A 57,671-nucleotide genomic window follows, 5' to 3' on the forward strand; every position below is an offset into this window, starting at 1 on the left:
AACCCACACTGTTGAGCTTTTTCCTTGTCAAAAATAAACATCACACCCCCCCAACACGCTCATCAGCAATACCGCCGCCGCTCAGCGACCGGCCCCGACCGTGTTGATCGCGGCCTCGTTCCAGGCCACCGTCACCATCGCCGCGCTGCTCCAACCTTTGAAGATCCGGCCTAGCGGTTGTCGTTGTCGCGGCGCTGGGTCATGTGGACCTGTTCGAGGTCGAGTCCGTCCTGGACCCGGCGAAGCACCTCGTCGTCAATCTCGCCCGCGTCGCGCATGCGCACGACGGTCTCGTGGCGGTGGTCGATGACCGCGAGGTGCAGGTCGGCGTACTGCTTCTCGTAGTCGGCCGCGGCCTCGTCCGGGCCGGCGGGGGCGTCACCGTCGCGCAGCACCCGCAGCCGGCGGTCGTACTCCGTGCGCAGCTGCTCGTGCACGTCGTCGCTCGTGCCCAGCTCGGCGGCCATCGTGGGCAGGGACTCCAACGCCCGGTCCATGGACGTGATCTCGGCCTGCCGGCGTTCCCGCTCGGCCTCGGAGTCGGCGCCCAGCCCGGCCCAGCGCGTCACCCGGGGCATCAGCGGCGCCTGCACCAGCAGGGTCACGGCGATCACGACAGCCGTGACGAAGACGATGAGGTCACGGTCCGGGAACTCCGCTCCGGAGGGAAGCGTGTGCGGTACGGCCAGCGCCGCCGCCATCGACACGGCGCCCCGGAACCCGGCCGCCGACATGAGCGCCCGGGGACGCCCGCTCAGTCGTCGTTCCCGCTGCTGCGGTCGCCGGTCGATCGCCCGGATCACGTACGGGCTGGTGAAGAGCCAGCCGAAGCGCACCGCGACGATGACCGCGCAGACCACGAGCGCGACGAGCATGCCGTGTGCCAGACCGGTGTGGTCCAGCCCGCGCACCGCCGACTGCGCCTCCAGCCCCACCAGGACGAACAGCGCGGCGTTCGCCAGCATGGTCACGAACTCCATGACGGTGTGGACCTGCCGGCGCGCGTTACCAGGGAACAGGCGTGGCGAGGCCCGGCCCACCCACAGTCCGCTGACCACGGCCGCGAGGACGCCGGACACCTCGGCCGCCTCCGCGATCAGGTAGGCGGTCAGGGGTGTCAGCAGCGCGAGCAGATTGTGCTGGAAGGGGTCGGTCAGCCGGCGACGGATCTGCAGGACGAGGAACGTCACGACCGCGCCGGACGCGATGCCACCGAGGTACGAGAAGGCGAACAACCCGGCGACCCGACCGACGCTCAGGTGCTCCTCGCCCAGGGTGATCCCGACCGCGAGCGTGTAGATCACCAGCGCCGTACCGTCGTTGACCAGGCTCTCCGCGCGCAACGTGGTCGCGATACGACGGGGCAGCATCCGGCCCAGGACGCCGACCGCCGTCGCGTCGGTCGGCGCGACGGCGGCGCCCAGCACCCATGCCGCTCCCCAGCCGAGCCCGAGCGCGTGCGCGGCGACCGCCACACCGGCCGCCGTCGCCACCACGAGCAGGGTGCTCAGCAGCACGATGACCCGCAGGTTCCGGCGCATCTCGCGCAGTGAGGAGGAGAACGCCTCCCAGTAGAGCAGCACCGGAAGGAACACCAACAGGACTGCCTCGGGCGGCAGGTGCACCCCGCGCAGCGCGGGGGCGAAGCCGAGGAGGACACCGGCGATCAGCAGCAGCACCGGCGGAGCGATCCGGAGCCGACGGGCCGCGCCCGTACCGACCAGGATCGCGACACCGACCGCTACGACCAGGGCGAGGCTGGACACGAGGTTTCCGCTGTCCTTCGTTCGGGGGTGACTCGGACCCGGCAAGGATGACCGGACCCAGTGGACGGCTACTTGACGCTCCCCCGGGTCACAACGACGGAGGGCTCGACGGCCTGGCCTTCTGCGGGTACGGGGTCTCGTGGCGGGCGAGCATGGCGACGAACTCGGCGATCTTCCGCTCGCGGGTCTCAACCCGCTTGACCGCGTTGACGCGGTGGATGAGAGAGAACCGGTTGGTCTTGGTGAGCACGTCGAACATGGCCTGGGCGGCGGGATCGGCGGCGATGGCGGCGAGCAGGTCGGCCGGCACCTCGGCTTCCGATGGCGGAGCGTACGCGGCCGCCCACCGCCCGTCGGACTTGGCGGCCTCCACCGCGGCCCGGCCGGCGGGCGTCATCCGCCCCTCGGCCTCCAGCCGCGCCACGTGCGCGACGTTGCGTTGTGACCAGATACTGCGCGGACGGCGGGGGGTGAACCGGATCCAGGAGGACTCCTCGTCCCGCTTGCGGGCCTGCCCGTCGATCCAGCCGTAACAGAGCGCCTCGTCGACCGCCTGCTGCCAGGTCAGCGTCGTGACCGTGCCGCCCTTCTTGGTCAGGGCCAGCCAGACGCCCGGCGACGTGGCGTGGTTGGCGGACAGCCACCCGCGCAGCGCCTCGGCGTCCACGACGATCAGCTCCTGGAGTTCGGCGCTCGCCATGACAGCAGGCTATCGTCGCGCCGGTCGGCCAGCCTCCACCAGGTGGGCCGTTCCGGCACCGACCAGCGGTGGGCGCGGGGACGGCCGGGGGTGCGGCACGTCGACCGTGCCACACCCCCGATCCCACCTCCGGTGGTCAGCAGCCGATCCGACTGGCTCCGACCGCGACGTCGTCGTACCAGAGGGTGTCGGACCCGTTGCCGTAGCTCTCCCAGCCCAGCTTCAGGTCGGTGAGCTGCGGTCGCCAGGTGCGGTTGTACCACTGCCCGTCGATGTCGTGCGTGGGTACGCCGTCCGCGGTCAGCCCCGCGACGGCGGCGCCGTCCAGCCAGGTGCGGAGCTGACCGGACGAGCCGTCCACCATGAACTCCAGGCAGGTCCACCGGTTGGTGGGCAGCGGCACGCTCTGTGCCACCCCGGCCGGGCTCTGCTCCGGCAGGGTCGCGTCGTCGGAGGCGCGGTTCCACTGCAGGGCGCCGTTCTGGCCGCCCATCCGCAGGTCCCGGTTACCGTCGGCGGCGTCGGTCATCGCCATCATCGTGGTGTGGTCGGTGGGCTGGGCGGTGGTGTGCCGGACCCAGATCCGGCCGTAGCGGACGCTGCCCACGCTGCCGAGGTTCTTCGTCGACCTGATGAAGACGTGGTTGCAGTACCCGGCCGCCCCGTTGATCCGCACGGCTCGGCTGCCGCTGTGCGTGGTGGTCGTGTCGATGGTGGCGGTTCCGGCGCCGGAGCAGTCCGGGCTCACGACGGCCCAGTCGCCGGACGGTGTCGAACCGGTCTGGTTCTCGAAGCCGTCGCAGAGCACCGCTCCGGCACAGCCGACCGGCGGCGGCGTCGTCGGCGGGGGCGTCGTGGGCGGGGGCGTGGTCGGCGGCGGCGTCGTGGGAGGCGGCGTCGTCGGCGGCGGCGTCGTCGGCGGCGGCGTCGTCGGCGGCGGCGTCGTCGGCGGCGGCGTCGTCGGCGGGGGCGTCGTCGGCGCGACGCCGTTGCACGGTACGCCGTTCAGGCTGAAGCCGGTCGGCGCTCCACCGCTGGTGCCGTACGTGCCCTGCACGCCGAACTCGGTGACGCCACCGGCCGGAATGCTTCCGTTGTACGACATGTTGCGGGCGGTCACCGTCGATCCGGACTGGCTGACCGTGGCGTTCCAGCCGCTCGTGACGCGCTCGTTCCCGGCGTACGTCCAGGTGACGGTCCAGGTGGAGACGGCGGTGTCGCCCGGGCTGACCTTGACGCTGGCGGTGAAACCGCCGGGCCACTGGTTGGGCGTGTAGTCGACCCGGCAGCCCTGGGCGGCCGCGGCCGGCGCGACGAGCAGGGCCGTGCCGGTCGCGGTCACGGCGGCGGCCAACGCGGCGACGACCGCGAGGGTCGGGGCGGGGCGGGCGCGGAGAATGGTCATGGGAAGTCCTTCTGCCATCAAGCGGGAGACCGGCGCGGCAGCGCGCGTCCGGGGCGGACACGGCGACACGCCGGGTACGGCGCGGCGATGCGCCACAGCGAGTGGTCGATGCGTACGACCGACGTGCCCGGCTCGAGGTGAAGCTGTCAGTCACCGCTTCGGGTTGTTACCCGGAACGCAGTGACGCCCGCTCCCAATGTATTGACAGACCACTATCTAATCAAGCGCGCGTAAATCGGTGGCCCGACGCCGGCGGCCGTGCCAGCCTGGCCGGAGAAGGACCGGGCCCGCACGGCCCGGCACCACCAGCAGACGGGAGCACGGCGATGCGAGGACTCGAAACCCCGCCCATCCGGACGCGAGCTTTCGAGGACCAGAGCGCCTGTGCAGACCATCAACCTTGGCATCGTCGCCCACGTCGACGCCGGTAAGACCAGCCTGACCGAACGCCTGCTCCACGCCACCGGGGTCATCGACCGGCTCGGCAGCGTCGACGCGGGCACCACCCAGACCGACACCGGAGCGATCGAGCGTCGGCGGGGCATCACCATCCGCAGCGCCGTCGCCTCGTTCACCGTGCGCGACCGCCAGGTCAACCTGCTCGACACCCCCGGGCACAGCGACTTCGTGGCCGAGGTCGAACGCGCGCTCGGGGTGCTCGACGCGGCCGTGCTGGTGCTGTCGGCCGTCGAGGGCGTCCAGCCGCACAGCCGCCGGATCATGCGCATCCTCCGGTCGCTCCGGCTGCCCACCCTGATCTTCGTCAACAAGATCGACCGGGTCGGCGCCCGCGTCGACGAGCTGGTCGCGGACACGCGCCGGCTCCTCGCGCCCACCGTCGTCCCGCTGGGCACGGTCCGCGCGCCCGGCACCCCCGACGCCACCTACCGGCCGCGCCATCGGGGGTACGACCACAGCCTCGCCGAGGTTCTCGCCGAACACGACGACGAACTACTGGCCGCCCTCGTCGACGACCGGCCGCCCGACGCCGACAGCGTCGACGAGGCCCTGCGGGCACAGGTCGCGGCGGGGCAGGCGTACCCGCTGCTGTTCGGCTCGGCGCTGTCCGGGGCCGGCGTACCGGAGCTGCTGGACGCCATCGCGGCAGTGCTTCCGCCCGCGCCCCCGGGCGAACCCGACCCGCGAGCGCGGGTGTTCGCCATTGAGCGCGAGCCCTCCGGCGAACGCGTGGCCTACCTGCGCTCGTACGGCGGGCAGTTCCGGGCGCGGGAGCGGGTCACCGCGTACCGCCGGGAGTCGGACGGCCGGACCACCACGACGCACGGGCGGATCACGCGGCTCGACGTGGTCGGCGCGGCCACCGACCAGGCCGCGCTGACCGCCGGCCACATCGCCCGGGTCGGCGGCCTGACCGAGGTACGCCTCGGCGACCAGCTCGGCAGCCCGGCCGGCCTCGACGGGCGGTCGTACTTCCCCGCGCCGACCCTGGAGGCGGTGGTGCGACCCCGCGACTCGTCCCAGACGCTGGCGCTGCACGCCGCGCTGCTGGACATCGCGGACACCGACCCGTTCCTGCGGACCCGGGTGGCCCCCGAGGGCGGCACGAGCGTGCTGCTCTACGGCGAGGTGCAGCGCGAGGTGCTGAGCGCCACGCTGGCCGAGACGTACGGGGTCCAGGCGGAGTTCGGGCCGGGACGGCTCATGCACGTGGAGCGGCCGACCGGCACGGGCACCGCCGTGGAGATTATCGGACACGGCTTCTTCGGGACGGTCGGGTTCCGGGTCGAGCCCGGCGTCGGCGTGGACTACCGGCGGGAGGTCGAGCTGGGCTCGCTGCCGCTGTCGTTCCACGCGGCCATCGAGGAGGCCGCCCGCGCCGCCCTCGACCAGGGCTGTCGCGGTTGGCCGGTCACCGATATCCGGATCATCCTCACCCACAGCGGCTACTGGTCGCCGATCACGACCGCCGGGCACTTCCGGGACCTCGCCCCGTACGTCCTCATGCAGGCGCTCGCCGAGGCCGGCACCCGGGTCTTCGAGCCGTGCCGCCGCTTCGAGGTGGAGGTGCCGGCCGACCGGCTCGGCCCGGTCACGTCGTACCTGGGCCGGCTCGGCGCCCGGGTCGACGGCACCGACGACGTCGCCGCCGGCTGGCGGATCAGTGGCGTGCTGCCGGCGCGGCTCGAACTCCAGGCGCAGCGGCGTCTGCCCGACCTGTCCAGCGGGGAGGGGCTGTGGTCGTCGACGCCCGGCGGCGACCGACCGGTGTCCGGCGAGCCGCCGCGCCGGGCCCGCACCGACGGCAACCCGTTCGACCGGGCGGAGTACCTGCGCTTCCTCGCCCAGCCGAAGAACCGACCCGTAGCCGTCAGGGACGCGGGCCCAGGAGGCCCCGGTCGGCCATGAAGGCGCGCAACGTCTCGGCGTCCTCGGCGGACATCAGCCACCGGGGGATCACGGTCGCCGGCATCCGGCCGACGAACACGATCCAGAAGTCCGGGTTGTCCCCCACCCGCGCGACCCCGTCCCAGGCGATACCGCCGGACTCCGAGCCGCTGCGCATCATGATGTTGTCGTCGGTGATCTCGTACGCGCCCTCGACGGCGTAGTCACCCGAGCGGCGGCGGGCCCGCGAGCGTACCCAGGGCAGGTAGAGCATCGACAGCACGCCCGCGAGCACCAACGTCAGCCACAGCGGGGACGCGCGCTCACCCCAGCCCAGCCCGCGCGAGAACACCAGGCCGACCGCCCCGACCGCCACCAGCACCGCGCCGATGTAGCTGAACCGACGCAGTCGGACACCGGCGAGGGTGGCCGCCACCCGAGCGGGGTAGGCGTGGTCGGCGGGTACGTCGAAGCGGATGCGCACCCCAGAACGATAGTGCCTGCATCGGCCCGGGTCGCGGCGGACGTGGGGTCGCGGACGTTTCGGCCGCAGTGGCTTTCGGGTAGCGGATGGCGCATGAACCGCGATCTCCTGAAGGCCGTCCAGGTGGCTTGGGGGCTGCCGGAGTTCCGCGACGGGCTGCGACACCTCATCGACCTCGACGAGGTGTCCGTGCTGCTCGGCACGCTGGCCGTGCCGGATCACGACGGTGCGGTCGACCGCAGCCTGGTGGACCTGCTGCGCTCCGGCCTGGAGACGGTCGAGATCCGGGAGGCGGTGTTGCTGCTGCTGGAACGGGACGAGGTGCGCCGGCCGCTCGTGGCGGCGGCGGTGGAACCGCTCGCCGACCGACCGGGCCTCGCCGCCGCCATCGCCTCGGCCGCCGAGGATCCCGGGGTACGGCGTGCGGTCCGGGCGGCGCTGGACAGCGCCAACGTGCGTGAGCTGATCTGGCAGGCGATGGAGAACCAGCTCAGCGACCACCGGTTCGGCATGATCCGCCGGGCGGCGGCGCTGTTCGTCCGGCACCCGAGCGTGCGGCGGCTGGCGTGGGCCGCGCGCCGGCACGGCGTGCTACGCGAACTACGGCGCGGACCGCTGATCGACCAGGGGCCCTCGGCCGGCAAGGGGCTTTGACACACGCCCTTAGCGTGGTGGGGTGGCCGCGCCTCGCCCGGCACCGCCCCCGCACCTGAGCCGCCCGCTGACGTTCCTGCTCGCGCTGGCGGCCGGCGCGGCCGTCGCCAACCTGTACTGGGCGCAGCCGCTGCTCGGCGTCATCGCCGACGACCTGGACGCGCCGACGTCCACGGCCGGCTGGCTCGTCACCGCGACGCAGATCGGGTACGCCGTCGGCGTCCTGCTGCTCGTACCGCTCGGCGACGTCCTGGACCGCCGCCGCTTCGTCCCGCTGATGTTCCTGGCCTCCGCCGCCGCGCTAATGCTGTGCGCGCTGGCGCCGTCGATCGGCGTGCTCCTGGTCGCGCTCGGCGTGCTGGGCGTCACGACGATCTCCGGGCAGATCCTCACGCCGCTCGCCGGGGACCTGGCCGGCGACGCCGACCGTGGTCGGATCGTCGGTGTCGTCGGCTCGGGGACCCTCACGGGCATCCTGGCCTCCCGCACGATCAGCGGACTCGTCGCCGGCGCTGCCGGTTGGCGTGCGACCTACGCCCTCGCCGCGGTCGTCGCCGCCCTGCTCGCGGTCCTGCTCCACCGCGCGATGCCGCCGCTGCCACCGCGAGCACGCATCCCGTACCCACGGCTGCTGTTCTCGGTCGCGGCGATGGTCCGGCGGGAGCGGGCGGTCCGGTGGACGCTGGTCCTGGCCGCCGCCGGCTTCGCCGCCTTCTCGCTCTTCTGGACGGCGCTGACGTTCCTGCTCAGCGGTCCACCGTTCCACTATCCGCCGGCGGTGATCGGGATGTTCGGGCTGGTCGGACTCGCCGGTGTCCTCTCCGGCCTGCGCGGTGGTCGTCTGCACGACCGCGGCTGGTCACTTCCGGCCACCGGGGCGGCCTGGGCCCTGGCCCTGGGGGCGTTCGTCGTCGCGGCGTTCGGCGGCCGGTCCCTCGTGCTTCTCATCACCGTGGCCGTCGTGGTCGACGTCGCCTTCCAGACGCAGGCCCTGCTCAACCGTGCACGGTTGTTCGCCCTCGCGCACGAGGCGCGCAGCCGGCTCAACACGGCTCTGGCGACCGCCAACTTCATCGGCGCCGCCGCCGGTTCCGCCGCCGCGAGCACGCTCTGGTCGGCGGGCGGCTGGTCAGCGGTCGCGATCGCGGGAGCGGGCCTGGGCTGTCTGGCGCTCACCGTGTGGGCGCTGGGACGCCGTGGCCCGCTCGTCGTCGATTGTGCCGAACCAGGTCCCGTCACCTGAGGACGAGCGGGTCAGCGCGCCTGCGTCTGGTCGACGATCGGGAACGCCCGCCGTACGGCCGCCAGGAACTCGTCCCGGCGGGAAGCGTAGGTGCCGACCGCCGCCCACAGCGCCTCCAGGGCGGCCTGCAACGGATCCGACTCGCCGGCGGCCACGAGGGCCGGCAGGGCCATCGCGACCGGGTCCACCGGGCCGTCGAGCGCCGCGCGCAGCAGGTCGGTCGGCGCGGCATCCCCGCGGCGCAGCGAGGCGACGGCGATCGTGACGGTCGCCCTGCCCTGGATGCGTGTCCTGAGCGCCGTCGTGTCGGTGAAATCGGCGGGCAGCGGTCCACCCCGTTCCAGCGCCGTCCACGCGGGCCTCATCCAGTCGAGATCCGCGATGCCCGCGAGGGCGCACGCCTGCCGCGCCGCCCAGACCGCGATCTCGCGTTGGGTGACGGCGTCGGCATCGGCCACCCCGTCGACCAGGTCCCGGTCCAGCAACAGCATGCCGTGGATATTGCCGCGTACCTGTCGGAGTCGCTCGCTCGGCAGACGCCCGCCCCAGCGCCGCAACTCCTCGCGCCGCCGGTACTCCTCGTTGCGGCGATCCTCCTCCGCCCGCCTGCGCACCTCGGCCTCAACCCGTTCCCACAGCGTGAGCGGAGCCGGCAACCCGTGCGCCCAACCGTGCCAGTACGCCGCGTTGCCGCTGCCCTGGCGCAGCACCGCGTCGGCACGGACAGCGCCGTCACCCGGGTCGCCGGCCGCGCTGGCCTCCGGCCAGAAGCAGAGCAGGTAGCGGTCCGGTCGTCGGTCCAGGTAGGTGTGGTCGTCCTCGTCGATCTCGTCGGGGTCGAGCCCGCCGAACGGATCGCTCCCCTCGTCCATGCCCGCCGCGCAGTACCGCACGCGGTAGGCCGGCAGCCGGCCACCGTCACTCTCCTGCGAGGTCAGCGGCAGGTGGGCCAGCGCCCCATCGCCCCACGGGACCAGGTCGACCACCGGGGCCCTCGGCTGGAGCGACACCTCCACCACGTCCTCCCACTCGGCGGCTGCGGTCGGCGGCTCGGCGTCGTGCAGCTCGATCCGGAACCGGACCCGTCCGGAGTGGGTGCCGGTCATCAGGAACAGCGCGCCCGGGTGTCCGGCCCCGCATAGTCCGTTGACCTGCCCGGCGAACGCCCGGTCCATGTCGGGCAGCTCGCGACTCGTCACGTAGATCTGCCCATAGTCGACCGGCGCCGGGCCGTCGAAGAGAACGCGCATCGAGCGATCCTGTCATCGACCGATCGCCCTCCGCTGCCCCGCGACGAGGCGGCCGACCACCTCGTCAGTGAGAAACGTCGATGCCTTGACACTCCACATGCGATCGCTAACACTTGGCTGCAACACGCGCTTAACACACGGAACACACGCTGTCCGCGTCAGGGTGAGGGGCCGGGTCCACCCGCGCGGCACGCCAATCACGCCGCGATTCGACCGATCATGTCCGCGGTTCGTGTTAGCGCTAACACATTCACCACCGCCTCGGAGGCATCATGGTCACACCACCCGCTGACCGCGCACCTGATTCGACGCACGATCCTCGCCTGTTACGACGGACGCTTGTCGCCCTGGTGGCCGTGCTGACGGCGATGGTCGGCGGCATCGCGGTCCGGCCCGGGCCGGCCGCTGCCGCCACCAGCCAGTTCCGGGGCATGAACTGGGCCGTGCTGGGCGACAACTTCAGCACCGGCCCTCTCGTCGTACAGGGCCTGAGCATGTCCGACAGCAACGCCACCGTGCGCGCCAAGGCCAACGCCCTCTACGACGACATGGCGTCCACGCTGGGTGTCAACACCGTCCGGCTGCCCATCAACACCCACACCGTCGGGACGGCCTGGTGGGAGGCGTATCGCGGTGCCATCGACGCCGCCACCGCCCGTGGGTTCAAGGTGATCCTCGCCTACTGGGAGGACGGCGCCGCCTCCGGCGGCAGGATCACGAACCTCGCCGCGTGGAACGCGATGTGGTCCACGGTGACCAACACGTACGGCTCGAACACCAACGTCTACTTCGAGCCGATGAACGAGCCGCACGGCTACAGCTCGGCGGAGTGGCGCACCGTCGCGGCCAACTGGCTCACCTACCACTACTCGGCCCCGCCCGGCCGGGTGCTCATCGGCGGCACCGGCTTCAGCCAGGACCTGCGTGACATCTGTAACGACAGCCGCTTCAACGCCACGCTGCTCTCCTTCCACTACTACGCCTTCTTCTACGGCGCGATGACGTACGACGCGTTCCGCGGCCACATCCAGACGCGCCTCGGCAACTGCGCCTCCCGGGCGGTCGCCACCGAGTTCGGCGCGCCCATGAACGACGGCCGCAACTACGCCGACCCGAACAGCACCGACAACTTCGTGCGGTACATCCGCGCCATGGCCCAGGTCATGCGGGACAACCAGATGGGCGGCACCTACTGGCCCGCCCTGGGCGGCAAACCCGGCACCATCGGCTACGACTGGTACTCGATGTACGCGCTCAGCGGCGGCGGCACCGACCTCAACCTCACCGTTCGCAACACCTCCGGCGCGGACCGGATCCGCTACGGCTGGGGCGACACCATCGGCGGCGGCGACCCCACGACGCCTCCCCCGACAACGGGGACCTTCTACCGGGTCGACGTGCGGCACAGCGGCAAGGCCATGGACGTCCAGTCACCGAACACGAACAACGGCGCCCGCGTCGGCCAGTACACGTACGGCGGCAACGCCTGGCAGCAGTGGCAGTTCCAGGACGCCGGCAGCGGCTACTGGCGCATCATCAGCCGCAACAGCGGGAAGTGCCTCGACGTGACGAGCGCCTCGACCGCCGACGGCGCCGAGCTGATCCAGTACACCTGCGGCAGCGGCGCCAACCAGCAGTTCCAGATGGTCACCAACGGCAGCTACTTCCAACTTCGCGCCCGGCACAGCGGCAAGTGCGTGGACGTGCCCGCCGCGTCGACCGCGGACGGGGTGGTCCTCAAGCAGTACACCTGCAACAGCGGAGCCAACCAGCAGTGGTCGCGGACGGCCGTCTGACGACCGGCACGCCAGCGCCCCCGCTCATCGTCGTAACGGTGCGCGGGGGCGCGTCGTCCGTCCCGCGAAGATCAGGGCGTCCAGCGTACGTTCGGGTTCACCCGCCCGGACCAGTCGAAGACGGCCATGTTGTCCCACTGGTTTCCGGTGCCGTTGATGTTCGCCGGGTCCCAGCCGTTGCCGTTGACGGCGTACCAGGTCGGCTCCCAGTAGAAGACACCGATGGCCCCGGCGTTGCGGGCGGTGTTCTGCACCCAGTCGAACTCCTGAGCCTGACCCGACCAGGTCGCGCTGATGCCGTCGCACGTCGCGTCGCCGATGGCGTTCGGCTCGCTGTCCGCGTTGTTCCGCGTGAAGGGGTACGCGGTCTCCGCGATCACCACCGGCCTGCCGTAGCGACCGCGCAGGTCGACGATGTTGTTGTAGAGGTTCGCCAGGCTGCCGTGCCACATGCAGTAGTAGGACAGGGCCGTGATGTCCCACTGCACGCCCTGGGCGCGGATGCCGTCGTAGAACCAGCGGGCGTTGGCGTTGCTGTCGGCGTTGGCGGTGTGGATCATCACCGGGATGCCGCCCCCGCACGCCTTGGTCGCGTTGTAGCCCTGCTTCAGCAGGCCGGCCAGCGGGCGGAAGTCGTTGTTGACGACCTTGCCCTCGTCCCACAGCATTCCGACATTGATCTCGTTGCCGATCTGCACGCTGTCCGGCAGGGTGCCCTGCCCCCGCAGGCCGGCGCAGACGTCGTAAGTGAAGTTGTATACGTCGGCGCCCAGTTGGCTCAGGGTGTGGCCGGCCCACGCGACCGGCTTGTACTGCTTGCCGGGGTCGGCCCAGGTGTCCGAGTAGTGGAAGTCGATGAGCACCTTGAGGCCCTTCGCCTTCGCCGCCCTGGCCTGGGCCAACACCCTGCTCTTGTTGTTGTAGCCGCTGGTTGGGTTGTTCCAGACGCGCAGTCGGACGTAGTTCACGCCGACGGACCTCAGGATGTCCAGTGGGTCACGGGCGACGCCGCCGGCGTCGTAGTACCGCGCGCCCAGGTCGAGGCTGCGCTGCAACGAGGAGACGTCGGCGCCCCGCATGGTGAGCGTGTTCGCGGCGGAGGCGGGCGCGGTCAGGCCGCCGAGCGTGGTGGAGACGACGAGGACGCCGGCCAGGACAGCCCCGGCCAGGAACCTACGGCGACGGTGCGGTGTGCTCACGGGACTCCTCGGGAAGGGGGCGGGCTCAACCCACCGCGCACTGGGCGCCGTTCAGCGTGAAGCCGAGCGGCGGCGCGTCGCTGGCGCTCCACCGCCCCTGGATGCCGAAGGTCGTCGAGCCGTTCGGCGCCAGGACACGGTTCCAGTCGACGTTACGGGCGGTCACGGTGGAGCCGGTCTGGCTGACCGTGGCGTTCCACGCCGAAGTCACCTGCTGGTCTCCGCTGAAGGTGAAGGTGACGATCCAACCGTCGACCGGTGCGGCCTGGGTGTTCTGGACCGTCACCGTCGCCACGAAGCCGGTCGGCCACTCCGACTGGTTCCGGTAGGTCACGCGGCACGTCGAGGGCGGCGGGGGCGACGGCGTGGACGTCGTGGGCAGGGTGACCGTGTTGGACGCGATCGACACGTTGCCCACCGCGTCCCGGGCCCGTACGTAGTACAGGTTCTGCAGCGGCGTGGACGCGGGCAGCGACGTCGTGTACGTCGTTCCCGGCACGGTGGCGATCAGCGTCGAGCTGAACCAGCCGTCGAAGCGGTAGACGTTGTACCCGAGCACGCCGACGTTGTCGGTCGACGGCGACCAGGACAGGGTGCCGTTCGAGGCGGTCACCTCGGTGACCGTCAGGTTCTGCGGGGCGCTCGGCGGGGTGGTGTCCCCGCCGGTCTCCGTCACCGGCGTGACCACGGTCAGCGCGTCCGTGGACGTCGACCGGTGCCCGAGGGTGTCCCGGGCCGCCACCCGGAACGAGTACTGCTTGCCCGGCCCGATGTACGAGGTGATCGTGGTGCTGGTGACGGCCCCGACGCTGGCGCTGTAGATGACGTCGTCGAACGCCTGGTAGTACGTGATGTCGTACCCGACGATGGCGCAGCAGCCCGGCCTGGCGGCCGTCCAGGTGAGGGTGACCGATCCGGTGCGTACCTCGCTGGCGGTCAGGTTGGTGGGCGGGCTCGGCGGGAAGGGTGAGGTGCCCGGCGTGCCGGGCGGCGTGGTGGGCGGCGGTGGCGCGGTCCCGGTCGGTTCGGCGGCGGGCACTGCGCCGCCGTGCGGCGCCGGGGCGACCCCGGGGTACGCGGCGGGGGCGGCGGTGCCGGCGTCGGCCGCCGGCGCGATGCCTGCCACGGTCACGACCACCGCCGTCGAGAGCATGGCGGCGACCAGCAGACCCGGACCGAGACGGCGGAACAGCGAGGACGACGAGACGCCTGTCATACGTCGACGATGCAGCCGTCATATCGATGATCGCCAACGTATCTCATTACTCGGTCGCCTCTCTTTCGGCGTGTCACCCGGTGCGTGCCCTGGTGGGGAGACGATTCACTGGGAGCGATACCAGCCGGGGCGGAATTCCGCCCGCCCGATCGCTACACTCGCCCCAACGCCGGCACCGTCCACAGTCCTCAGCCTGCGCTGATTCGAATCGAATGGAGACGCCTGTGACCCGCGACAAGGCGGCACCCCCGGGCATCGACCCCCGCATTCCCAGCGTGGCCCGGGTCTACGACTTCTTCCTGGGCGGCAAGGACAACTTCGAGGCGGACCGACAGGTCGCCGAGCACGCCCTGCGGATCACCCCGGACGGGCCGGCAGCCGGCCAGGCGAACCGGGCCTTCCTGCGTCGGGTGATCCGCTTCCTGGTCTCCGAGGCGGGCATCGACCAGTTCCTCGACATCGGATCGGGGCTGCCCACCCAGGGCAACGTGCACGAGGTCGCCACCGAGCAGAACCCGAAGGCTCAGGTGGTCTACGTCGACAACGACCCGATCGTCCTGACGCACGGCCGGGCACTGCTCGCCGCGGACGGCACCGCGACGGTGATCCAGGCGGACATCCGGACACCGCAGGAGATCCTGCGCCACCCGGACGTGCAGCGGTTCCTCGACTTCGATCGGCCGGTCGGGCTGCTCCTCTTCGCGATCCTGCACCACCTGGGCGACGACGAGGATCCGCGCGCGGTGGCGGCGGAGCTGATCGACGCGCTGCCCTCGGGCAGCTACGTGGCGATCTCACACTTCCGCGACCCCGGCGAGCGGGACCCGGAGGGCTCCCGCAAGGCGCGCGAGGTCGAGCGGGTCTTCAACGAGTCGCTGGGCACCGGCCGCTGGCGTACGGACGAGGAGATCCTCTCGTTCGTCGACGGGCTGGAGGTGCTGGAGCCGGGGCTGGTGCCGCTGGCCGAGTGGCGGCCGGCGCCGGGCGCGTCCGCGCCACAGCAGACCGACACCTATCACACCTTCGTCGGGCTGCTCGCCCGCAAACCATAGGCTTCACCCCCGATGCGGTCCGTCGGCGAGAGCACTCGTCGACGGATCCGTCGTGTCGTGCCCGGCCGAGCCCTACCGACCCCCGAGACGGCTCACCCCTAGTTATTGACGACGCAAATTTCCACCGGTAGCTTAAATTTGCATTGATAGTCGTCTATCGAAGGGGGCAGCCGTGCACTGGAAGTCCATCGCCGTTACCGCGTCCGTCGCGGGCGTCCTGGCCACCGCTCCCGCCGCACCCGCCGCGGCCTCCGGTGTCTGGGGTCCCGGGAACTGCCCGCAGGGCACGTTCTGCGCCTGGCCCAACTGGGACCACCCGGCGGAGGGCCCGACTGCGCCGCCGTCCCTGGTGACCAGCACCGAGTGGTCGGGCAGCGTCCCGGTCTTCAACTACTACAACCACACCTCACGGAACGCCGAGATCACCTGGTCCTACACGTACCTCGGCACGCCCCTCACCGGCACGGAGTGCGTCCGCCCCGGCGACGGGAACTTCTACGTCCCCATGTTCGTGACGAAGGTGACCTGGCAGACGCGTACCTGCTGAGACGCCACCCGTGCGGGCGGGTGCCCGGCATCCGCCCTCCGGGGCCTGGGTCTCCGTCTGACGTCGACGCTCCTCGCCGGGCGGAACGGACATCTCCACGCACGGTCGAAGCCTCGGCGTTCGCGCCTTGCCGCTACCCGCTTGGGGAAGAGTGTCGGGTGAGGCAGCTCTGTGCGCCGACGATTCCGCGTATCGGGTAGGAGACTCCGATGACCGATGGACCCCAGGGCGATCCCGCCCGCAACGTCGTCCTGGTGCACGGCGCGTACGCCGACGGCTCCTCCTGGTCCGACGTCATCCCGCTCCTCCACCGGGCCGGCCTGACCGTGACCGCCGTGCAGAATCCGCTGACCTCTCTGTCCGACGACGTCGCCGCCACCCGCCGGGCCCTCGACCGCCAGGACGGGGCGACGGTGCTCGTCGGCCACTCCTGGGCCGGTACGGTCATCACCGAGGCCGGGGACCATCCGTCGGTCACCGCCCTGGTGTACGTGGCGGCCCGCGCGCCGGACGCCGGCGAGGACTTCACCGCGCTCGCCGCCCAATTTCCCACGCCGCCGGCGAACGCGGGCCTGGTCCACAACGACGGGTACGCGCAGCTCAGCGAGAGCGCCTTCCTCGAAGACTTCGCCGGCGGCGTCGGCGAGGCCCGTGCGCGTGCCCTCTACGCCGTTCAGGGTCCGATCGCCGACGACCTGTTCAAGGCCCGTACGACAACGGCGGCCTGGCGGGACAAACCCTGCTACTACTCCATCTCGCGGCAGGACCGTACGACCGCACCCGAGCTCGAGCAGTTCCTGGCCGAGCGGATGAACGCGACGACGATCGAGGTCGACTCGTCGCACCTCGCCATGGTCACCCACCCGGAGGCGATAGCCGACCTCATCATCATGGCCACCCACGGCACCCGGAGCCCGGCACCGAACAGCACCGCCCGGTGACGTTCCACAGGTTATCTGTAAACAACCCTTGATATTAAACGTCACGAACGTCAATATGTGGAGGTCGCGGGTCGCCGAAGCCTGGGGAGTGAGCCATGAGAAGCCGTCGCATCGTCGCAGCGCTGGCCGGGGCGGCGATGTCCGTCGCGGCCGCCGTCGCCTTCGTCCCCAGCAGCATGGCCGCCGTGTCCTCGGGCAACGCCGTCGCGATGGTCGCCTGCACCGCACCCGCCTGGGCCGAGGGCACCACCTACCAGGTGGGCGCACAGGTCACCTACGGCGGCCGGCTCTACCAGGCTCTGGTCACCCACACCGCGTACGTCGGCGCCGGTTGGAACCCCGCTTCGACCCCGTCGCTCTGGCGTGACCTGGGAGCCTGCTCGGGAAACACTCCTCCACCCAGCACGCCACCGCCGACGACCGCGCCACCCACCACGCCGCCCCCGACCACCGCTCCCCCGACCACGGCTCCCCCCACCACGCCGCCGCCGACCGGCGGAACCTGCGGGGTGAAGTCCCGGCCGACCGGCAAGGTGTTGCAGGGCTACTGGGAGAACTGGGACGGCGCGTCCAACGGCGTACACCCCGGGCTCGGCTGGATCCCGATCACCGACAGCCGGCTCCCACAGCACGGCTACAACGTGATCAACGCAGCGTTCCCGGTGATCCGCGCGGACGGCACGGTCCTCTGGGAGAACGGCATGGACGCCGGCGTCAAGGTGGCGACCCCCGCCGAGATGTGCCAGGCCAAGGCGGCCGGCGCCACGATCCTGATGTCGATCGGCGGTGCCGCCGCCGGCATCGACCTGAGCTCCACCGCGGTCGCCGACCGGTTCATCGCGACGATCGTGCCGATCCTGACGAACTACCACTTCGACGGCATCGACATCGACATCGAGACCGGCCTCACCGGTAGCGGCAACATCAACACCCTGTCGACGTCGCAGGCCAACCTGATCCGGATCATCGACGGCGTGCTGGCCCGAATGCCGTCGAACTTCGGCCTGACCATGGCGCCGGAGACCGCGTACGTCACCGGCGGCAGCGTGGTCTACGGCTCGATCTGGGGCTCGTACCTGCCGATCATCAAGAAGTACGTCGACAACGGCCGGCTCTGGTGGCTCAACATGCAGTACTACAACGGCAGCATGTACGGCTGCTCGGGCGACTCGTACCCGGCTGGCACCGTGCAGGGCTTCACCGTGCAGACGCAGTGCCTGAACAACGGCCTCACCATCGGGGGAACCACCATCCGGGTGCCGTACGACAAGCAGGTCCCGGGCCTGCCCGCGCAGATCGGGGCGGGCGGTGGCTACCTGTCGACGTCGTTGGTCACGCAGGCCTGGAACTCCGTGCCCGGCCTCAAGGGCCTGATGACCTGGTCGGCGAACTGGGACGGCTCGAAGGGATGGACCTTCGGCGACAACGTGAAGCGCCTGCAGGGTCGCTGAGGCCCGCGCCGGCCCGCCCCGAGCCTGCGACAGGACAGGTTCAGGGCGGGCCGTCCGCGGCCTGGGCCCGGGTCCGTCTGATGCTGGCGATCTCACCGTTGATCGGTAGCCAGTAGAAGGGAATGAACGCCGCGACCGCGATCAGGCCGGCGATCGGGTGGACGACGCACAGGGCGGTTCCGACAGCGATCCAGACGGGGGCCACCCGGAAACGCCTGCTGATCGCTCGGGCGGTGGCCTCGTCGGTGGTGGACGTCAACAGACGGTGACCGCTGCTGGCGTACTGCCAGATGACGTTGAAGAGGATGGAGGCGGCCCCGTAGACGATGCCGTAGAAGACGAGCGCGGCCCGCTTGCCGGGCCCCTCCTCGAAGGCACGGGCCAGCACCGACGAGACGAACGGCAGGAACGCGATCACCATCAGCAGCAGGGTGTTCAGCAGTAGCAGCAGGCGGTCGGCGGAGCGGATGTGATCGAACATGACGTGGTGGTTCACCCAGATCTGGCCGAGCAGCAGAAAGGTGACGCCGTAGGCCAGGTAGGACGGCCACAGGTCGAGCAATCCGCGCATGAGGTGTTCGGTGTCCTCGGGCGGCTTGATCTCCAGGACGAGAAGGGTGATGGCGATCGCCATGACGGCGTCGCTGAAGGTGACCACCCGGCTCGGGTCACGTTCCGCTCCGAACGGCCTCCGGGATCTGGTCACCCCGTTCGAGGTGGCACCGCGGGAGGTCCGGATCCTACGCATCAGCCTCCCCCACCCGTACCCGGCTGCCGCCGGAGCGCTGCCGGGAATCCCCGCCGCGCAAGGAGCTAAACCGGCACCCGCGCCGTCGTCTGGTCGGCGCGGACGCCTACCGGGCCCGCAACCTGGCGCGGACGGCTGCGGCGTCCGGGTGGTCCAGGGCCGTGAAGATGTCCAGTGCCCGCTGCCAGTCGGCTCGGGCGGAGGCGGGGTCGCCGAGTGCGAGGCGGGTGTCGCCCAGCCGGCTCAGAGTGTCCGCCTCGCCCCAGAGGTCGCCGAGATCCCGGGTCAGGTCGAGCGTGCGCTCGTAACACTCCACGGCCCGGCCGAACTGGCCGAGGTGGTGGTGTGCGTACCCGAGGCTGTCCCAGGTCGCCGCCTCGCCCGCCCGGTCGTCGAGTTGCTGGAGCAGGTCGAGCGCCTGCTCGCAGTAGGCAAGCGCCGCGAGGTGTTCGCCGATCTGCGCGTGGCACCAGCCGACGGCGTTGAGCGCGTCGGCCTGGGCCCTGCGGTGGCCGGCGGTTCGGGCCAGGACCAAAGTCCGCCTTGAGTGCTCGAGCGCCTTGCGGGGCTCGCCCTGACGGTCCCAGAGCGAGGCGAGGTTCTGGTGCGTACGCGCCTCGCCCTCGGTGTCACCACCGGCCACGTACAGGTCGAGGGCGCGTTCGAGGTGGCTGTGGGCGTCGGCGTACCGGTTGACCACGGTGTGCGCACCGGCGAGGAAGCGGTGCGCGACCGCCTGGGCGACCGGGTCGCCGAGACGTTCGGCGGCGAGCAGGGCCGCCCGGCAGGTCTCGACCCGGTCGTGCCAGTGTCCCTGCCGGTCCAGGAACGTGTCGAGGGCCCGACCCAACCGCCAGGTGTGGGCGTCGTAGCCGGCGCTCGCGGCGAAGCGGAGCGCGGCGAGCAGCACAGGATGTTCGGCGGTCAACCAGTGCAGCGCCTCCGCGTGCGAGGCGGGCCGTTCCGGACGCACACCGGCCGCCGCCGGGGCCATGAGGTGGTCGACCGGATCGCTGTGCGGGCGCAGCAGGGCGTCGGCGGCGTGGGTGGTGTGGGTGTAGTGGTCGAGGAGCCGGATCGTGGCGGCCCTGCGGTCGGGCACGGAGTCGGTGCCGTCGCTGAGTTCGGCCGCGTACGCGCGCAGGAGGTCGTGCGCGGTGAACCGGCCGGGCCGGTACTCGGCCAGCAGGTTCGCCCGGGTCAGTTCGGTCAGCAGCAGTCGGGTGTCGTCCACCGCGCGACCGGCCAGGCTCGCCGCGGCGGCCACCGTGATGTCCGGGCCGGGGTGCAGGCCCACCAGCCGGAACAGCCCGGCGGCCGGTGCGCTGAGCGCGGTGTACGACCAGGAGAACACCGCCCTTACCTCGCCGACCGCGTCACCCGCGTTGAGTACGCCGAACCGTTGACCGGCCGTGCCCAGCTCGGCCGCGAGGGTGGCCAGCGGAAAGCCGGACTGCTGGGCCCGGGCAGCGGCGATGTTCAGCGCCAGCGGCAGCCGGGCACACGCGGCGATGATCGCCTCGGCGGCGTCCGGCTCGGCGGCCACCCGTTCCACGCCGAGCCGACGGGTGAGCAGCTGAGCGGACGCGTCGCGGCTGAGCAGGCCGAGCGGGAGCGGGTGCGCGCCGTCCAGGCTGACCAGCGAGGTGAGCTGGCTGCGGCTCGTCACCAGCACCATGGTGGTGGGCGTGCCGGGTAGCAGCGGGCGGACCTGTTGGGCGTCCCGGGCGTTGTCCAGCACGATGAGGATCCGCTTGCCGGCGAGCGCGCTGCGGTACAGGGCGGCCTGGGCGTCGAGGTCGGCGGGCACCCGGGTGGCCGGAACGCCGAGCGCGTCCAGGAAGCCGTGCAGCGCCTTCGCCGCGCTCACCGCCTGCCCGCGCGGGTCGAAGCCGCGCAGGTTGACGTAGAGCTGACCGTCGTCGAAGCGATCGGCGACGCGATGCGCCCAGTGCACGGCCAGGGCGGTCTTGCCCACGCCCGCGGTTCCCGAGATCGCGGCCACCACGACGGAGGTGGGCGCGGCGACGAGCTTGTCGAGGAGGGCCACCTCGTCGTCGCGGCCGGCGAGGCTGGCCACGTCGGCGGGCAGTTGCCGGGGTACCAGCCGGCCGGGCGTACGCGGCGTGCGGCGGCGGTTCTCCTCGACGCGGTCCCGGGCGGTGGCCAACGCGCCCTGCTCGGCTGGCGTCGCGCCGAGCAGCCGGACCAGCGCGTCGAGCCGGTCGGTGGGCGGCAGCGTCTTCCCGGTCAGGTACTCCGCGATGGCGGTGTGCGACCAGCCGGTGCGGGCGGCCAGCTCCCGATAGGTCAGCTCGCCGTCGCCGTGTTGGCGTGCGTACCTGCGTCGCAACGCCCGCAACAGGCCGGCGAGGTCGTCGGACGTCTGCGCCCCCGCGGCATCCAGTGCCCTGCCCCCCACCGTCGACAATCGACGTTCGTCAGTGTACGGCGGTGTACGGAATTCCGGCCAGAGCCCGATCGGATCCGCGATCCTGCTCGTGCGCGGAGCACAGCGCACCGATCCGATCGATGGAGGTCACGTGTCCGTACACCTCAAGCCTCTGGCCCTGGCCCTGACCGTGCTCGCGGCGACGCTCGCCGTTCCGGCGGCGGCCGCGTCGGCGGCGACGCCCGACACGGCCATCTGCACGACGAAGAAGGCCTGCGCCGACGGCGGTCTCGCCGCGGCGTCGACGCACCGGGCGGCCCGCGCCATCGGCGGCGTCGGGGCCAACGTGATTCCGGTTACCCCGCCGGCCGCCTTCCCGCCGGGTACCCCCTGCTATCGCGAGGAGGTCTCCGAGCAGGTCTACGAGACCGCCACCTACTCCACCATCTACGAGCTGTACTTCCAGGCGAGCGTCTGCCTGTTCGCCACGGAGATCGTGCTGTACAACCTGGACACCTCGCTCTCCTTCCCCAACGACGTGCAGGACCCGCGACTGACCTCGATGCAGTTCGTGACGCGGGACGAGGTGTACGCCCACAGCCCGACCGAGAAGGACGGGTACTCCGAGCTGTGGGTGACCTTCTGCACCAACCCGGCGCAGCCGAACACCTGCCAGCGCTACCTGCACCGACTGGGGCTGATCTTCACCCAGGCCTGGGTGTACCCGTTCTCCGTGTTCGAGCGTCTGAGCTGACCGTCCGTCCGTGACCGATCAGGGCGCCCTCCGGGATTCCCGGCCCCGGGCGCCCTGGCCGCGCGTCCGCGTCGGTTGCCGATGGATTTCCACGCCGTTACGGTGGGGTGCCATCGACGTTTGTCTACAAACGGGGGGCCGTATGTCCATGCCTGTCACTCGCCGTACCGTGCTGGCCGGTGCGGCCGGCGCCGCTCTCGGTCTCACCCTGCCGGGCGCCGCCGCCCAGGCCGACGACCGGCACCACGAGGTCGGCGTGGGCTTCACCCTCGACGCGCGGACGCTCGACGGTGGTGAGCAGGTCACCTCGGTCACCCTCGACACCCGTCGGCTCGGCCCGATCGACCCGGCGGGGCTCACCCCGGACACGTTCACCGTGCACGCCAAGGCCACCAGCCCGCTCCCGATCGCTCCCGGCGATCTGATCTTCAGCGAGTACGACCTGGACCGCACGGTGACCGCGGCCCGGCTCGACCGGCACGGAAACATCGTCCTGGAGCTGAGCCACGCCGAGGGTCAACCCGGCGGCGGCACCCTCGGCTACATCCTGAGCAAGGGCCGCAACGTCCGACTGGACCTCGTCTACACCATCACGCAGAACACGCCGCTCGCGCGCCGCCACGGCTCCCCCCTCACCATCACGCGCTTCGTGCAGGGGCGACTGTCGAACCCCGAGGTGGACGCCTTCACCCACCACGTTTCGGGGTCGGGCCTCAAGTACCGGCTGTACTCCCCGGCACATTCGCCCCGCCACGGCCGACGGCCGCTGATCCTCTGGCTGCACGGCGCCGGCGAGGGCGCCTCCCTCCCCGACGACTACTACGACAACGAGACCACGCTGCGCGCCAACCGCGGTGCGCTGGGTTTCGCCACCCCGCAGGCCCAACGGATCTTCTCCGGCGCGTACGTCGTGGCTCCGCAGAGCACCTCGTACTGGATGGAGGACGGGCCCCGGTTCGCACCGCTGATCCGCGAGATCGTCCAGGATCTCGTGCGTCGCGAGCGCGTCGACCCCGACCGGATCTACGTGGTCGGTTGCAGCAACGGCGGCTACATGTCCCTGGAGATGACCGTCACGTATCCCGATCTGTTCGCTGCGTCGGTGCCGATCTGCGGCGTCGTCGAGCCGCTCGGCGGGCAGGGCCCGCCGCTGGTCACGGACGCGGAGCTGGCGGCGATCCGGACGCCGACCTGGCTGGTCACCTCGCTCGACGACGACACCGTGCCGCCGGAGACCAACACGATCCACGCGCACGACCTCATCCGAGGATCGCTGGTCACCCTGTACGACCACGTCGTCTGGGACGGCTACCAGTTCCCCGGTCACTGGTCCTGGATCTACGTGGCCCGCAACGACCCCAGCCACCACGGCACCCACATCTGGCAGTGGATGGCCCGCCGCAGTCGGTGATCCACCCCGCAGCGGTCAGCCCACCTGAACACCTGCCCGGTACACGGCGAGCGGGTGGCGCAGCACCCCGATGTCGCTCGTCGGGTCACCGTCGACGATCAACAGGTCGGCCTCGAATCCGGGCCGGACGCGGCCCTTACCGCCGCCCACGCCACACACCTGCGCGCCGATCGCGGTGGCCGCGGCGAGGACGGCGGTGGGGGGAATGCCGCAGGCCACATACTCGACGAGTGTCTCCGGCAGAATCCCGTGCGGTTTCGCGGGGCCGAGGCCCGCGTCCGAACCGGCCACCAGATGGACCCCGGCCCGGTAGAGCGTGGCGGCACCGGCACGTAGCGCGGCGGCGCTGAGCCCGGCCCGCTCCGCCATCGCCACCACCTCCGGCGGCGTCACCACGGCCGGATCGGTGCCGAGCGTGGCGCAGACCGCCGGTCCGGACGCGGCCAGGCGGTCCGCGAGTTCGTCGGGGACGCGGGCCCCGGCCGCAGTCACGCAGGTGCAGTGCTCGATGCCGTCCACCCCGACGCGGAGCGCCTGCTCGACCGCGAGCAGGGCGTGCGCGTGCGCGGTCACCGGCAGGTCCAGGTCGTGCGCCTGCGCGACGGCGGCGGTCATCTCCTGATCGGTGAACTGCAACCCACTGGTGTCCGTGCCAGGGGTGAAGACCCCGCCGCTGGCCATGATCTTGATCAGGTCCGCGCCGGCCGCCGCCCGCAGCCGCACGGCCTCTCGCACACCGTCGACACCGCTCGCCTCACCCCCCAGCGCCCAGCAGTGTCCGCCAACGCTGGTGATGGGCGTACCCGACGCCACCACCGTCGGCAGGTCGTCGCGTACTCCCCGAGCCCGCCATCGGAGCACCGCGTCGCGTCGGTCGCCCAGGTCCCGTACCGTCGTGACGCCGGCCGCCAGGTGCGCGCGCAGTGACGCCTCGATGACCGCGTCGAGATCCGCCTCGGCGCGCTCGGCGAGTCGACCGAGCGCGTCCGGCCCGGCGTCGGCGCACAGGTGCACGTGTGCGTCGACCAAACCAGGCAACACTGTCCCGTCTCGCGCCTCGCGTACCGGCCAGCCCACCGGGGCGTCGATCCAGCCCCGGTGCACGTCGGCGATGCGCCCGCCCTCGAGGAGGACCAGCACCCCACCATCGGTGAGCCGCTCGCCGTCGAACATCCGGGCCGCCCGGACAGCCTGCTTTGTCATCGTCACCCCATCCGCACGACCGCGGCCATCACCCCCGCCGCGGCGTCTCGTATCCTCCGGCGAACCACTGGCCGTGACCCGACCATCGCACCGGTGACGGGTGTCCAGCCTCCCTCGGCGGGGTGATCCTTCCTCCCTCTTCCGAGGCGGCTAACGATCAACACGGCTGATTGTCCACACAGGACGCGAGGCGGGTCGTCCCGAATCTTCGTTGCGCTTCCCGGGGCGCTCAAATTCTGCGACCCGCTGCTCCCAGTAACGGCGAGATCACCTGTAAGGTCATCGAGTCCCGTCCCTGACCTATCGCCTAGAACCTGGGGAGGTTCAGTTATGGTCACGCCTTCGGTGACCCCCCTGACGGTGTCCGCCGAGCGGGGACTGGCACGCAAAACTCTGCGAACGAGTTCTCTGGTGACGTTCGGCGCGACCGCGTCGTCTCCTATGGCCGTTCTCGTCGGCGGTATCGTCGCGACCTATGCGGCGACCGGCAATACCGGTGTGGCCTCCAGTTTCCTGCTCCTGACGGTCGTGATGCTCCTGTGGGCACCGGGGTACATCGCCATCGCCCGTTACGTGCAGCCCAGTGGAATCTTCTACACCGCCCTCGCCGCCGGCCTGTCCCGGCTCGTCGGGGTCGCGGGCGCGCCGGTCGTGCTCCTGGCCTACAACACCATTCAGATTTCGTTGTACGGGCTGCTCGGGTCGGTGATCAGCGGGCTGGTCGGCGGACCGTGGTGGGTCGGCGCGCTCCTCGCGTGGGCCATCGTCGCGGCGTTCGGTCTGCAACGCACCGGCGTCAGCACCGCCATGTTCGGCACCATCCTGATCGTCGAGATCACGTTGCTGCTGGTGTTCGTGCTGGTCGGCCTGGCTCACCCGGTGGGCGGTCAACTGACCTTCGCGGCGTTGAACCCGGCGCAACTGTTCGACACCGGGGTGGTGGCCGGGCTCGCGGTCCTTCCCCTCGGCTTCGCCGCGTTCTTCGGCACCGAGACCATCGCCGCGTACGGTGCGGAGGCGCGCACCCCACGGGCGGTGTCGCGCAGCATCATCTACGTGATCCTGGGCCTGGGCCTGCTCTACGCGCTGTGCGCGTGGGCGATGGTGGCAACGGTGGGCGCCGACCGGGTCGTCGACCTGGCCCGCGACCCGGCGGCGCCGCTGCCGTTCGAGGTCTTCTCGGGCTCCCGCGCCGGTAGCGCCGGCGTCCTGCTGGTGGCGCTGGGTGGCCTGCTGCTGGTCAGCAGCGTCCTCGCGGCGATGATCAGCTTCCACAACAGCGTGGCGAGATACCTGTTCGCGCTCGGCAAGGACCGGCTGTTGCCCGCTCGCCTGGCGGCCATCCGCGAGGGTGGGTCGGGCGCGCCGCTGGGCGGCTCGATCACCCAGTCGATCACCGCTCTGATCGTCATCCTGCTGTTCGTGGTGAGCGGCGCCGAGGCGTTGACCATGTTCACCTGGCTGAGCAACATCGCCGCGGTCAGCCTGATGCTCTTGATGACGGTGAGTTCACTCGCCACCGTCCGTTACTTCGCCCGGGGCGGCGGACGCAGCGAGTCGCTGTGGGCGCGGGCGATCGCTCCCACCCTCGGTGGTATCGCGATCGCGGTGATCCTGCTGGTCACGCTGGTCAACATCAGCGCCGCGCTCGGCACGCCACCCGGTTCCCACACCGCCTGGCTGGTGCCCGGAACGGTCGGCGTCTTCGTCGTCATCGGCGTGCTGTGGGCGATCAGCGTTCGGGCCCGCCGCCCGGACCTGCTCACCGGCATCGGGGAACGGGAGACCAACCCGACGCGGCAGGTCGACGAGGACCTGGGTCACCTCACGCTCTGAGCCGCGTCCACACGATGAAGCAGGCGGCGCCGCCGAAGCGGCGCCGCCTGCTTCAGGTTCTAGGCTGTCGCGCCCCTGGTCGGGCTGATCCGCTGCGCGCCGAGGTGCACCAGCGTCGCCAACTGGGCGATCCCCGTCCAGATCGGAGCGTCGCCCGAGTAGCTCTGCAACGGACGCCACGACTCGTAGAGCGGCGTGGTGGACTGGATCAGCGGTCTCTCCCACGGATCGGTGGGCCGGTCGACGACGATCCGCGTCTCTTCGGGATCCATCATCTGGATGTAGAAGCGGCCGGGAATGCGGTCCTCACCCTCCACCCGGCGCATCGTCTGCTCCCAGGTGCCGAGCGGACCGTCGAGCGAGCTGACCGCGAGCCCGATGAACGTCGACTCGGCGGTGATCCGCTCGTCGACCCGGTTGCACATCTGCGGGGGCTGACGCGGATCCAAACCTCCGTTATCGAGGTAGTGTCGCGCCGTCTGCGCGAGGTCGTACAGCAGCCTGGGCAGGTGTGAGACGTCCTCGCCGGCCTTGTCGAGACGCGTCGCCGCGCCCACCTCGAAGACCGATCGATCCGCTGTGGACCCGATGACCGGCACCGCGTAGAGGAAGGCGAAGCCGTAGGGGCACAGCGGGTTGCGCCGGCGCTGCGCCCACGCGTGCCGGCCGTGCATCGTGTTCATCAACCCGACCCGGCTCAACGCGGACGATCGCAACGACGCCCAGATCCGCCGCGTCTCCGGATCGCTGACCGGGGGCGCGGTCGGCGACTCGCGCGTGGTCGGCGACGGCTCCACCGGTGGCGGCGCGTACGCGGACGGCGTGGGCTGCCAGGGGACCGGCGGCTGCTGCTCGACGGCGGGCGACGGTATCGCGGTCGTGGGCGCCACCCAACCGTGGCGTCCAACCGCCGGCGCCGGCTCCGGAGGGATGGACGGCTGGCTGCCCGAGTGCTGGTCCCAGGGGACCGCTGCCGTCCTTCCGGCACTCGCCGCCGCTCTCCAATCGTCGGCGCTCCTCTCAAAAGGATTCGAGCGCGTTCCCGGCCTGTCGTACGCCACGGTGTCAGTCCCTCCAAAGACGTCGCCACAGCCTCTCATCGCACACACACCGCGATCAACCATGCACCGCCAGTCGGCTTGATCGCGATTCGGAGACTGTTGCCTGTACGTCGGCGTCATGGTCCACTCTTCGCTGAGTCGCCTATCAACGGAGAGCCCGTGACCTCCCCCACAAGCGTTCCCGACGACCTTTCCCTCACCGCTGAGATCGAGCAGTTACGAGCCGCTCTGTCAGCGCGCAGGTCGATCGGCTTCCCGGCCGCGGTGGATATCGACTATGGACCCGTGACCTCCCTGTTCGGACTGTTGATCAATAATGTCGGTGACCCGGATACCGACCCCGACACCGTTCACACGAAGGCCTACGAGCGCAGGGTCATCGACTGGCACGCGAACCTCTTCGGCGCCCCCGCCGACGATCGGTGGGGATATCTGACCAGTGGTGGCACGGAGGCCAACCAGGCGGCCATCCTGCTCGCCCGGGACCGGTTCGCCGGCGCGAGTCCCGTCCTCTACTACAGCCAGGCGACCCACGACTGGATCCGCAAGACCGCCAGCATGCTCAACCTCCCCGAGGTCGTCATCCGCACCGACGTCACCGGTGAGATCGACTACGACGATCTGCGCGGCGAGTTGGCCCGGCGCAGGGACCGGCCCGCCATCGTCGTGGCCAACGCCGGCACGACCGTGACGGAGGCGGTGGACGACCCAGCCCGTGTTCGTCGCGCCCTGTCCGAGCTGGCGATCCGCAACGCTCACCTGCACGTCGACGGAGCACTCGCCGGTGTGCCGTTGGCCCTGCTGCCGGACCGGCCGGTGGCCATCGACCTTGGCGGCGTGGTCGACTCCGTGGCCATCTCCTGCCACAAGTTCTACGGGACCACCATCCCGGGCGGTCTGGTGGTCACCCGCCGCTCGCTGCAACGGGCAGCGCGACGGATCTCCTACACCGCCACGACCGACAGCACCATCAGTGGCTCGCGCTGCGGCCAACTCGCCGTCCAGATGTGGTACGCGCTGCGACTGCTCGGCGAGGACGGGCACCGTGAACGCGCCGAGCGCGCACGCGAAACGGCTCGTTTCGCCCACTCCCTGCTGGCCAGCGTCGGCTGGCCCGCCTGGCGCAACGTCCACGCCTTCACTGTCTACTTCACGACACCGCCACCGCCGGTCTCCCGCCGCTACGGCCTGTCGAACGCCGACGGCGGCATCAGCCACCTGATCTGCATGCCGGGCGTCACCCGCCAACAGATCGAGGCGCTCGCGGCCGACATCGCGACCGTCCGGGGCACCGAACAGCCCAGCCCGAGCCGCGGCGTCCGGCGACTCGTGCCGGTCGCGCACCTGCCCCTGGCGGCCGCCGACCGGCCCTGATCGGCGGCCACCGCCCGAACGCGAGCCGTGCGGCGGGACGCCCGGGGGCGACGGCCCACCCTACGAAGGGCCGTCGCCCGCGGTGGCGGCGCGCATCTCCTTGAGGACGAACTTCGCCGCCTTCTCCACCACGCTGACGCCCGCCTCCTGGCTGACGTGATGGTCGGAGAGCACGGCGATCAGCCAGTCGTGACGGGCCTCGACGATCCGTCCGATGCTGTTGACGAGCCAGCGACCGCCGTCGACGTCCACGGTGTCCCAGCCGTTCTTGACGTACACGGAATTGCCCGGCTCACGCGCGGCGGTGACTCCCCACCGCTGCTCGGGGATCACCTTCTTCATGAGGCCCATGACGAAGGTACGGTCCTGCGGCGTCAGCGGGCCCTTCGACGACGTCAGCGCCGTCAGCAGACGGATCTGGTCGGCGGCCGTGGTCGTGGTCGTCCCCCAGTGCTTGTTGGCTTTGGTCTCCAGCAGACCGAGTGTGCGGTTCGCGGCCGTGAGGCCGCGCGAGCCGTCGATCTTCTGCCACAGGGCCACCGCGGCGTCGTTGTCACTGGACACGATCATGGCTTCGGCCAGCCGTCTGGTCTCCGAGCTCAGGGCCTTACCGGGCGGGTTCTGGCGCAGCAGCAGCGCCGCGAGGATATTGACCTTGACGATGCTGGCGGTCTCGAAGCGGGTGGGGCCGGCCGTCACCGCGGCCGTACTTTGTCGATCCACTGCCGCGACCGCGAGATGGCCGTCGTACCGGTCGACGTAGGCCTCGATACGTGCCCGCGCCGGTTTCAGCCGGTCGACGGCCGGCGTCGTCGGAACCGGACTGGCCGGCGAACGACCGGGTGACGCGTCGCCCCCGCCGCCGTCGCGGACGTGCGTCGTGCCGTAGGCGGCCGTCGCGACGCCGGCGAGGGACACGGTGACCGCGGAGACAACCCAGCGGCGTGGCAGCATCCGACCTCCCCGCTCAGCCAAGACGGGCCACCGCCTTCGCCGCGATCGTATCCACCGCAGCCTGGTCGCCCAAGTCGGGCAGGCTGATAGTCGAGACCGTCTCGTCCCGTTTCACCATGACGAAGTACCTAGCGGTAGTTGGGGTGTCGGCATGTGCGATGCGGCCCCTGACGAGCAGACCGGCACCGCCCAGATAGTGCGGGTCGATGATGTCGAACGAGACCCGTGATCCGTTAATCAGGTAGCTCGCGCACCGTCGGAGGACCGTACGGACGTCGTCGACACTGCGCTCGGCCCATCCAGGTTCGTACGTCTCCACGATGTGGTGGGCCGGCGACGAGCCGTCCGGCAGCCGGTAGTAGCGCTCCACGGCAGCCCGTCGGTGCGACTTCGCGGTGTAGTCGCTGCTCTGGTAGTCGGGGCAGTCGTCCTGCTCCCACGGCCAGGGTGGCAGACCGGGCCGCGCGTCGTCCGCACGCCAACCCGCACCCAGGTCGCCCGCTCCCAGCAGCATGCTCAGGCCACTCCGTTCGACGTTCACGGTCGGTGGCTTCTCGGGGCCGTCACCCGGCCCCGACCGCTGACACCCCGCGACCAGCACCACCAACGCCGACAGGACCAGCGGCACGACCAAAGCCGGCACCCGGACCCTGCCGCGAACCCGGCCCCGGCAGGTCCTGCTGCTCGACACGGACACCGAACCTCCCACACACAGATGACTGCCATCGCAGGTCGCGGCGTCGCCGAGGGTGCGCGGTGGCACCCCCGTCGCCGCCACCGGACAGACCCGGCCGATCAATGCCGCTCCTCGGCGAACAACTCGGAACGGGTCTCGCCGAGCAACTCGCGCAGCCGGCTGAGGGAGCGCATGCTCTGGCTCTTCACGACGGCCGTGGAGACGCCCACGACCTCGGCGGTCGTCTCCACGCTCAGGTCGTCCCAGTAGCGCAGGACGATGATCGCCCGATCGCGCAGTGGCAGGGTGGCGACCGCGTCGAGCAACGTCATGCGCAGCTCAGCCGGATGCTCCTCGCCCTGGTCGGGCGGCGTCGACATCGCCAACTCGGTGCTGGAGCGACGCCGCTGCTGATCGATCACGCAGCGCAGCAGTACCTTGCGGGCGTACGCGTAGAGGTCGTCGGCCCGTCGGACCCGCCCCCAGTTGGCGTACATCCTCGCCAGCGCGGTCTGGGTGAGGTCCTGGGCGAGATGCCAGTCGCGGCACATCAGGAACGCGGCGTCGCGCAGGCGGCCCACGGCCGCCTGCGCGAATTCCACGAAGTCTTCGTCAGCCATTCGACCTGGCCAGGGTGGGGAACCTCTTGGCGCCGCTCCGGACGTACTCGGCCGGAATTCTCGTCCCCCAGCTCGGATTGGCGGCGATCGCGATTGCCTCATCCACGGACAGAACGGCGGGCGCGGGCGAACTCCCCTTGCCATCCCAGGCCAGACAGGTGGAGAGCAGCACGTCGATCTGCAGGCCGTCCCGGTGATACACCGTGATCATCTTGTCCTGCACGCAGTTGCCGGGCACCTCGGTCAGCTCCACCGTCCCCGGGACCGGATCGCCGCCGAGGTCGTCCTGGTAGACGGAGAGCCGCACCATGCCGGGTCCGTCGCCCCGATCCAGGAAGGTCTGGACGTACGGCATGCCGGGGCCCGCCCCGCTGCTTCCCAAGCTCGCCTGACCGCTGGTCTCGCCCTTGGGTAGGAGCCGCATCAACAACTCCAGGGCGCCCTGCGGTGTGGTCGTCAGCAGTGGACCGTCCGGCCCCGCGCCGATCCGCACGTTGTCGATCACCGTGGTGGTGGGAGCCGCCGACGTGGCCACTCCCGGGGCCTCGGCTGCGCCCGCCACGGACCCGCCACCCGGGGCGCTGTCGGAAGTCTGCGCCCGGGACGGCGTCGGGCTGTCGACCGGCCCACCCGGCGAACCGACGCCCCACGTCTCGGACTGACCCACCTGGTCGGCGCCGCCGGTGAGCGGCCCGGCCGCCAGGCCGATCACGAGCAGCATCGCCAACGCGGATCCGCCCGCGCCGAACTGCGCCAGCCGACGCCGGCGGCGTAGTCGTCGACCCTGCACCACCGACTGCTCAACCAGGTCACCGAGCGGCGGGGCGACGTGTCGGGCCAGTTCGTCCCTGAAGCGCCCACGTAGGTCCCCCACGTCCCTTACCCCTCCTTGGCCGACCGCCGGCCGTGACCATCCGTCACCCTAAAGACGGGCCGACGGACCATTTTGGTCTCGCTTTTCCGGCACCAATTTCGGTCGCCAGTGGTGAGGTGGGTCGCACTTTCTCCACGTGGTCAGGCACTTCCGGAGAGTTACATCCCGCTCTCGAATCCCTGCAGAATGACCGGATGACCGAGGAGACCAACGGCAAAGTCGATTTCAAGAAGTCCCTTGACGCTTACCGAGCGCAACGAGGCCGCTTCCGGATCATCGACGTGCCCGACATGCGGTACCTGATGACCGACGGTCACGGCGACCCCAACACCTCACCCGCTCTGGCCGACGCGATCGCGGCGCTCTACCCGGTGGCGTACCGACTGAAGTTCGCCAGCAAGCGGGACCTCGGGCGCGACTACGTCGTCCCGCCGCTCGAAGGTCTGTGGTGGGCCGAGGACATGGAGTCGTTCACCACGGCACGGGACAAGTCACGGTGGAGCTGGACGCTGATGCTCATGGTCCCCGGCTGGATCGACCAGTCCCGCTTCGCCACCGCTGTCGAGCAGGCCGGCGCGAAGCGCCGACCGACGCGACTCGACGACGTCCGCCTTCAGACGCTACGAGAGGGGCGGTGCGTCCAGACACTGCACGTCGGTTCCTTCGACGACGAGGCGGCCGTGCTCAGGCAACTGCACCACGGGTTCATCCCCCGTGAAGGGCTTCGCATGGCGGGTCGGCACCACGAGATCTACCTCAGCGACTTCCGCAGGACCGCCCCCGACAAGCAGCGGACCATCCTCCGGCAGCCGGTCACCGTCAACGCCCGGACGGCCGCCGGGCCAGGCGGCGCGATGCGCGACGGGGGTTGACATTGGTGCAGGTTATGTCTCATCTTGTTGAGACAAGGCTTGCGACGTATCGGGGTGGATGTCATGCGCGAAGCGGATCATGCGGAAGCCGGACGGTGGCTCAGCCGCCACGGCCTGACCGACGTCGGGCCGACGCCGCTGCTCGCGACGCGACTGGCGGTACGGCGGCACGCGAAGCTCGTCGACAGCGTCCTGTTGGCCGCGTTCCTGATCGGCGCCGCGCTGACGCACGTGCTGGGCCGACTCGACGACGACACGTTCTCCTGGCCACCGCTGCTGGTGCTCGCGGCGCTGGTGGTCGTACTGCTGACGGGGCAGTGGCTGCTCGGCTGGTGGGTACGGCGGGTCGACCGGACGGCCGGCGCGCGACTGTCCCGTCGGGTGGCCCATCCGGTCGAGCTCGGCTGGCCGGTGGTGCTCGGTCGGCCGCACGCCGCCTTCGCGGTCGCCACGTTCAGCGGCGCGGCGCTCCTCGCCGTGAGCGTGCTGCCCGTGCCGGACCCCGGCCTGCGGTACGGAGCGGCCGTCGTGCTGATCGGCCTCACCGGCGTCGGGGCTGGCATCGTCATGCAGCTACGCCAGATCCTGACGACCCCGGCCGTGGCCGAGGACGAGGGGTCGCTCACCGCCGACGTCATCATGCGGGTCGAGGACGCCCGCCACCTCGTCACCCCGAGCCTCGTGTGGTCGCTGCCGGCCATCTTCCTGTACGGGGATTCGCTCGGCTGGTGGAACGCCGTCTCACTGGCGCTCGTGCTGGCGGGCGTCTGCGCGCTCGGCCTGATCGAGGGCCGGACCACGGACGTCGGGACGACGGCGCGGCGTGCCATGGCGCTGCGATGATCGTCATCGACGCGGCCTCACCGACGCCGCCGTACGAGCAGCTCCGGGCCCAACTCGCAAGGCAGATCCAGGGCCGCACGCTCGCCGTCGGCACCAGACTGCCGACGATCCGCCGGCTCGCGGCCGACCTTGGTCTCGCCGTGAACACCGTCGGACGGGCCTACCGGGAGCTGGAGGACGCCGGGCTCATCGAAACCCACGGACGGGCCGGCTCGTACGTGTCGGCCGGCGGTGAGCGGTCCCTCGAACAGGCCCGCCGCGCCGCCCGCGACTACGCGGCCGTCATCGCCCGCGTCGGCATCGATGCCGCCGAGGCGATCCGAATCGTCGAAGCGGCACTGGGCCAGGCCGCGAGGCCATGACGTGCCGGGCGGATCGGGCGTGCCGGTGCGGACGGGAGCACGCGCCCGAGGCTCCTCCCGCGCACCGCCGCGGCGGGCTACTGCTCGGCAGCGGGTCGGCTGTGCACCACCAGCTCGCCGATCTCCAACCGGCCGACGCGCAGCTCCCGCACGACCGCGCGGCGGACAGCCAGCCGACCGATGACCAGCGCCCCGACGGCCACTGCTCCGACAGCCAGCGCCCCCAGCGCCAGGGCGCCGAGCGACGCCGCCCCCGCCGCCCGCGCGCCGGTGGCCACCGCGCCCGTCGCCACCGCGCCGTCGATGCGCGTTCCGGTCAACCGCTTCAGCCGAGTCTCTCGCTTCATCGCTCCATTGTCCGCGTACCTCCGGCCGAACGGTGCCCGCACACCGCGGGTGTCACCCAGAGCACCGCTCCTCGCCCGGCGAACGGGACCGTCGCCCGTCGCCACCAGGGTCGGCCGATGATTGCGTACGAGACCGCCATCGGTCACCCGGGCACCGCGCTCAGGGCGGAAGGGGCCGGCGAACGGTTCGCCGGCCCCTCCCGGTCGGGTCACCGTCCGTACAGCTCGAATTCGTGCAGCGAGAATCCGTACGAGGTGGCCCGCTTGACGCCGTACACCCGCACGTAGCGGGCCGTGACCGGAGCGAAGGTGGCGTTGTCGACGCCGCCGTTGCCGGCGGTGGTGGCGAACACCGGCGTCCAGGAGCTGCCATCGCCGGAGACCTCGATCCGATACGAGGTGCCGTAGGCCGACTCCCAGCGCAGCACCGCCCGGCTGACGGTGCGGGCCGCGCCGAGGTCGACGCGGAGCCACTGGTTGTCGTTGTAGCTGCTGGCCCACCGGCTGCTCAGGCTGCCGTCGACCGCCTTGTCCGGGGTGTAGCTGGTGAGGAACTGGGTGCTCGACGCGGTCGCCGGGCGGCCCTGGGCCAGGTTGGTGACGTCGTCACCCCGGCGGGCGGGGAACGAGACGACCTGCTGGTAGGTGGGACGGTTCTGCCAGGCGATCACCGGGTGGGTGATGCCGCCGAGCCCGGAGTGTGCGATCGAGTCCGCGCACCACTGATCACCGGCGCCGCAGGACTTGTCGCCGGGATAGACCGTGGTGGCCGGCAGCGCGGCGGCCTGGCCGAGCGCGTCTAACAGGGACTGTCGGCACGCGCCGAGGTTGCCGTTGCCGCAGTACGAGCGACCCGGCCCGCCGGCGACGGGGTCGCCGAGCACGGTACGCAGGTCCTTGTCGACGTAGCCCCACCAGCCGTGCTGGAACGACGAGCCCTTGTGCGCCTGACCTTGCGACGCCCAGCTCGCGGTGCCGTCACGCCCACCGTTCTGGCCGCCCGACGGCGCCTCGTTGACCTCGATGGCGTCGACCAGCGCGGCGTAGAGGTCCGGACCGAGGCCGGGCCGGAACTCGGCCGAGGCCAGCAGCGGCCACCAGGCGTCGAAGATCCGGATCGCGTCGGCGTGCTGGTAGACCTTGGAGCCGGGGGCTGTCTCGACCCGGCGGGTGCCCGCCTGCTGCCAGGCGCGCAGCTTGCCCACCGCGTCGACCAGCGCCGGGTCGGTGACCGGCGTGCTGTCCAGCACCCGCAACAGCTCGCCGAGGACCTGCTGGCCGCGCAGGTCGGTCACCGCCGCGTCCGCCATGATCTTGACGACGTCGGCGCGGCCGAGCTTGCGCTGGGAGATCGCCGTCCGCACCGGGCCGTCGAGCAACTGACCCCGGTGTACGGAGCCGAAGCTGAAGTTGCCGTCGGCCGCCCCGAAGTCCCGCGCCTGCTTGTTGTTCCAACTCACGTAGTAGTCCTGGTTGACCGACTGCGGGTGGGCCGACGCCGGCGCGTACGTGGCGTCGTTGGTGTCGGGATTCCAGCCGGCCCACTCGTACGCCGGCTCGGCCTTCGACGGGAGGTTCGGGTCGGTGCCGGACGACCGGACCGGGTTCGAGCCGGAGTTGAAGTACGCCGCCTCGGTCGAGTTGACGTAGAACCAGTTGAACGCGTACCCGACGCTGGCGGCGGAGCCCTGGAAGGCCGCCGCGCTGCCCATCGCCGCCGGGTCGTTGAAGGCCTGGAAACCGATCGCCGAGTCGGCCTCGTGCCGGTAGGTGGAGCGCAGCTTGGTGAACGCGGTCGGTTGCCCGTCCACCAGTCCCCGGTAGGAGACCAACCCGTACTTGGTGCGCAGCGCGCGCAACGTGTACGAGCCCGCGGGGGTGGAGTCCGCCAGCGTGGGCGACCAGGAGTTGCGCTGCTCCAACGCCTCCATCGCGAGACACTGCCCGTGGTAGAGGTAGCGGTTGGACCGCAGCGTCGGCGCGGTGCCGTCGGTGGTGCACAGCGGCACCGCGTACGTGTCGGTGAGGTCCTGCGAGGCCGAGGTGGCGCTCCACGCGTAGTCCTGGCCGCGACCGAGCAGCACGTAGAGGTTCAACCCGGCGAACGCGGCCCCTCGCGCGCTGATGCCCGGCCCCTGCAACTCCTGAAGCATGAGCAGCTGCGGTGCGAAGTAGCCGGTCTGCGGACCGAACACGGCGACCGGATTACCGGTGGTGGTGTGCCGTCCGGAGACCACGACAGCGTTGGACATGCCGTGCGCGCGCAGGTTCGCCAGCCCGCCGATCAGCTCCTTGGTAGCGGCGCTCGCGCCGGTGCGGGAGGCGGCCCCGCCGCTGGCGTCGTGGGCGAGCGGCTCGGCGACCACGGTCCCGGCGTCGGGGAGCACCGCGCTGGTCGCGCCCGGAGGCGTCCCCCCGTACGGGAAACTCTGCCCGTCGTGCAGGGTGAGCACGGTCTCCGGGTCGTTCTGCGACCGGAACGCCGCCCAGATCCGGTCGCCCTCGGTCGCGCCGTACTTGGCGCGGGCGGCCACCCGGACCAGGGCGGACTGGATCTCACTGCCGCCACCCCCGCCGAACAGGCCACCGATCACGCCGGCGGTGGCGATCAGGTCGGTCATGGTGAAGTGCCTCGGCTTGCCCGCGCCGGCGAGCACGTACTCACCCGGGTAGTTGTCGTCGGCGATCGACTTGTCGATGTAGGCGTTGATGCCGGCGATGTAGTCCACCACGTCGGTGTAGAGCTGCTGGCCCCGGGCGCCCTTGGTGCGCAGCGCGTCCACCTGGGCCTGGAGGTCCGCCTCGGTGTACGGGGAGTTGGCCCAGACGCTCTGCTCCAGCTCCCGGTTGCCGGGCGCGCCGCCGGCGAACGAGCTGACGTTCCCGCGGCCGACGTGCCGCAGCAGGTCCATCACCCAGAGCCGATCCTGCGCTCCGGCGTAGCCGGCGCCGAACATCGTGCCGCCGCGGGTGGTGCCGGTGACGTGCGGGACGCCGGTGGCCTTGTCCCGCACGATGGTCACGTCCCCGCGCGGCGAGACGGTGCTCTCGACCTGTGCGGCCGGCACGCCGAACGAGGCGTCGTTGTAGAACTGGGCGATCTGCTCGTCGGTCAGCCCGGCGTAGTTGTAGACGAGGTTCGCGTACTCGTCGAGCTGGTCGCTGGAGTGCGCGGGGCGGGTGCCGAGCGCCTGGTGCGCCAGGATGGCGACGAGCGTGGCGTTGCCGTTCTGTCCGGGGGGCAGGATGTCGGAGCACTGGCCGAGGCAGTAGTCGTTGGCGGCGAACGTGGTGGCGGCCAGCGCCGGTGACGGCGGGGTCACCGTCAGGACGCTCGCGGTGAGGGTGGCGGCGGTGAACGCCGCGAGCCGGGTGCGGAGTGCGGGACGGGGCATGGCGATCCTCCGGGGACGCGGAGTCGGGCCTTCGGTGCGCCCGGCTTCCGGTGCCGACGTCTCGCCCTCCGTGCCGGGCGCGCCACCCGGAGGTGAGAATGACTCACATCGATACCGGGCAATGATCGGCGCTGAACCGTCGTTAGGGATACCCGTCGTTCACCACGCGCGAATGCCGACGTTTCGCCAGCGGCCATTGGTCGTGCGGACCGCAGGTTCGCCGGCCCCGATGAGAGGAATCCCGGTCGCGGGCACGGCCGACGGAGGCGCGGTTGGACCAGACCAACGCGCATCAAAGCGTTGGTCGGATTCGCAACTCAACGCTGAGCTGCGGCGGTCAGCGGATCGCTGAGCGTGTTGCCCCCTGCCGGTAGAGTCACGGCGCATCGGTCATCACGCGACCACGTAGCGCATGACCCCGAAGGGACTGCGGGATGCCCCTGGAGCCGAGGTTTCGCCGAGTGGCCGCGCTGCGCCGACGGTTCGTCAACCGGGAGTCCATCCTGGAGGCATATGCCGAGGAGTTGGCGAAGGTCGGCGCGAGCGTTCGGGTGCTCAATGTCGTCGGGGTGGGCGGCATCGGCAAGTCAAGGTTACTGCGCGAGTTGCGCGACCGGGCCGGTGAGGGTCGCCGCACGGCCACTCTCGATCTTCAGGTGCCCGCCATGCGTCAGCAGGAGGACGCCCTGGCCGTGCTGAGGGTGGAGCTGGGCCGGCAGGGGGTGCGGTTCGACCGTTTCGACATCGGCTACGCCGTGTACTGGCAGCGGCTGCACCCACATCTGCGGCTCACGGCCAAGGAGTTGCCGTTCGTCGAGGAGAGCGAGGCCCTCACCCAGATCCTCGACGACGTGTCAGGGATTCCGGTGTTCGGCACGGCTGTCGGCCTCGTGAAGTTGGCGGAGCGGGCAACGACAGGCGCTCGCCGTCGACGTCAGATCCGGATCGACGACACTTTGCGGTCGCTCGACGACCTCTCCAACGTCGACCTGGTCGACGCCGTCACCTTCCTGTTCGCCGAGGATCTGCGGGAGTCAAGCGCCGACCGGCCGTACGTCATCTTCGTCGACGCGTACGAGGCACTGGTGTCGGCCTCGATCCGGGCCGGCCGCGCGTCGATGCTCGACGTCTGGCTGCGTGACCTTGTGGCGCAGCTCGACCGGGGCCTTGTCGTGGTCGCCAGCCGCGAGCCGCTGCGCTGGCACGCGTACGATCCGAGCTGGGCCACCGTGACCCGTCAATGCCAGGTGGATGGGCTGCCGATGAATGCCCGGCTGGAGCTGCTGACCGAGAGCGGCATCGCCGATGCGGCGGATCGAGACGCCATCGCCCGGGCGAGTGCCGGCCTTCCGTTCTATCTGCATCTGGCGATCGACACCTGGACCGCTGCCGGCGATCCAGGACGCGCCGTCTCCCCCGAGGAGATCCTCCAGCGCTTCCTGCAACACGTGGGCGGCCAGGAGATTCGCACCCTGGAACTGCTAAGCATCCCCCGGATCTTCGACTTCGAGATCTTCCAGGCGCTCGCTGACGCGTTCGACCTGCCTCGGCACCGGCCGGCCTGGGAGTCACTTACGGCGTACTCGTTCGTCTACCCGGCCGGTCAGCATGGTCATCGGCTGCACCAACTCATGCGGTCCGCCCTGAGCACGCACATATCGCCGGCCACAGCCCGCGACGTACACCGGATCCTGCGCGACATCTGGGCGGACCGGTCCGGACAGGCGGCACGCACCGAGGACGGGGTGGCGACCAGGGCCAGGGCCATCCGGGAGACCGCCTACTCGGCGCTACACGCCGGGGACGTCGACGGCGCAGGACTGCTGGAGTACGCCGACCAGGCGCTGAACTGTGGCGGTAAGCAGGCGGTGGACGGGGTGCGGCGCGACCTCCAGGAGTTCGTTGGTGAAGGCGGTGACGCGACCGAACTGGCCGCCACGCTGCGATGCATGGAGGCTGAGTCGGCCGTCCTGCTGGGTGACGCGCCGGCCGCCACGACGCTCACGTCGACGCTCGATTGGCCGGTGAACGAGGTGGTGGGTGCCCGGCTGGTGCTCGCCGCCGCCCACGGACGCCGGATCGGCGGTGCCACCGGGGCGGCCCGTCGGTTGTTCGCCGAGGTCTGGGAGAACCACCCGGGACCGGTACGGCATCGAGCGGGTGTCTGTCTCGCGGACATCGAGATGTGGCAGGGCCGATTCCGGGCCGCGTTCGCCATGTCCGAGCAGATCCTCGCCGGTTGCTCCGAGGACGACGCGGTGCTGCGCGGGGACGTAGCCCGGCTGCTGCACCTCGGGCACCGGTTCGCCCTCGACTTCCCGGCCTCGGAGCAACAGTGGAATCAGGCCTACGAGTTGTACCGACGGGCGGACACGGTGGTGGGGCTGGCGAACCTCGAGACCAACCGCGCCGAGTTGCTGGCGTGGACCAACCCGGCGGACGCGGTACCAGCCGCGATGGTGGCGATCGAGGTGCAGCGCACCATGGGTGCCCAGCACGAGATCGGCAAGGCGTTCACGGCGCTGGCCATCGCGCAGCTTCGGCTCGGTCGGTACGACGAGTCGGGCGGCTCGTTCCGGGCCGCCGCCGACGCGTTGGACAAGGCGGGTTACCGCTCCGGGCGGGCTCGGGCGGAGCTGTTCCGGGCCTTCCTCAACGTCAGGCGGGGCCGCCGCGCCGACGCTGTGGACGCCGCGCGGTGGGCCGTCGCCGAACTGGTCGAGGCGGAGGTCTACCCGAACCTGATCGTGTTGGCTGGGCAGTTCCTCGATGCCCTCAGCGAACGCGACCAGCAGGTTAGCGATGCCGTTGCGGTGGCCCGCGACCAGATCGATGCGCTGGACTCCCTCGTCGCGTTAGAGGAACGTGGCAGGCAACTGGTAACGGCGCTCCTGGAGGATCAGCCATGACGTGGACGGAGACCTACGACCGGGCCCGGTCCCAGGTGGATGCTGCCGCCGGCTACTACAACCACAACATCCGCGTCGAGGTCGAGTCGGGGCCGGTCATCGTCCGGATCCCCATTCACGGCGCAGACGTGATGGACCTGCGGCTGTGGCGCGAGGAGGATCTGCTGCCGGCCATCGCGCCGTACGTTATTCAGGCACCCCGGCTGCTGTTCCTCAACAAGGATCCGGCGTTCCAGATCCACCAGTTCATCCCCGGGGACGTGCTCAACGACATCGCACCGCGCGGCACCGCCTGCCCGCCGCACGTCCCGGATGACGTGGCGAGGCTGCTTCGGCAGCTGGCCGACGTCCCCAGGGACAAGCTGCCGCCGATCCCCGCCGACTGGCCGGCCGACGGCGACAGTGCCGGCTTCGGCCGCCGTCTCGCCGGAATCACCCAGTGGATCTACGACACCTTCGTCGACGAGTACCGGCCACTGTTCGACAGGTTCGGCATTCCGGATGATCCGCTGACAGCGCTCGACCGCATGTGGCCCACGCTCACCTCTCGGCCGTTCGTCTGCGTCCACGCCGACGTGCACCGCAAGAACATCATTGTCGACGACGGCACCAGCGTGTTCCTGGACTGGGAGCTGGCCCTGTGGGGTGATCCGGTCTACGACCTCGCAGTTCACCTCCACAAGATGACGTACCTGCCGGCCGAGGAGACGGTGTTGCTCGACCATTGGCAGGCTGCCATGCCAGCCGAGTACCTGGCCCGATGGGAGCCGGACCTCGACGGGTACCTCGGCCACGAGCGGATCAAGTCTTCCATCGTCGACACCATCCGGTACGCGCAACTGTTCGTCGCGGGCGGTCCGTACCCGTATCCGGAGGAGGACATGATCCGGTCGATGGCCGGCAAGCTCAACGCGGCCCGGCCGCGGTGGGGCATGACAGCGCCGATCGGTCTGGACGACGTACGCGCGGGGTTCGCCGACTGGGTCGCCTCTCACCGCTCGCATTCGTGACGGCCAGACGCGCCGCAACATGCCTACGTCACCGACCTCGCCTGGGCGCGGTGGTCGCCGAGGGGCTGACGGCGTAACCGAAGCGACGTAATGGCGGCGGCTCGCCGGCGGCTCTCGTCTCCGCCGCCGATGCGGCGGTTCTGCCGGTCCCGACAGGGTCCGGCCGCGCGTCCGCAACGCCGCCGGGTGTCGTCCGAGTTCTGGTGAAACAGGCACTAGTCGCGGACACTGCGGCCGACGAGCGCTTCGATGCCGTCCAGGAGCAGGCCGAGCCCGAAGGTGAAGTCGGCGTCGTCGATCCACTCCTCGGTGCCGCCCAGTGCACTCGCGCCAATGGCCGAGGTCAGCTCCGGGTAGCCGTCCGCGTCGAGTACCTGCCCGAGGATCTCGCCGTACTCGGCCAGCCCGGCGATCGAGTCGTCGGTGGCGGCCGGACCGGCGCTCAGCGCGTGGGCCAGGGCCGCCTGCTGGGTAGCGTAACCACTGAGAACGGTGGCGATGTTGATCCGTGCACCGTAGGCGAGCCCGGTGCCGGCGAGCGCGGCGAGCGCGCGGTCCAGCCAGCGCAGCAACCGGGGCCCGGTGGGCGGGGTGCGCTGGTCGAGCGCCAGCAGCCACGGTCGGGCGAGCAGGAAGTCGCGGTTGGCGCGCGTCCAGTCGAACAGGTAGTCGCGCCAGGCGCGTCCATCGAGCGCGGGCGGCTCGGGCGCCGCGGCGTCAGCCATCATGACCAGCAGCTCGTCCTTGCTGCCGACGTAGCGGTACAGGGACATGGCCGCCACCCCGAGTTGGGTCGCGACGCTGCCCATCGTCACCCCGGCCAGACCCTCACGGTCGGCGATCCGGATCGCGGCGTCGACGATGCCGCCCAGTTCGAGGCTGGGCCGGGGGCCGTGCCGGGAGCTGGTCTCACGACCCCACATCCGGGCCACCACTGCCGGAAGCCTCCGTTGCGCCACGTCCGATTCTCCTCGCTCTTCACCCGGGGGTCTTGCCTGCACTCTAGATCTCGTGGACTCTGTATCTCATACGCTGTAGCTCATACAGAGATGGAGATCGTGATGACCACGCGGGTACCGGGCGGACGTCTGCACGACGTCGACGCGATCCGAGGGTTCGCCCTCCTCGGCATATTCGCTGTCAACGTCACCTTCATGGCCTCCGGCTATCCGGGGAACCTGGTGACGGATCCCGACTTCGCCTCGGGCCTCGACGACGCCGTCCGCACGTTCTCGTCGGTCTTCGTCGACATGAAGTTCTACGTGCTGTTCTCGTTCCTCTTCGGATACAGCTTCACCCTCCAGCTGACCGCGGCGAGCAGGGCCGGCGCGGCGTTCCCAGCACGCATGCTCCGCCGGATCGGTGGCCTCTTCGTCCTCGGCGCTCTGCACACCGTGTTCCTGTACGGCGGCGACATCCTCACCACGTACGCGGTGGCGTGCCTCGCGCTGCTCCTGCTGCGCAAGGTGGCCGACCGTACGGCGCTTCGGATCGCGGCGGCGCTCTACACACTCGTGCTGATCAGCCTCGTCGCCAGCGCGCTCCTCGTGGACCGCTCGGCGTTCCTGCCCGGCGAGGCCGAGGCGCTGGCCAACGGCGAGGAGGCAACCCAGGCACTGCTCGGCGGTTGGACGGCGAACATCGGCGAGCACCTCGCCGGCCTGCCCCTGCTGGTGCTCCAGGCGGTCACCCTGCAGGGCCCGACCGCCCTGGCCCTGTTCCTGCTCGGCATGGTCGCCGGACGCCGGCAATGGCTGAACCGGGCCTGGGGCAACGAGCCGGTGCTGCGCCGGACCCAGTGGATCGGTTTTCCGATCGGACTGCTCGGGGCGGCCGTCTACGCGGCCAGCGGCGGCAACGGCAACACTCTCGGCGTCGCGGCCAGCGTTTCGACCGCGCCGCTGCTGGCCGCCGCCTATGTGGCGACGCTGCTACGGATCATGCACAACCCGCGTACGTCGGTGGTCCGGGCGGCGCTCGCCCCGGCCGGCCGGATGGCCCTCACCAACTACCTCGCCCAGTCGGCGGTCGGCCTGATCGCCTTCACCGGCATCGGCTTCGGCCTCGCCGGGACGTTCTCACCCCTGGCCCTCTTCGCCTTCGTCCTCGCGGTGTTCGCGGCCCAGTTGGCGGCAAGCGCACTCTGGCTGCGGCGGTTCCGCTACGGGCCGGTCGAGTGGGCGCTGCGCTGGCTCACCAACGCCCACCGTCCCGCCTTCGTCGCCCGAACCGATCGGGTGCACGCGGTCGAGGACGGCGCACGGCGGCCCGATCACGCGTCCTCGGCGTAGCGGACGGCGTACCTGTGCAGCGTGACGCCCTCGGCGAAGGAATCCTGCTCGATCAGGTCCAGCTGCACCGATCGCTCCAACTCGTCGAAGAGTGGCCGACCCCCACCGAGGACGACGGGGTGTGTGAAGATCAGAAGCTCGTCCAGCAACCCCGCGCGGAGCAGCTGGGTGGCGACCGTCGCGCCGCCGACACCGATGTCGCCGTCCTGCTCCTCCCGGTACCTGGCGAGCAGCTCGACGGCGTCGCCGCCCGAGCCGAGGGTCCGGGTGTTGTACCCGGCCTCGGTGCGGGTGCGGGACACCAGCACCTTGGGCTTCGTCGTCCAGATCTCGCCGTACTCACGCATGAAGTCGGGCAGTTTCTCGTCCGTGCGCGCGGCCGGCCAGAACCCCTCCATCGTCTCGTAGATCGTGCGCCCCTGGACCATCGACGTCAGCGCGCGGGCCCTGGTGTTGAACTCCCGGTGCAGCGGCTCGCCGATGCGCAGCCAGTTCCCGGCGCCCTCCTCGCCGGGGGCATGCTCGATCCTGAGATCGAGAGAGACGTTCATCCAGTAAACGAAACGGCCCGACACGTAGCCTCCCGGTGATCGCGGTCTGCACCCACCTAACCCGACGTTGGCGAATCCTCGACAGATCCCGCCAGGCGTTTCCTGAACGCGTGGTACACGGGGGTGCCCGGCAGGCCGTCGTGGATGGCGAACACCACGCGATCGAACCGATCGACCACGTGCAGAGCGTCGGCGAACGCGCCGGCCACCGCAGCGGGTTCGTTGCGGAACACCCCGCACCCCCAGGCGCCCAACACGATCGAGCGATGTCCGTGCGCGACGGCGACCTCCAACACCCGCCGCGCACGCCGGGCCAGCACGGCCGGCACGTCCGCCGCGTGCGCCGGCTGGTTGCGCACGATCGCGCCGAGGTTCGGCGCCGCGGCGGTCAGGAACGACGTCGGGTACGGCTGCTCGAGCAGGTTTCCCCTGTCGTCCCGGAACACCGGCACCAGCGGGGAGTAGATGACCCGGTCGCTGTAGCGCAGATCCTGCTCAGCACGGTGGAACGCGTAGAACTCCGGCACGGCACGCAGACACGGGTAGAGCGCCGACGAGCGGGCGATGCTCTCCTCCTGCGCCTGCGCCCCGCCCAGGAACCCGCCACCCGGGTTCTTCGCCGACGCGAACACCAGGCATGCCGCGCCGGGCCCGAGCCGGTACGCCGCCTGCAACGTCGACTCGTGCGTCACCTCCACCGTCGCGGCGGCGGGTGCCGCGTCCCGCGCCTCGAACACCTCGTCGGGGAGGTGATGACGAGTCCCGACGACCGCGGCGCGTACCGCCTCACCGACGACGACCTCGACGCCGTGGTCATTGCGGTAGCGTCCCGACTCGACGATCGCGACGGTCTGCCGGGCGATCTCCCGAAGCCGGCCGCTCACCGGTCCACCCGCGGGATCAGAAGACGAAGGGGGGCCACAGCCAGCAGGCTAGGCAGGGACAGCAGCCGCCCACAAGCGGATTTCGGGATCACGCCCGATAGCCGTAGGCGAGGGTCACAGGGGTGACGGGTCGTCGCGCAACCGGCTGTAGAGCCACGCGTCCCGCCAGGCGCCGGCCCGGAACTCGCAGGCCCGTACGACCCCCTCCAACTGGAAGCCGGCCTTCTCCAGCGACCGCTGCTCGGCGACGTTCTCGGCGTGGGTGCTGGCCTGGATGCGCTGCGCCGGCGTGTGGCTGAACAGGTAGTCGCAGAGCAGCGCCTGGGCCCGCCAGCCGATGCCCTGACCGCGCCACTCGGGCAGCAGCACGATGCCGATCTCCCAGTAGGGCGCCCGACCTCCGTACTGGCGCTGGAGGTAGCTGAGGTAACCCGCCCGCGAGTCGGTCGCCGGCTCGACCTGCACGACCAGGCCACCGATCCGCTCGCCGAGATAGCCGTCCTCGGCGAAGCGACGGGCCGGCGCGGCGGCGTCCCGAAAACCAGCCCAGTCGAGGCCGATCAGCCCGGGTTCGACCGCGAACCGGCGCAACATCTCCAAGTCGTCCTCGGTCACCGGACGCAGCCGTACCGTCGATTCGGAAGCCTGGTGCACGACGCCGACCACCTGCGGCTCAGAACTGGTCACCCTGGTGACCGTAGCGACGAAACGGCCGATCCGTTGTCCCGATAGGGCGTGTGTCAAAGTCCTGGGTCGAGCCGAGGCGGAGTCCAGGCGGCGGTCCGGCAAGGCGGAGATGGGCTCGGATACCGGTGTTGTATCCGGGCCCATCTCCAACGCCGCCGGCCGTCGGCTGGGCCCGCCGCAGGCCGGCCATGGGCTTTGACACACGCCCTAGGTGTGCTGTCCAGGGAGGTTGGTCAACCTGGTGATGGGTGGTAGGCCGCCGGTGGCGGTGTGGGGTCGGTGGTGATTGTAGTGATGCAGGAAGGCCGGTAAGGCCTTCCTGCGGGCTTGCTCGGAGTTGTAGAAGCGGGCTAGGGCCCAGCCGTCGGTCAGGGTGCGGTGGAAACGCTCGACCTTGCCGTTGGTCTGGGGTCGGTAGGGGCGGGTCTTCTTCATGGTGATGCCCATCTCGTGGCAGGCGTCGCGCCAGGCGAAGGATTTGTAGGCTGAGCCGTTGTCCGACAGCACCCGCTCGATGGTGACGCCACGTGCGGTGAACCAGGCGACGGCGTTGCGGAGCACGTCGACGGCGGTGGCGCCCTTCTCGTCGTCGCGGATCTCGGCGTAGGCGACGCGGGAATGGTCGTCGATGACGGTGTGCACGAACGCCGTTCCGACTTTCGGTGCCCAGTTCTTGCCGCGGTTTCCGGTACGCACGGCGGTGGCGTTGCGGTGGCGGCGGCCCTGGAACCGGCCGACGTAGCGCCAGCCGCCACCGTCGGGGATGTTGCCGTACTTGGTGACGTCGACATGCAGCATCGCGCCTGGATGCGGGTGTTCGTAGCGGCGCACGGGTTCACCGGTGACCCGGTCGATATGACTGAGTCGATTGAGGCGACAGCGCACCAGCACGGCGTGCACGGTCGAGGCCGGCATGGTCAGGCGCCCGCCGATCTGGACCGGGCCCAGGCGCTGCTTGAAGCGCAGGTGCACGACCTTGCGGACCAAGGGCTGCGGTGTGCGGGTCGGGCTGTGGTGCGGGCGTGACGAGCGGTCCTGCATACCGTCAGCGCCCTGCTCGCGGTAGCGATCTGCCCAGCGTTTCGCGGTGCGCCAGGAGACGTCATAACGCCGTGCCGCCTGGGCGACCGGCCAGCCCTCGTCCACGACCAAACGCGCCAGACGCAGACGTGCGCGTGGGGTCAGAGCAGCATTACGGTGGAGCATGAAGGCCTCCTGGTTGCCGGAGCGGTTCCTAGACAGCTCCACTCCACAACCGGAGGCCTTCACCTACCTACGACATCAGATCGTGTCGTCACACAACCTCGACCAACCTCCCTGGACAGCACACCTAGGGCAGACCGACCGCCGTCAGCTCGCGAGGTGGCCGGTTGCCCCCAGCAGCGCCCGGGTGAACCGGTTGAGGCCGACACTCCGTAGCCGCGCCGGGGTGAACCAGTCCAGTTCGCAGATCTCCTCCTGGTCCGGGGCGGGCGTCCCGTCGACGATCACCGCCTCGTAGACGGCGGTGACGTACGCGACCTGGTCACCGTTTGAGTAGGTGACCTCGTAGTCCGTACCGCCCAGCACGTCCAGCAACCGCAGCCGGCCGATCTGGACGCCGATCTCCTCACCGACCTCGCGCACGGCCGCCTGGGCCGGTGATTCGCCGATCTCGACCGCACCGCCCGGCACACCCCACCTGTCCGGACTTCCGGTGTGGCGCACCAGCAGGAGCCGCCCGTGCTCGTCGACGACGAGGACCGACACCGACGGCAACTGGATCAGCTCGGGGCCGATCACGGCCCGCAGCCGGGCCAGGTGCGCGGAAATGGCCATCAGAGCTTCCCCGGATCAGCGCGCGATCGGATCTGCCGGCAGGTCCGGTAGCGGCGGAGCGTCGCCCGTCTCGTCGACGACGGTGATCTGCCAGTTGACGAGTGTGGGCGCCGCCAGCCGGCTCACCCGCCAGGCGAGGACGCCGACGGCAATCACGAGCGCCACCGCCCCAGCAACAAGCAGCCACCGCCACGGTGACACCCGATGGTCGGCGCGCGGGGGCGGCTGCAGGTTCTTGCGCCGGAATACCCAGATCGGAGGCCCGATCAAAGCCACGACAGCACCTCCTGGGCAACGGTGGCGGCTGACTCGACCACCACCGGATCGGTGACGCCGGCGGCCTCGTAGTCGACGAGCACCCCGTGGGTGCCGAGACACACCGAGAAGTGGATACGCCGACCGGTCTCGCTGTCACCCGAGAGGTAGTAGAGGGCACGGTCTCCGAGCGCGAACGGTCGATTCCTTCTGTTCGAGGCCGGCTGCAGTCCACCACGGTCCAGGCAACGCGGACCGCGGCCTTCGTATCGGCCGTACCGTCCGAGTGACACCCACAACGAGGTACGTGGGGCCTGGGTCCCGGACATGCTCTTGACCCAGCAGTAGTTCGAGCGCATGGCCGACTCGTTCTGCTCGGCCGCCTCAGGGGTACCGTGCCCGGGAACGAGACGATCGAGCACCTCCGACCGGATGAGCGGGCAGACCGCGGGAGGCGCAGGCGGATCGACCGTCGTACTCCGCCAGCCCAGCCAACCGCCGACGGCCACCGAGAGCAGGACGCAGAGGGCCACCACCAGGGCGCTCTCCCAATGTCCCCGCCGCATACCGGCAGTGTGACCGGACGCCGCAAATGGCCATCGATACGCCGAGAGCGCCGCAACTGCGCCGCCCGCCGCTAGGCTCAGCCGCCTCGATAACCTGACGAAGGATGATTGTCGTGCCAGCCGCTCCCCTGTCGCCCGATGTGCCGATGCACGAGGGCCAGCTCACGGTCTCACTCGACGTGGTGCAGCAGTTGGTGGACACGCAGTTCCCCGAGTGGCGGGGCCTGGCTCTCCAGCGCGTCGCCTCGCAGGGGACGGTCAATGCCATCGTCCGTGTCGGGGAGCGGTTGACGGCCCGATTCCCCCTCCAGCCTCAGGAGGTCGACGTGGCACAGGCCTGGCTGGAACGCGAGGCGGAAGCGGCCCGAGAGCTGTTGGGGCGTACGCGATTTCCCACTCCGGAGCCGGTCGACATCGGTGAACCGGGTGCCGGCTACCCGCTTCCCTGGTCGGTCCAGACGTGGATACCCGGAGTTGTTGCCACCGATGACGACCCCGGCGACTCGGTCGCGTTCGCGCACGATCTCGCCGAGTTCGTCGACGGCGTGCGAGCCATCGACACAGGCGGCCGCACGTTCACCGGCCAGGGTCGCGGTGGCGAGCTACCCGCACACGACGACTACCTGAAGGACTGCCTCCGGCACAGCGAAACGTTGCTGGACGTTCCGCCGCTCCGCCGGTTCTGGGAGGTGATGAGGGAACTGCCGCGGGACGAGGCCCCGGACACGATGAACCACGGCGATCTCATACCCGGAAACGTCCTTGTCTCCGACGGGCGGCTGGCCGGGGTTCTCGACGTGGGTGGGCTGGGCCCGGCCGATCCTGCCCTCGACCTCGTCGGCGCCTGGCACCTGCTGGATCGGGAGCCACGCCAGGCGTTCCGGAAGCGACTCGACTGCGACGATCTCGAGTGGGAGCGCGGTAGGGCGTGGGCCTTCCAGCAGGCGATGGGACTGGTCTGGTACTACCACCGGACCAACCCGACGATGAGCCTGATCGGCCGACGCACCCTCGCGCGCATCAGCGCCGACCCACCGGCATCCTGAGCATCGTCCGCCTCCCGTCCCGGGCGCGGTGATCGGCCGGTCTGCGCGGCCGAATCGTCACGACCTGGCGCCGCCGTTGAGCAGTCTCCAGTGGCCTTCGGAGATGACGTCGACGGCCCCGTCGACCACCCTGATGGCGGTGTTGTCGTCGATGGCGTAGGTCGGGACCGGAATGCCGGCTGCCCACTTCTCGATGCTGGACAGTGTGGTGTCCGGCATGTCCGGATGATCGAGGTGGGGGTACAGCGTGAAGTCCACCAGGCCCAGCGCCCGGTCGGCGCCCTGCGCCATGTCGCTGCCGTCCGGAACGAACTGACTGTCGAACTCGGCGTCGCAGTTGTACGGGGTGACCGCGATGCTCCCGGCGCTGACCCCCACATAGACCGTGTCACTCAACGACGGCAGGAGGTCGGCCAGGCCCGACTGGCGCAGCCAGTAGGTCAGGTACAGCACGTCGCCGCCCCAGACGAGGAGGGCGTCGGCCTCTCGGACCGCCGGGATCCAGTTCTCCTGCCGAATGGTCGGCAGCGCCGTGAGTTCCAACATCCCCAGGGACTTCCAACCCAGTTGGGTCAGCGGGATCGACGCGTGGCCGTGGACCGCCTTCCACGCTTTCTCGGCGCCACCGGGGAAGGGGTGAACGCCGGTCGGGATGAACAGGGCCGTGGACTCGGCGATCGGCTTGCCCAGCAGGTCGACGAGCGCGTCGGAGATGCTCGGGTTACTGATGCCCCCGGACGTGAGAAGAAACCTCATGAGCTCCGCTCCCCTGGTCGTCACCTGATGAGGATCATATTGCCCACGCGGACCGGCGACCGGGGCCGCCAGTGGCGGCCCCGGTCGGCGAATCAGCTCCCGCAGATGGCGTACCCGTTGAGGCTCCACGAGCCGGCGAAGCCGTCGGCGTCCTCGTCCGCCCGTGCCCGAACGGTGTTCCCCCCGGTGATGTTGATCGCGGTCAGCAACACCTGGCCGTTGCCGGCGTTGATGTCGGCGCCCGCGCTGTAGAGGCCCTTGCCGGCCGGGCACGACTTGACGGCGTTGTCCGACGAATTGCTCGAGCTCGTCCCGGTCAACGCGACCCGCTCCAGCCCGGCGGGCGCGTTGGCGCAGACGGCGATCGAGGTGGCGCTCCAGCCGGCCGGCGAGGTGCCCTGCACCGCGACCGCCCGGACGGTCACCGAGGTCAGGTCGAACGACGGCACGACCTGGTCGAGCACCACGTCACCCAGGCCGCTGTTGACCCGCCCACCCATGCCGATGACCTTCTTCGTCCCGCAGCTCGCGGTGACGTACTCCGTTCCGACCGCTCCGGTCGTGGCCACCACCTGGTATCCGGCCGGCCTCGTGGCGCACTGGGCGACGGCCTGCAACGCCCAGTCGCCGGCGAAGTTGGCCGGGCCTGCCTCCCGCATGGTCACGAAGAACCCGGTGCCGTTCGCCAGCGGCTCCAACCGGTCCAGCCCGACCCGCCCGGCGGCCGACGAGCCGGCGATCAGGAAGCCGCCACCCCCGGTGACCACCTTGCCGGCCGGGCAGGACGCGAGCGCCGACTTGTCCGCGCTGCTCTCGGCCGCCGAATGGGTGACCGTCTCCAACCCGGCCGGCACCGCCCAGGCCGGTGCCGCCCAGGCCATGCCCGCCACCACGGCAGCCGTCGACACAACTGCCGTCAGCACGCCCCGTCCCCTGGTTACCCGCATGTCGCTCCCCTTGTCCACAATGGCCGGACGAGCCGGCCCGCCTCCCCCCGGACCTGCGGATCCGGCGGCTGAGGAGAGCCTGGGCGAGGCCGCTTGGCGTCCGCTATCCGACCGCTTGGCGCCGGCCGCACGGGTCCCGCCGTCCATAGACTGTGGTCGTCCCATCACGACTGACGAGGAAAGCCATGCGGTGGTCAGTCCTCGGCCCCGTCCAGGTGACCGCCGGCGGGCGCGTCCTCCCCATCGACCGCCCCCAGCAACGCGCGGTGCTCGCGCTGCTGCTCCTCAACGCGGACCGGTTGGTACCTCTCGGGCAGGTCGTGTCGGCGCTCTGGGCCGATGACCCGCCGGCCAGCGCACGGACGCAGGTGCAGGTCTGCGTCTCCCGGATCCGGGCGGCCCTGCGCGAGGCGGGCGCGGGCGACCTGCTGGCGACGCAGGGCGGCGGCTACCGGCTCACCGTAGGCGGGACCGAGCTGGACCTCACCGAGTTCAGCGTGGCGGTCGAGCGGGCCCGCGTCGAGGAGACAGCCGGTCGGCGGGCCGAGGCGGCGCGGCTGCTGCGGGACGGCCTGGCGCTGTGGCAGGGACCGGCGCTGGCCGGCGCGGCCGGCGCCTTCGTCGACGCCGCCGCCGCCGGACTGGACGAGCAGCGGCTGCTCGCGTACGAGCGGCTCGCCGCCGTGGAACTCGGCCTCGGCCGGTACGCCGCCACCGCGCACACCCTGCGCCCGCTGGTGGTCGAGCATCCGCTCCGGGAGCCGCTGGTGGCCGGTTACCTGCTCGCCCTTGCCGGCTGTGGCCAACAGGCCGCCGCGCTGCGGCTCTACGCCGAGACCCGCCGCCGTCTCGTCGACGAGTTGGGCGTCGATCCCGGCCCCGAGCTGCGCGAGGCCCACCTGCGGGTGCTGCGGGGGCAGACGACGGCCGAGCCCGCACCCGCGGGGCCCGCCGGTCCGACTCCGGCGCAGCTCCCCGGCGACCCCGCCTGGTTCACCGGCCGCGCCACGGCGCTGCGCCAACTGGACGCACTGCTGCCCGCCGACGCGGCGCGGGCCGCCCGGGACGGCGGCCAGGACGATCTCGGCCGGGCGGTGGTCATCTCCGCGATCGCCGGCACGGCCGGGGTCGGCAAGACCACCCTCGCGGTGCGCTGGGCCCACCAGGTCGCGCACCGCTACCCGGATGGGCAGCTCTACGTCAACCTGCGCGGGTTCGACCTCGACGGTCGGGCCGTGTCAGCGGGCGAGGCGCTGCGCGGCTTCCTGGAGGCGCTGCACGTGCCGCCTCAGCGCGTACCCACCGACCTGGCCGGGCAGGCCGCCCTGTTCCGGACGCTGCTCGCCCACCGCCGGGTCCTGGTGCTGCTCGACAATGCCCGCGACGACGAGCAGGTACGGCCCCTGTTGCCGGGATCCCCGGGCAGCCTGGTCGTGGTGACCAGCCGTAACCGGCTCACCGGCCTGGTGGTCAACGCCGGAGCCCACCCGGTGATGCTGGACCTGCTCGCACCGGCCGAGGCGCGGGAGCTGCTGTTCGCTCGGCTCGGTCGCGGCCGGGCCCGGCGGGAAGAGACGGCGTTGGACGAGATCGTCCGATGCTGCGCCGGCCTGCCGTTGGCCCTGGCCGTCGTCGCGGCCCGCGCGGTCGGGCAACCGGACGTGCCGCTGGCGGTGCTCGCGACCGAACTGCGGGACAGCGGCCCGGACCGGCTCAGCCCACTGGCCACCGGCGATCCGATGACCGACGTGCGGGCGGTCTTCTCCTGGTCGTACCGGGCCCTGGACGCCGACTCGGCCCGGTTGTTCCGACTGCTCGGGCTGCACCCCGGCCCCGACGCCGGACGGACGGCGGTGGCCAGCCTCGCCGGTCTGCCGCCGGCTCGGGTCGGTCCGCTGCTGGCCGACCTCACCCGCGCGAATCTGCTCACCGAGCGCACCGCCGGCCGGTACGCGATGCACGACCTGCTGCGCGCGTACGCCGCTGAGCTGTGCCACGACACCGACCCCTCGGTCGAGCGGGAGGCCGCCCGACGCCGCCTGTTCGACCACTACCTGCACGCCTCGCACGCGGCGGACCACCTGCTCGACCCGTACCGGTTGGCGCGACCGGCCGCGCTGCCGCCGCCGGCGACGGGGGTGACCGTGGGCGACCGCCCGGAGCACGGGTGGGCGTCGGCGTGGTTCGCCGCCGAGCACCACGTCCTGTTGGCGTGTGTGGAACAGGCGGCAGCCGCCGGCCTGGACCGGCACGCGTGGACGCTGGCGGCGGCCCTCACCACGTACCTCGATCGCAGCGGGCACTGGCCGGAGCTCGCCGCCGCCCAGCGGACCGCGCTGGCGGCGGCGCGGCGTCGGGGTGACCTGGCCGGTCAGGCCCTGGCGCACCGCGGCCTCGCCATCGCCTGCACCTGGTCGGGCGATCACGAGGCGGCGCACCGGCACTACCGACGCGACCTGGAGCTGTACCGCGAGCTGGGCGACGACACCGGACGGGCGCACACGCACCTCGGGGTGAGCTGGGTGCTCGCCCGGCAGGGTCGGCTGCGGTCGGCCCTGGACGAGACCCGGCTGGCCCTCGACCTCTACCGGGCCGCCGACTACCGGGTCGGGCAGGCCAAGGCGCTCAACAATCTGGGCTGGATGCACGCCCGGCTCGGCGAGCCGGGGCCGGCGTTGCAGTGCTGCCAGGCGGCCCTGCGGCTGCACGAGGAGACCGGCGACCGGCACGGCGCGGCACTGACCTGGGACAGCCTCGGGTACGTCCGGCACGGCCTCGGCGACCACGACGAGGCCGCGGACTGCTACCGGCGGGCGCTGGCACTGCACCGCGAACTCGGCGACCGGTACGACGAGGCGGAGGTGCTGGACAACCTGGGTGACAGTCTGCGGGCCGCCGGTGACCTCGACGCCGCGCGCCGGGCATGGCGGGAGGCGCTGACGATCTTCGACGAGCTGCGCCATCCGGACGCCGACCGGCCCCGGGCCAAGCTGGCCGTTGCGGCCGTCCCGGTGGCGCCCGCCGGCGGTGGCGAGCTCTGACCGAGCCCCGCCGCCGGCAACAGCTGAAACGCGACGAGCATCCACCCCTCCTGACCAGGCATTCTTGGCTCATGGACCATTCCACGGACCTGGCTCTGGAGGTACGGACATGTTCACCACGAAGTTCTGGAAGGCCACCGCCGAGCGGGCGGTGAAGAGCGCCGCGCAGGGTCTGCTCCTCTACTGGGGGGCCGACGTGGTGTTCAACGCGTGGCAGGCGGACTGGGCGGCAGCGGGTGGCATCGCGTCCGGCGCCGCGGTGCTGTCGGTGCTCACCTCGCTCGTGAGCGCGAGGGTGTCGGGCGAGGGTGACTCGCCCAGCCTGGTGGGCGGCGAGCAGTAGCACCAGCCCAGCCGGGAGCCCTTCGGCGTCGAAGGCGCTCCCGGCCGTCGAATTGACTCGGAGGCGCGAACGAGCAACGCTGTGGCAGCGCTCCCATCGACGGGCTCCTATTCGAAAGGAATGCTCGTGCGTCCCCACACAGCTCTACTTCCGGTCGTGCTCGCCGCGGCCCTCGGCGGTCTGGCCCTGCCCGCGCCCGCCCTGGCCGCGGCCGGCCCGGCACTGGCCGTGGACACCACCGCCGCCCGGCACCAGATCAGCCCGTACATCTACGGGATGAACTTCGCGGACGAGGCCCTCGCCCGCGACCTGCGGCTGCCGGTGCACCGCTACGGCGGCAACGCCACCACCCGTTACAACTTCCGCGCCGACACCACCAACCGCGCGGCGGACTGGTACTTCGAGAACATCCCCAACGACAACCCGAGTCCCGGGGACCTCCCGAAGGGCTCGGAGAGCGACCGGTTCGTGCGGCAGAACAAGGCCACCGGGGCCGCCACGGTCATGACGATGCCGATGCTCGGCTGGATCGCCAAGGACCGGACGCGGGCCTGTGGCTTCAGCGTCGCCAAGTACGGCCCGCAGGAGTCCACCGATCCCTGGGCACCGGACTGCGGCAACGGCAAGAAGCCGGACGGGTCACTGATCACCGGCAACGATCCGGAGGACACCAGCACCGCCGTCGGCCCGGAGTACGCCACCGACTTCGTCAACCACCTCAAGGAGCAGTTCGGGGCCGCCGCCGACGGAGGGGTCCAGTTCTACAACCTGGACAACGAGCCGGATCTGTGGCACTCCACCCACCGCGACGTCCGCCCGACCGGGCTGGGCTACGACGAGCTACGCGACCGCACCTACGAGTACGCCGCCGCGATCAAGGCCGCCGACCCCGGCGCGAAGACGCTCGGTCCCGTCGGCTGGGGCCTGAACTCGATCATTTACTCGGGCCTCGACCAGGACACCTGCTCGCGCACCGGCTGCTGGTCGAACCCGCCGGACAAGGCCGCGCACGGCGGGCAGGACCTCGGCCCGTGGTACCTCGACCGGATGCGCGAGTACGAGCAGCAGCACGGCACCCGCATCCTCGACTACTTCGACGTCCACCTCTACCCGCAGCAGTCCGGCGTGCTCGGCGACGCGGCCGGCGACGCCAACACCCAGGCGCTGCGACTGCGCTCGACCCGCCAACTCTGGGACCCGACCTACGTGGACGAGAGCTGGATCAACCAGCCGGTCCGGTACATCCCGCGCCTGCGCGAGCTGGTCGACCAGCACTACCCGGGCACGAAGATCGCGATGACCGAATACAACTGGGGCGGCTACGGGTCGCTCAACGGCGCTCTCGCCCAGGCCGACGTCCTCGGCATCTTCGGCCGCGAAGGGCTCGACCTGGCGACCCTCTGGACCGCACCGACGACCGACCAGCCGGTGGCCAACGCCTTCCGCATCTACCGCAACTACGACGGCTCCGGCGGTGCGTTCGGTGACACCTCCGTCCAGGCGACCAGCGCCGACCAGGGCAAACTGGCCGTGTACGCCGCCGAGCGCAGCGCGGACAAGGCGCTCACCGTGGTCGTCGTCAACAAGACCGGCGACGACCTGACCAGCCCGGTCGCCCTCACCGGCGTCTCCGCGAGCACCGCCCAGGTCTACCGGTACAGCGGGGCCAACCTGGCCGGCGTCGTCCGGGAGGCCGACCAGCCGGTGACCGCCGGTGGCCTCACGACCACCTTCCCGGCCAACTCGATCACCCACCTGGTGCTGCCGCGCGCCACCGCGCCCGGCGACACCCAGGCGCCGACCGCCCCGGGCAGGCCGACCGCCGGCACGGTCACCAGCGACAGCATCGCGCTGGCCTGGACGCCGTCCACCGACGACACCGCCGTCACCGGCTACGACGTGCACCGGGTCGACACCACCGGCACGGTGAAGGTCGGCAGCGCCACCGGCACCACGTACACCGTGACCGGGCTGACGCCGGACACCCCGTACACCTTCGTGGTGACCGCCCGCGACGCGGCGGGGAACGTCTCGGCGGCCTCGCCCGGCCTGACCGTGCGGACCGCGCCCACCGCGCCCGCCGCCCGTTGCGCGGTCGGCTACACCGCGAACAGTTGGCCGGGCGGCTTCACCGCGACCGTGACGATCAAGAACACCGGGACCACCGCGATCGAGGGGTGGAAACTCGGCTTCGACTTCCCCACCGCCGGCCAGAAGGTCAGCCAGGGCTGGTCGGCCACCTGGAAACAGAACGGCACCAGCGTCACCGCGGACAGCATGAGCTGGAACGGCAAACTCGCCGTCGGCGCGTCCACGAGCATCGGCTTCAACGGGACGTGGAGCGGCACCAACCCGGCCCCGACCGCCTTCACCCTCAACGGTCAACGCTGCGGATGACCTGAGAGTCCCACTCCGTTAGCAGGCCGCAGGGGTCCGGGGCGCAGCGTCGCCCCGGACCCCTCGCCCGCGAGCGGCGGAGCACTGAGCTTCTACGGTCGGGACCTGATCGCCGCCGTCCTGGCAGCTGTCGAGCCTCAGGACCGGGCGGAGCAGGTTCTGTCAACGCGCGGCGGCTGTGACATCGGCGGCGGCGGCGAGGGGATCCGTGAGCGGTCGATCCAGCAGGCGCCCGAGGTCAGGACCGGTGTGGTGGAGAAACCCGTGGCGGACACTGCTGGCGATCGAGGCGAGCATCGGCGGCTGGTACGGCAGCAGGATGGCGTTGCCGAGCAGGCGGGCGCGGTACTCGCCAAGATCGATCGTGCGGTGCGCGACGCCGAGACGATCGGCGATGT

At 70.9% G+C, this 57,671-nt stretch carries 50 protein-coding genes (1 of these 50 running past the window's edge); 22 read left to right on the top strand and 28 right to left on the bottom strand.

Translation table 11 applies throughout. The features are described 5' to 3' along the window. Nucleotides 1-170: 170 nt before the first annotated feature. The 3 genes from AB0J36_RS19165 to AB0J36_RS19175 form a co-directional block, all read right to left on the bottom strand. Complete coding sequence (locus tag AB0J36_RS19165) at nt 171-1,766, bottom strand: Na+/H+ antiporter (protein ID WP_357120624.1); 1,596 nt, start codon at nt 1,764-1,766, stop codon at nt 171-173. An 88-nt stretch (nt 1,767-1,854) separates the two neighbouring features. Next, entirely contained in the window at nt 1,855-2,466 is a 612-nt protein-coding gene (locus AB0J36_RS19170) for a YdeI/OmpD-associated family protein (protein WP_363660927.1), read from the bottom strand. Nucleotides 2,467-2,602: 136 nt separating this feature from the next. Beyond that, nucleotides 2,603-3,871, bottom strand: coding sequence for a cellulose-binding domain-containing protein (locus AB0J36_RS19175; RefSeq protein ID WP_357396920.1), 1,269 nt, complete (start codon nt 3,869-3,871; stop codon nt 2,603-2,605). Nucleotides 3,872-4,255: 384 nt separating this feature from the next. Here AB0J36_RS19175 and AB0J36_RS19180 point away from each other — a divergent pair, with 384 nt between their 5' ends. Further along, nucleotides 4,256-6,238, top strand: a complete 1,983-nt coding sequence (locus tag AB0J36_RS19180; protein ID WP_357396917.1) for a GTP-binding protein — start codon at nt 4,256-4,258, stop codon at nt 6,236-6,238. Here the strand turns inward: AB0J36_RS19180 and AB0J36_RS19185 are convergent. After that, complete coding sequence (locus AB0J36_RS19185; RefSeq protein WP_357120636.1) at nt 6,201-6,701, bottom strand: YcxB family protein; 501 nt, start codon at nt 6,699-6,701, stop codon at nt 6,201-6,203. The genes AB0J36_RS19180 and AB0J36_RS19185 overlap by 38 nt on opposite strands. Nucleotides 6,702-6,794: 93 nt before the next feature. Here AB0J36_RS19185 and AB0J36_RS19190 point away from each other — a divergent pair, with 93 nt between their 5' ends. Further along, nucleotides 6,795-7,355: a hypothetical protein gene (locus AB0J36_RS19190; protein WP_357120639.1), complete on the top strand. Its 561-nt coding sequence runs from the start codon at nt 6,795-6,797 to the stop codon at nt 7,353-7,355. 22 nt (nt 7,356-7,377) lie between these two features. Beyond that, nucleotides 7,378-8,598: an MFS transporter gene (locus tag AB0J36_RS19195; protein ID WP_357120642.1), complete on the top strand. Its 1,221-nt coding sequence runs from the start codon at nt 7,378-7,380 to the stop codon at nt 8,596-8,598. Nucleotides 8,599-8,609: 11 nt separating this feature from the next. On the opposite strand, the gene AB0J36_RS19200 is transcribed toward AB0J36_RS19195, so the two are convergent. After that, a complete protein-coding gene (locus AB0J36_RS19200; protein WP_357171463.1) occupies nt 8,610-9,848 on the bottom strand; it encodes a hypothetical protein in 1,239 nt (412 codons plus the stop codon). A gap of 272 nt (nt 9,849-10,120) precedes the next feature. Between AB0J36_RS19200 and AB0J36_RS19205 the strand changes: the two genes are divergently transcribed. Beyond that, a complete protein-coding gene (locus AB0J36_RS19205) occupies nt 10,121-11,644 on the top strand; it encodes an RICIN domain-containing protein (RefSeq protein ID WP_357120646.1) in 1,524 nt (507 codons plus the stop codon). A 71-nt stretch (nt 11,645-11,715) separates the two neighbouring features. Here the strand turns inward: AB0J36_RS19205 and AB0J36_RS19210 are convergent, their stop codons facing one another. Together AB0J36_RS19210 and AB0J36_RS19215 are read right to left on the bottom strand one after the other, a co-directional pair. After that, on the bottom strand, nt 11,716-12,843 hold the full coding sequence (locus tag AB0J36_RS19210; RefSeq protein ID WP_357120649.1) for a glycosyl hydrolase 53 family protein: 1,128 nt from the start codon (nt 12,841-12,843) through the stop codon (nt 11,716-11,718). A 25-nt stretch (nt 12,844-12,868) separates the two neighbouring features. Continuing rightward, nucleotides 12,869-14,059, bottom strand: a complete 1,191-nt coding sequence (locus AB0J36_RS19215) for a cellulose binding domain-containing protein (RefSeq protein WP_363660928.1) — start codon at nt 14,057-14,059, stop codon at nt 12,869-12,871. A 224-nt stretch (nt 14,060-14,283) separates the two neighbouring features. Here AB0J36_RS19215 and AB0J36_RS19220 point away from each other — a divergent pair, with 224 nt between their 5' ends. The 4 genes from AB0J36_RS19220 to AB0J36_RS19235 all read left to right on the top strand — a co-directional run bounded on the left by AB0J36_RS19220 (nt 14,284) and on the right by AB0J36_RS19235 (nt 18,050). Next, nucleotides 14,284-15,111: an SAM-dependent methyltransferase gene (locus AB0J36_RS19220; RefSeq protein ID WP_357120655.1), complete on the top strand. Its 828-nt coding sequence runs from the start codon at nt 14,284-14,286 to the stop codon at nt 15,109-15,111. 172 nt (nt 15,112-15,283) lie between these two features. Next, entirely contained in the window at nt 15,284-15,658 is a 375-nt protein-coding gene (locus AB0J36_RS19225; RefSeq protein WP_357120658.1) for a hypothetical protein, read from the top strand. A gap of 209 nt (nt 15,659-15,867) precedes the next feature. After that, entirely contained in the window at nt 15,868-16,599 is a 732-nt protein-coding gene (locus tag AB0J36_RS19230) for an alpha/beta hydrolase (RefSeq protein WP_357120661.1), read from the top strand. A gap of 95 nt (nt 16,600-16,694) precedes the next feature. Further along, nucleotides 16,695-18,050 (top strand): glycosyl hydrolase family 18 protein, encoded by a 1,356-nt coding sequence (locus AB0J36_RS19235; RefSeq protein ID WP_357120664.1) that lies wholly within the window; start codon nt 16,695-16,697, stop codon nt 18,048-18,050. Nucleotides 18,051-18,090: 40 nt separating this feature from the next. Here the strand turns inward: AB0J36_RS19235 and AB0J36_RS19240 are convergent, their stop codons facing one another. Both AB0J36_RS19240 and AB0J36_RS19245 read right to left on the bottom strand, forming a co-directional pair. Continuing rightward, complete coding sequence (locus tag AB0J36_RS19240; RefSeq protein ID WP_357171458.1) at nt 18,091-18,756, bottom strand: TMEM175 family protein; 666 nt, start codon at nt 18,754-18,756, stop codon at nt 18,091-18,093. A gap of 148 nt (nt 18,757-18,904) precedes the next feature. Next, nucleotides 18,905-21,220: a tetratricopeptide repeat protein gene (locus tag AB0J36_RS19245; RefSeq protein ID WP_363660929.1), complete on the bottom strand. Its 2,316-nt coding sequence runs from the start codon at nt 21,218-21,220 to the stop codon at nt 18,905-18,907. Nucleotides 21,221-21,341: 121 nt separating this feature from the next. Here AB0J36_RS19245 and AB0J36_RS19250 point away from each other — a divergent pair, with 121 nt between their 5' ends. Then, nucleotides 21,342-21,944, top strand: coding sequence for a hypothetical protein (locus AB0J36_RS19250; protein ID WP_357120673.1), 603 nt, complete (start codon nt 21,342-21,344; stop codon nt 21,942-21,944). A gap of 142 nt (nt 21,945-22,086) precedes the next feature. Next, complete coding sequence (locus AB0J36_RS19255; RefSeq protein ID WP_363660930.1) at nt 22,087-23,355, top strand: PHB depolymerase family esterase; 1,269 nt, start codon at nt 22,087-22,089, stop codon at nt 23,353-23,355. A 15-nt stretch (nt 23,356-23,370) separates the two neighbouring features. Here the strand turns inward: AB0J36_RS19255 and AB0J36_RS19260 are convergent, their stop codons facing one another. Continuing rightward, nucleotides 23,371-24,558, bottom strand: a complete 1,188-nt coding sequence (locus tag AB0J36_RS19260; RefSeq protein WP_357396883.1) for an amidohydrolase family protein — start codon at nt 24,556-24,558, stop codon at nt 23,371-23,373. A 411-nt stretch (nt 24,559-24,969) separates the two neighbouring features. Between AB0J36_RS19260 and AB0J36_RS19265 the strand changes: the two genes are divergently transcribed. Continuing rightward, the gene (locus tag AB0J36_RS19265; protein WP_357120683.1) at nt 24,970-26,394 is read left to right on the top strand and encodes an APC family permease; all 1,425 of its coding nucleotides are present in this window, start codon (nt 24,970-24,972) and stop codon (nt 26,392-26,394) included. A 59-nt stretch (nt 26,395-26,453) separates the two neighbouring features. Here the strand turns inward: AB0J36_RS19265 and AB0J36_RS19270 are convergent, their stop codons facing one another. Then, complete coding sequence (locus AB0J36_RS19270; RefSeq protein WP_357120686.1) at nt 26,454-27,284, bottom strand: hypothetical protein; 831 nt, start codon at nt 27,282-27,284, stop codon at nt 26,454-26,456. A 330-nt stretch (nt 27,285-27,614) separates the two neighbouring features. Between AB0J36_RS19270 and AB0J36_RS19275 the strand changes: the two genes are divergently transcribed. Next, entirely contained in the window at nt 27,615-28,829 is a 1,215-nt protein-coding gene (locus AB0J36_RS19275) for a histidine decarboxylase (protein ID WP_363660931.1), read from the top strand. A gap of 60 nt (nt 28,830-28,889) precedes the next feature. Here AB0J36_RS19275 and AB0J36_RS19280 read toward each other — a convergent pair whose 3' ends face one another. The 4 genes from AB0J36_RS19280 to AB0J36_RS19295 all read right to left on the bottom strand — a co-directional run bounded on the left by AB0J36_RS19280 (nt 28,890) and on the right by AB0J36_RS19295 (nt 31,953). Further along, entirely contained in the window at nt 28,890-29,783 is an 894-nt protein-coding gene (locus AB0J36_RS19280) for a serine hydrolase (protein WP_363660932.1), read from the bottom strand. 13 nt (nt 29,784-29,796) lie between these two features. Further along, complete coding sequence (locus tag AB0J36_RS19285) at nt 29,797-30,474, bottom strand: hypothetical protein (protein WP_363660933.1); 678 nt, start codon at nt 30,472-30,474, stop codon at nt 29,797-29,799. A gap of 104 nt (nt 30,475-30,578) precedes the next feature. After that, on the bottom strand, nt 30,579-31,079 hold the full coding sequence (locus tag AB0J36_RS19290) for a SigE family RNA polymerase sigma factor (RefSeq protein WP_363660934.1): 501 nt from the start codon (nt 31,077-31,079) through the stop codon (nt 30,579-30,581). After that, a complete protein-coding gene (locus AB0J36_RS19295; RefSeq protein WP_357171452.1) occupies nt 31,072-31,953 on the bottom strand; it encodes a hypothetical protein in 882 nt (293 codons plus the stop codon). Before AB0J36_RS19295 ends, AB0J36_RS19290 begins: the two co-directional genes overlap by 8 nt. Before the next feature lie 194 nt (nt 31,954-32,147). On the opposite strand from AB0J36_RS19295, the gene AB0J36_RS19300 reads away from it, so the two are divergent. The 3 genes from AB0J36_RS19300 to AB0J36_RS19310 all read left to right on the top strand — a co-directional run bounded on the left by AB0J36_RS19300 (nt 32,148) and on the right by AB0J36_RS19310 (nt 34,030). Next, nucleotides 32,148-32,825 (top strand): GyrI-like domain-containing protein, encoded by a 678-nt coding sequence (locus AB0J36_RS19300; RefSeq protein WP_357120704.1) that lies wholly within the window; start codon nt 32,148-32,150, stop codon nt 32,823-32,825. Between the two features lie 63 nt (nt 32,826-32,888). After that, complete coding sequence (locus tag AB0J36_RS19305) at nt 32,889-33,668, top strand: hypothetical protein (protein WP_357171451.1); 780 nt, start codon at nt 32,889-32,891, stop codon at nt 33,666-33,668. Further along, nucleotides 33,665-34,030 (top strand): GntR family transcriptional regulator, encoded by a 366-nt coding sequence (locus AB0J36_RS19310; RefSeq protein ID WP_357120710.1) that lies wholly within the window; start codon nt 33,665-33,667, stop codon nt 34,028-34,030. The genes AB0J36_RS19305 and AB0J36_RS19310 overlap by 4 nt, the downstream gene beginning before the upstream one ends. Nucleotides 34,031-34,107: 77 nt before the next feature. On the opposite strand, the gene AB0J36_RS19315 is transcribed toward AB0J36_RS19310, so the two are convergent. After that, complete coding sequence (locus AB0J36_RS19315; RefSeq protein WP_357120713.1) at nt 34,108-34,377, bottom strand: hypothetical protein; 270 nt, start codon at nt 34,375-34,377, stop codon at nt 34,108-34,110. A gap of 209 nt (nt 34,378-34,586) precedes the next feature. Beyond that, entirely contained in the window at nt 34,587-37,772 is a 3,186-nt protein-coding gene (locus AB0J36_RS19320; RefSeq protein WP_357171450.1) for a penicillin acylase family protein, read from the bottom strand. Between the two features lie 434 nt (nt 37,773-38,206). Between AB0J36_RS19320 and AB0J36_RS19325 the strand changes: the two genes are divergently transcribed. Further along, nucleotides 38,207-40,681 (top strand): hypothetical protein, encoded by a 2,475-nt coding sequence (locus AB0J36_RS19325; RefSeq protein WP_363660935.1) that lies wholly within the window; start codon nt 38,207-38,209, stop codon nt 40,679-40,681. Next, complete coding sequence (locus tag AB0J36_RS19330) at nt 40,678-41,691, top strand: aminoglycoside phosphotransferase family protein (protein WP_357120722.1); 1,014 nt, start codon at nt 40,678-40,680, stop codon at nt 41,689-41,691. The genes AB0J36_RS19325 and AB0J36_RS19330 overlap by 4 nt, the downstream gene beginning before the upstream one ends. A gap of 215 nt (nt 41,692-41,906) precedes the next feature. Here AB0J36_RS19330 and AB0J36_RS19335 read toward each other — a convergent pair whose 3' ends face one another. Beyond that, nucleotides 41,907-42,650 carry a TetR/AcrR family transcriptional regulator gene (locus tag AB0J36_RS19335; RefSeq protein ID WP_357120725.1) on the bottom strand — a complete coding sequence of 248 codons (744 nt, stop codon included), beginning with the start codon at nt 42,648-42,650 and terminating at the stop codon, nt 41,907-41,909. Between the two features lie 102 nt (nt 42,651-42,752). Between AB0J36_RS19335 and AB0J36_RS19340 the strand changes: the two genes are divergently transcribed. Next, nucleotides 42,753-43,982 carry a DUF418 domain-containing protein gene (locus tag AB0J36_RS19340; RefSeq protein WP_363660936.1) on the top strand — a complete coding sequence of 410 codons (1,230 nt, stop codon included), beginning with the start codon at nt 42,753-42,755 and terminating at the stop codon, nt 43,980-43,982. Here the strand turns inward: AB0J36_RS19340 and AB0J36_RS19345 are convergent. From AB0J36_RS19345 to AB0J36_RS19375, 7 genes are all read right to left on the bottom strand, one after another. Then, nucleotides 43,964-44,533 (bottom strand): dihydrofolate reductase family protein, encoded by a 570-nt coding sequence (locus AB0J36_RS19345; RefSeq protein WP_357120731.1) that lies wholly within the window; start codon nt 44,531-44,533, stop codon nt 43,964-43,966. The genes AB0J36_RS19340 and AB0J36_RS19345 overlap by 19 nt on opposite strands. Before the next feature lie 56 nt (nt 44,534-44,589). Next, a complete protein-coding gene (locus tag AB0J36_RS19350) occupies nt 44,590-45,417 on the bottom strand; it encodes a TIGR02452 family protein (protein ID WP_363660937.1) in 828 nt (275 codons plus the stop codon). A 114-nt stretch (nt 45,418-45,531) separates the two neighbouring features. Then, on the bottom strand, nt 45,532-46,104 hold the full coding sequence (locus AB0J36_RS19355) for a GNAT family protein (protein WP_357120737.1): 573 nt from the start codon (nt 46,102-46,104) through the stop codon (nt 45,532-45,534). A 207-nt stretch (nt 46,105-46,311) separates the two neighbouring features. Next, complete coding sequence (locus AB0J36_RS19360; protein ID WP_357421962.1) at nt 46,312-47,310, bottom strand: IS481 family transposase; 999 nt, start codon at nt 47,308-47,310, stop codon at nt 46,312-46,314. A gap of 144 nt (nt 47,311-47,454) precedes the next feature. Further along, nucleotides 47,455-47,922 carry an NUDIX domain-containing protein gene (locus AB0J36_RS19365; protein WP_357123326.1) on the bottom strand — a complete coding sequence of 156 codons (468 nt, stop codon included), beginning with the start codon at nt 47,920-47,922 and terminating at the stop codon, nt 47,455-47,457. 15 nt (nt 47,923-47,937) lie between these two features. Continuing rightward, the gene (locus AB0J36_RS19370; RefSeq protein ID WP_357123323.1) at nt 47,938-48,198 is read right to left on the bottom strand and encodes a hypothetical protein; all 261 of its coding nucleotides are present in this window, start codon (nt 48,196-48,198) and stop codon (nt 47,938-47,940) included. Then, nucleotides 48,189-48,743, bottom strand: coding sequence for a hypothetical protein (locus AB0J36_RS19375; protein ID WP_363660938.1), 555 nt, complete (start codon nt 48,741-48,743; stop codon nt 48,189-48,191). Before AB0J36_RS19375 ends, AB0J36_RS19370 begins: the two co-directional genes overlap by 10 nt. Before the next feature lie 113 nt (nt 48,744-48,856). On the opposite strand from AB0J36_RS19375, the gene AB0J36_RS19380 reads away from it, so the two are divergent. Then, nucleotides 48,857-49,789 carry an aminoglycoside phosphotransferase family protein gene (locus AB0J36_RS19380; RefSeq protein ID WP_363660939.1) on the top strand — a complete coding sequence of 311 codons (933 nt, stop codon included), beginning with the start codon at nt 48,857-48,859 and terminating at the stop codon, nt 49,787-49,789. 57 nt (nt 49,790-49,846) lie between these two features. Here the strand turns inward: AB0J36_RS19380 and AB0J36_RS19385 are convergent, their stop codons facing one another. Continuing rightward, nucleotides 49,847-50,545: a Type 1 glutamine amidotransferase-like domain-containing protein gene (locus AB0J36_RS19385; RefSeq protein WP_357171438.1), complete on the bottom strand. Its 699-nt coding sequence runs from the start codon at nt 50,543-50,545 to the stop codon at nt 49,847-49,849. Nucleotides 50,546-50,637: 92 nt separating this feature from the next. Further along, complete coding sequence (locus tag AB0J36_RS19390; RefSeq protein ID WP_363660940.1) at nt 50,638-51,468, bottom strand: hypothetical protein; 831 nt, start codon at nt 51,466-51,468, stop codon at nt 50,638-50,640. Nucleotides 51,469-51,677: 209 nt separating this feature from the next. Between AB0J36_RS19390 and AB0J36_RS19395 the strand changes: the two genes are divergently transcribed. The 3 genes from AB0J36_RS19395 (at nt 51,678) to AB0J36_RS19405 (ending at nt 57,273) form a co-directional block, all read left to right on the top strand. Next, complete coding sequence (locus AB0J36_RS19395) at nt 51,678-54,533, top strand: BTAD domain-containing putative transcriptional regulator (RefSeq protein ID WP_363660941.1); 2,856 nt, start codon at nt 51,678-51,680, stop codon at nt 54,531-54,533. A 109-nt stretch (nt 54,534-54,642) separates the two neighbouring features. Further along, a complete protein-coding gene (locus tag AB0J36_RS19400) occupies nt 54,643-54,876 on the top strand; it encodes a holin (RefSeq protein ID WP_355052950.1) in 234 nt (77 codons plus the stop codon). A 120-nt stretch (nt 54,877-54,996) separates the two neighbouring features. After that, nucleotides 54,997-57,273, top strand: coding sequence for a glycoside hydrolase family 44 protein (locus tag AB0J36_RS19405; protein ID WP_363660942.1), 2,277 nt, complete (start codon nt 54,997-54,999; stop codon nt 57,271-57,273). Between the two features lie 162 nt (nt 57,274-57,435). Here the strand turns inward: AB0J36_RS19405 and AB0J36_RS19410 are convergent, their stop codons facing one another. Further along, nucleotides 57,436-57,671: the 3' portion of an NAD(P)H-binding protein gene (locus AB0J36_RS19410; RefSeq protein ID WP_363660943.1), read on the bottom strand. Its footprint extends 568 nt past the window's final position; only the last 236 of its 804 coding nucleotides appear in the window; the start codon falls outside the window, past its right edge; it ends in the stop codon at nt 57,436-57,438.

Origin of the sequence: Micromonospora sp. NPDC049662, from assembly GCF_040675055.1 — a bacterium.
Classification (GTDB): Bacteria; Actinomycetota; Actinomycetes; order Mycobacteriales; family Micromonosporaceae; genus Micromonospora.

What these genes read in the sequence shown, in the direction of transcription:
- AB0J36_RS19170 (WP_363660927.1), bottom strand. Translation starts at nt 2,466, where the DNA reads ATGGCGAGCGCCGAACTCCAGGAGCTGATCGTCGTGGACGCCGAGGCG.
- AB0J36_RS19175 (WP_357396920.1), bottom strand. Translation starts at nt 3,871, where the DNA reads ATGACCATTCTCCGCGCCCGCCCCGCCCCGACCCTCGCGGTCGTCGCC.
- AB0J36_RS19190 (WP_357120639.1), top strand. Translation starts at nt 6,795, where the DNA reads ATGAACCGCGATCTCCTGAAGGCCGTCCAGGTGGCTTGGGGGCTGCCG.
- AB0J36_RS19200 (WP_357171463.1), bottom strand. Translation starts at nt 9,848, where the DNA reads ATGCGCGTTCTCTTCGACGGCCCGGCGCCGGTCGACTATGGGCAGATC.
- AB0J36_RS19205 (WP_357120646.1), top strand. Translation starts at nt 10,121, where the DNA reads ATGGTCACACCACCCGCTGACCGCGCACCTGATTCGACGCACGATCCT.
- AB0J36_RS19215 (WP_363660928.1), bottom strand. Translation starts at nt 14,059, where the DNA reads ATGACAGGCGTCTCGTCGTCCTCGCTGTTCCGCCGTCTCGGTCCGGGT.
- AB0J36_RS19230 (WP_357120661.1), top strand. Translation starts at nt 15,868, where the DNA reads ATGACCGATGGACCCCAGGGCGATCCCGCCCGCAACGTCGTCCTGGTG.
- AB0J36_RS19235 (WP_357120664.1), top strand. Translation starts at nt 16,695, where the DNA reads ATGAGAAGCCGTCGCATCGTCGCAGCGCTGGCCGGGGCGGCGATGTCC.
- AB0J36_RS19255 (WP_363660930.1), top strand. Translation starts at nt 22,087, where the DNA reads ATGTCCATGCCTGTCACTCGCCGTACCGTGCTGGCCGGTGCGGCCGGC.
- AB0J36_RS19260 (WP_357396883.1), bottom strand. Translation starts at nt 24,558, where the DNA reads ATGACAAAGCAGGCTGTCCGGGCGGCCCGGATGTTCGACGGCGAGCGG.
- AB0J36_RS19280 (WP_363660932.1), bottom strand. Translation starts at nt 29,783, where the DNA reads ATGCTGCCACGCCGCTGGGTTGTCTCCGCGGTCACCGTGTCCCTCGCC.
- AB0J36_RS19290 (WP_363660934.1), bottom strand. Translation starts at nt 31,079, where the DNA reads ATGGCTGACGAAGACTTCGTGGAATTCGCGCAGGCGGCCGTGGGCCGC.
- AB0J36_RS19300 (WP_357120704.1), top strand. Translation starts at nt 32,148, where the DNA reads ATGACCGAGGAGACCAACGGCAAAGTCGATTTCAAGAAGTCCCTTGAC.
- AB0J36_RS19305 (WP_357171451.1), top strand. Translation starts at nt 32,889, where the DNA reads ATGCGCGAAGCGGATCATGCGGAAGCCGGACGGTGGCTCAGCCGCCAC.
- AB0J36_RS19310 (WP_357120710.1), top strand. Translation starts at nt 33,665, where the DNA reads ATGATCGTCATCGACGCGGCCTCACCGACGCCGCCGTACGAGCAGCTC.
- AB0J36_RS19315 (WP_357120713.1), bottom strand. Translation starts at nt 34,377, where the DNA reads ATGAAGCGAGAGACTCGGCTGAAGCGGTTGACCGGAACGCGCATCGAC.
- AB0J36_RS19320 (WP_357171450.1), bottom strand. Translation starts at nt 37,772, where the DNA reads ATGCCCCGTCCCGCACTCCGCACCCGGCTCGCGGCGTTCACCGCCGCC.
- AB0J36_RS19325 (WP_363660935.1), top strand. Translation starts at nt 38,207, where the DNA reads ATGCCCCTGGAGCCGAGGTTTCGCCGAGTGGCCGCGCTGCGCCGACGG.
- AB0J36_RS19330 (WP_357120722.1), top strand. Translation starts at nt 40,678, where the DNA reads ATGACGTGGACGGAGACCTACGACCGGGCCCGGTCCCAGGTGGATGCT.
- AB0J36_RS19340 (WP_363660936.1), top strand. Translation starts at nt 42,753, where the DNA reads ATGACCACGCGGGTACCGGGCGGACGTCTGCACGACGTCGACGCGATC.
- AB0J36_RS19345 (WP_357120731.1), bottom strand. Translation starts at nt 44,533, where the DNA reads ATGAACGTCTCTCTCGATCTCAGGATCGAGCATGCCCCCGGCGAGGAG.
- AB0J36_RS19360 (WP_357421962.1), bottom strand. Translation starts at nt 47,310, where the DNA reads ATGCTCCACCGTAATGCTGCTCTGACCCCACGCGCACGTCTGCGTCTG.
- AB0J36_RS19365 (WP_357123326.1), bottom strand. Translation starts at nt 47,922, where the DNA reads ATGGCCATTTCCGCGCACCTGGCCCGGCTGCGGGCCGTGATCGGCCCC.
- AB0J36_RS19375 (WP_363660938.1), bottom strand. Translation starts at nt 48,743, where the DNA reads ATGCGGCGGGGACATTGGGAGAGCGCCCTGGTGGTGGCCCTCTGCGTC.
- AB0J36_RS19385 (WP_357171438.1), bottom strand. Translation starts at nt 50,545, where the DNA reads ATGAGGTTTCTTCTCACGTCCGGGGGCATCAGTAACCCGAGCATCTCC.
- AB0J36_RS19395 (WP_363660941.1), top strand. Translation starts at nt 51,678, where the DNA reads ATGCGGTGGTCAGTCCTCGGCCCCGTCCAGGTGACCGCCGGCGGGCGC.
- AB0J36_RS19400 (WP_355052950.1), top strand. Translation starts at nt 54,643, where the DNA reads ATGTTCACCACGAAGTTCTGGAAGGCCACCGCCGAGCGGGCGGTGAAG.
- AB0J36_RS19405 (WP_363660942.1), top strand. Translation starts at nt 54,997, where the DNA reads ATGCTCGTGCGTCCCCACACAGCTCTACTTCCGGTCGTGCTCGCCGCG.